The sequence below is a fragment of the Serratia sp. H402Y genome (assembly GCF_051172415.1).
GTDB lineage: Bacteria > Pseudomonadota > Gammaproteobacteria > Enterobacterales > Enterobacteriaceae > Serratia > Serratia ureilytica.
In genome coordinates, this window is record NZ_JBPIYZ010000001.1 from 1675636 (window position 1) to 1733306 (window position 57671).

General features: G+C 61.4%; 45 protein-coding genes (2 of these 45 only partly in view). 18 read left to right on the forward strand and 27 right to left on the reverse strand.

Annotated features, from left to right (window positions below; translation table 11 throughout):
* On the reverse strand, positions 1-333 hold the start of the coding sequence (fes, locus tag ACSBQS_RS08385) for an enterochelin esterase (protein WP_223524935.1). It extends 975 nt beyond the left edge of the window; the window shows 333 of its 1308 coding nt (coding positions 1-333); the start codon lies at positions 331-333; the stop codon falls past the left edge of the window.
* Between the two features lie 202 nt (positions 334-535).
* Between fes and ACSBQS_RS08390 the strand changes: the two genes are divergently transcribed.
* Positions 536-2725: a TonB-dependent siderophore receptor gene (locus ACSBQS_RS08390; protein WP_147837934.1), complete on the forward strand. Its 2190-nt coding sequence runs from the start codon at positions 536-538 to the stop codon at positions 2723-2725.
* 50 nt (positions 2726-2775) lie between these two features.
* On the opposite strand, the gene ACSBQS_RS08395 is transcribed toward ACSBQS_RS08390, so the two are convergent.
* On the reverse strand, positions 2776-3396 hold the full coding sequence (locus ACSBQS_RS08395) for a helix-turn-helix transcriptional regulator (RefSeq protein ID WP_042784528.1): 621 nt from the start codon (positions 3394-3396) through the stop codon (positions 2776-2778).
* A gap of 511 nt (positions 3397-3907) precedes the next feature.
* Between ACSBQS_RS08395 and ACSBQS_RS08400 the strand changes: the two genes are divergently transcribed.
* Positions 3908-4255 carry an antibiotic biosynthesis monooxygenase family protein gene (locus tag ACSBQS_RS08400; protein WP_033643118.1) on the forward strand — a complete coding sequence of 116 codons (348 nt, stop codon included), beginning with the start codon at positions 3908-3910 and terminating at the stop codon, positions 4253-4255.
* A 542-nt stretch (positions 4256-4797) separates the two neighbouring features.
* Positions 4798-6072, forward strand: a complete 1275-nt coding sequence (locus ACSBQS_RS08405; RefSeq protein WP_033643119.1) for a Glu/Leu/Phe/Val family dehydrogenase — start codon at positions 4798-4800, stop codon at positions 6070-6072.
* Positions 6073-6111: 39 nt separating this feature from the next.
* Here the strand turns inward: ACSBQS_RS08405 and ACSBQS_RS08410 are convergent, their stop codons facing one another.
* Positions 6112-7650, reverse strand: a complete 1539-nt coding sequence (locus ACSBQS_RS08410; RefSeq protein WP_197666479.1) for a long-chain-fatty-acid--CoA ligase — start codon at positions 7648-7650, stop codon at positions 6112-6114.
* Positions 7651-7783: 133 nt separating this feature from the next.
* Between ACSBQS_RS08410 and ACSBQS_RS08415 the strand changes: the two genes are divergently transcribed.
* Complete coding sequence (locus ACSBQS_RS08415; RefSeq protein WP_197749840.1) at positions 7784-8353, forward strand: DJ-1/PfpI family protein; 570 nt, start codon at positions 7784-7786, stop codon at positions 8351-8353.
* Positions 8354-8360: 7 nt separating this feature from the next.
* Here the strand turns inward: ACSBQS_RS08415 and ACSBQS_RS08420 are convergent, their stop codons facing one another.
* The 5 genes from ACSBQS_RS08420 to ACSBQS_RS08440 all read right to left on the reverse strand — a co-directional run bounded on the left by ACSBQS_RS08420 (position 8361) and on the right by ACSBQS_RS08440 (position 16015).
* Positions 8361-8714 (reverse strand): DUF1493 family protein, encoded by a 354-nt coding sequence (locus ACSBQS_RS08420; RefSeq protein WP_033643122.1) that lies wholly within the window; start codon positions 8712-8714, stop codon positions 8361-8363.
* Between the two features lie 157 nt (positions 8715-8871).
* On the reverse strand, positions 8872-10314 hold the full coding sequence (locus ACSBQS_RS08425) for an efflux transporter outer membrane subunit (protein ID WP_332107971.1): 1443 nt from the start codon (positions 10312-10314) through the stop codon (positions 8872-8874).
* A 1-nt stretch (position 10315) separates the two neighbouring features.
* Complete coding sequence (locus tag ACSBQS_RS08430) at positions 10316-13453, reverse strand: efflux RND transporter permease subunit (RefSeq protein WP_434990248.1); 3138 nt, start codon at positions 13451-13453, stop codon at positions 10316-10318.
* A gap of 1 nt (position 13454) precedes the next feature.
* On the reverse strand, positions 13455-14597 hold the full coding sequence (locus ACSBQS_RS08435) for an efflux RND transporter periplasmic adaptor subunit (RefSeq protein ID WP_197749842.1): 1143 nt from the start codon (positions 14595-14597) through the stop codon (positions 13455-13457).
* A 278-nt stretch (positions 14598-14875) separates the two neighbouring features.
* Positions 14876-16015 carry an agmatine deiminase family protein gene (locus ACSBQS_RS08440; protein ID WP_342164642.1) on the reverse strand — a complete coding sequence of 380 codons (1140 nt, stop codon included), beginning with the start codon at positions 16013-16015 and terminating at the stop codon, positions 14876-14878.
* 143 nt (positions 16016-16158) lie between these two features.
* Here ACSBQS_RS08440 and ACSBQS_RS08445 point away from each other — a divergent pair, with 143 nt between their 5' ends.
* The 3 genes from ACSBQS_RS08445 to ACSBQS_RS08455 all read left to right on the forward strand — a co-directional run bounded on the left by ACSBQS_RS08445 (position 16159) and on the right by ACSBQS_RS08455 (position 21359).
* A complete protein-coding gene (locus tag ACSBQS_RS08445; protein WP_033650363.1) occupies positions 16159-17022 on the forward strand; it encodes a LysR substrate-binding domain-containing protein in 864 nt (287 codons plus the stop codon).
* Positions 17023-17184: 162 nt separating this feature from the next.
* Positions 17185-18858 (forward strand): gamma-glutamyltransferase, encoded by a 1674-nt coding sequence (gene ggt, locus ACSBQS_RS08450; RefSeq protein ID WP_197749845.1) that lies wholly within the window; start codon positions 17185-17187, stop codon positions 18856-18858.
* Between the two features lie 203 nt (positions 18859-19061).
* A complete protein-coding gene (locus tag ACSBQS_RS08455) occupies positions 19062-21359 on the forward strand; it encodes an FdhF/YdeP family oxidoreductase (RefSeq protein WP_172698329.1) in 2298 nt (765 codons plus the stop codon).
* A gap of 48 nt (positions 21360-21407) precedes the next feature.
* On the opposite strand, the gene ACSBQS_RS08460 is transcribed toward ACSBQS_RS08455, so the two are convergent.
* From ACSBQS_RS08460 to ACSBQS_RS08470, 3 genes are all read right to left on the reverse strand, one after another.
* Positions 21408-22178 carry a DeoR/GlpR family DNA-binding transcription regulator gene (locus ACSBQS_RS08460; RefSeq protein ID WP_033643131.1) on the reverse strand — a complete coding sequence of 257 codons (771 nt, stop codon included), beginning with the start codon at positions 22176-22178 and terminating at the stop codon, positions 21408-21410.
* A 113-nt stretch (positions 22179-22291) separates the two neighbouring features.
* Complete coding sequence (locus tag ACSBQS_RS08465) at positions 22292-23515, reverse strand: FAD-dependent oxidoreductase (protein ID WP_033650360.1); 1224 nt, start codon at positions 23513-23515, stop codon at positions 22292-22294.
* Positions 23505-24908: an NAD(P)/FAD-dependent oxidoreductase gene (locus ACSBQS_RS08470; RefSeq protein WP_042784543.1), complete on the reverse strand. Its 1404-nt coding sequence runs from the start codon at positions 24906-24908 to the stop codon at positions 23505-23507. Before ACSBQS_RS08470 ends, ACSBQS_RS08465 begins: the two co-directional genes overlap by 11 nt.
* A gap of 257 nt (positions 24909-25165) precedes the next feature.
* Between ACSBQS_RS08470 and ACSBQS_RS08475 the strand changes: the two genes are divergently transcribed.
* The 3 genes from ACSBQS_RS08475 to ACSBQS_RS08485 all read left to right on the forward strand — a co-directional run bounded on the left by ACSBQS_RS08475 (position 25166) and on the right by ACSBQS_RS08485 (position 28307).
* Positions 25166-26626 (forward strand): FGGY-family carbohydrate kinase, encoded by a 1461-nt coding sequence (locus ACSBQS_RS08475; protein ID WP_042784544.1) that lies wholly within the window; start codon positions 25166-25168, stop codon positions 26624-26626.
* Positions 26619-27851 carry an ethanolamine utilization protein EutH gene (eutH, locus tag ACSBQS_RS08480; protein ID WP_342164636.1) on the forward strand — a complete coding sequence of 411 codons (1233 nt, stop codon included), beginning with the start codon at positions 26619-26621 and terminating at the stop codon, positions 27849-27851. The genes ACSBQS_RS08475 and eutH overlap by 8 nt, the downstream gene beginning before the upstream one ends.
* A 99-nt stretch (positions 27852-27950) precedes the next feature.
* Positions 27951-28307, forward strand: a complete 357-nt coding sequence (locus tag ACSBQS_RS08485) for a DUF1937 family protein (protein WP_342164634.1) — start codon at positions 27951-27953, stop codon at positions 28305-28307.
* A 38-nt stretch (positions 28308-28345) separates the two neighbouring features.
* On the opposite strand, the gene ACSBQS_RS08490 is transcribed toward ACSBQS_RS08485, so the two are convergent.
* Together ACSBQS_RS08490 and ACSBQS_RS08495 are read right to left on the reverse strand one after the other, a co-directional pair.
* Positions 28346-30271 (reverse strand): DUF3857 domain-containing protein, encoded by a 1926-nt coding sequence (locus ACSBQS_RS08490; protein ID WP_197666474.1) that lies wholly within the window; start codon positions 30269-30271, stop codon positions 28346-28348.
* 122 nt (positions 30272-30393) lie between these two features.
* Entirely contained in the window at positions 30394-30963 is a 570-nt protein-coding gene (locus ACSBQS_RS08495; protein WP_072627621.1) for a helix-turn-helix domain-containing protein, read from the reverse strand.
* A gap of 129 nt (positions 30964-31092) precedes the next feature.
* Between ACSBQS_RS08495 and ACSBQS_RS08500 the strand changes: the two genes are divergently transcribed.
* Entirely contained in the window at positions 31093-31989 is an 897-nt protein-coding gene (locus ACSBQS_RS08500) for a DMT family transporter (RefSeq protein ID WP_089191783.1), read from the forward strand.
* Between the two features lie 209 nt (positions 31990-32198).
* Here ACSBQS_RS08500 and ACSBQS_RS08505 read toward each other — a convergent pair whose 3' ends face one another.
* The 5 genes from ACSBQS_RS08505 to tetR all read right to left on the reverse strand — a co-directional run bounded on the left by ACSBQS_RS08505 (position 32199) and on the right by tetR (position 37746).
* Positions 32199-32804, reverse strand: a complete 606-nt coding sequence (locus ACSBQS_RS08505) for a nitroreductase family protein (protein WP_033643140.1) — start codon at positions 32802-32804, stop codon at positions 32199-32201.
* Positions 32805-32873: 69 nt separating this feature from the next.
* Positions 32874-34172 carry a c-type cytochrome gene (locus ACSBQS_RS08510; RefSeq protein ID WP_342164629.1) on the reverse strand — a complete coding sequence of 433 codons (1299 nt, stop codon included), beginning with the start codon at positions 34170-34172 and terminating at the stop codon, positions 32874-32876.
* Between the two features lie 28 nt (positions 34173-34200).
* Positions 34201-36459, reverse strand: coding sequence for a molybdopterin cofactor-binding domain-containing protein (locus ACSBQS_RS08515; RefSeq protein ID WP_434990255.1), 2259 nt, complete (start codon positions 36457-36459; stop codon positions 34201-34203).
* A complete protein-coding gene (locus tag ACSBQS_RS08520; protein WP_033643143.1) occupies positions 36456-36929 on the reverse strand; it encodes a (2Fe-2S)-binding protein in 474 nt (157 codons plus the stop codon). Before ACSBQS_RS08520 ends, ACSBQS_RS08515 begins: the two co-directional genes overlap by 4 nt.
* A 175-nt stretch (positions 36930-37104) precedes the next feature.
* Positions 37105-37746: a tetracycline resistance transcriptional repressor TetR gene (gene tetR, locus ACSBQS_RS08525; protein WP_434990257.1), complete on the reverse strand. Its 642-nt coding sequence runs from the start codon at positions 37744-37746 to the stop codon at positions 37105-37107.
* Between the two features lie 64 nt (positions 37747-37810).
* On the opposite strand from tetR, the gene tet(41) reads away from it, so the two are divergent.
* The 4 genes from tet(41) to ACSBQS_RS08545 all read left to right on the forward strand — a co-directional run bounded on the left by tet(41) (position 37811) and on the right by ACSBQS_RS08545 (position 42702).
* Positions 37811-38989 carry a tetracycline efflux MFS transporter Tet(41) gene (gene tet(41) / locus ACSBQS_RS08530; RefSeq protein ID WP_434990258.1) on the forward strand — a complete coding sequence of 393 codons (1179 nt, stop codon included), beginning with the start codon at positions 37811-37813 and terminating at the stop codon, positions 38987-38989.
* A gap of 198 nt (positions 38990-39187) precedes the next feature.
* A complete protein-coding gene (locus tag ACSBQS_RS08535; protein WP_176589186.1) occupies positions 39188-40144 on the forward strand; it encodes a sulfonate ABC transporter substrate-binding protein in 957 nt (318 codons plus the stop codon).
* Positions 40145-40402: 258 nt separating this feature from the next.
* The gene (locus ACSBQS_RS08540; protein ID WP_197666468.1) at positions 40403-41137 is read left to right on the forward strand and encodes a MurR/RpiR family transcriptional regulator; all 735 of its coding nucleotides are present in this window, start codon (positions 40403-40405) and stop codon (positions 41135-41137) included.
* 128 nt (positions 41138-41265) lie between these two features.
* On the forward strand, positions 41266-42702 hold the full coding sequence (locus ACSBQS_RS08545; protein ID WP_101453003.1) for a 6-phospho-beta-glucosidase: 1437 nt from the start codon (positions 41266-41268) through the stop codon (positions 42700-42702).
* A gap of 64 nt (positions 42703-42766) precedes the next feature.
* Here ACSBQS_RS08545 and ACSBQS_RS08550 read toward each other — a convergent pair whose 3' ends face one another.
* From ACSBQS_RS08550 to ACSBQS_RS08580, 7 genes are all read right to left on the reverse strand, one after another.
* On the reverse strand, positions 42767-43945 hold the full coding sequence (locus tag ACSBQS_RS08550; protein WP_197666467.1) for a 4-hydroxybenzoate 3-monooxygenase: 1179 nt from the start codon (positions 43943-43945) through the stop codon (positions 42767-42769).
* A 12-nt stretch (positions 43946-43957) separates the two neighbouring features.
* Positions 43958-45313, reverse strand: a complete 1356-nt coding sequence (locus ACSBQS_RS08555) for an aromatic acid/H+ symport family MFS transporter (protein ID WP_434990260.1) — start codon at positions 45311-45313, stop codon at positions 43958-43960.
* Between the two features lie 387 nt (positions 45314-45700).
* Positions 45701-47029, reverse strand: coding sequence for a D-serine ammonia-lyase (locus ACSBQS_RS08560; RefSeq protein WP_434990261.1), 1329 nt, complete (start codon positions 47027-47029; stop codon positions 45701-45703).
* 109 nt (positions 47030-47138) lie between these two features.
* The gene (locus ACSBQS_RS08565; RefSeq protein ID WP_434990263.1) at positions 47139-47828 is read right to left on the reverse strand and encodes a VIT1/CCC1 transporter family protein; all 690 of its coding nucleotides are present in this window, start codon (positions 47826-47828) and stop codon (positions 47139-47141) included.
* A 27-nt stretch (positions 47829-47855) separates the two neighbouring features.
* Positions 47856-48329, reverse strand: coding sequence for a VOC family protein (locus ACSBQS_RS08570; protein ID WP_042784572.1), 474 nt, complete (start codon positions 48327-48329; stop codon positions 47856-47858).
* An 11-nt stretch (positions 48330-48340) separates the two neighbouring features.
* Entirely contained in the window at positions 48341-48691 is a 351-nt protein-coding gene (locus ACSBQS_RS08575; protein WP_025302905.1) for a DUF1428 domain-containing protein, read from the reverse strand.
* Positions 48692-48795: 104 nt separating this feature from the next.
* Complete coding sequence (locus ACSBQS_RS08580) at positions 48796-50238, reverse strand: GGDEF domain-containing protein (protein ID WP_033650342.1); 1443 nt, start codon at positions 50236-50238, stop codon at positions 48796-48798.
* Between the two features lie 388 nt (positions 50239-50626).
* Between ACSBQS_RS08580 and ACSBQS_RS08585 the strand changes: the two genes are divergently transcribed.
* Complete coding sequence (locus ACSBQS_RS08585) at positions 50627-52765, forward strand: TonB-dependent siderophore receptor (protein WP_434990266.1); 2139 nt, start codon at positions 50627-50629, stop codon at positions 52763-52765.
* Between the two features lie 4 nt (positions 52766-52769).
* Here the strand turns inward: ACSBQS_RS08585 and ACSBQS_RS08590 are convergent, their stop codons facing one another.
* On the reverse strand, positions 52770-53618 hold the full coding sequence (locus ACSBQS_RS08590; protein WP_042785710.1) for an alpha/beta fold hydrolase: 849 nt from the start codon (positions 53616-53618) through the stop codon (positions 52770-52772).
* Positions 53619-53747: 129 nt separating this feature from the next.
* On the opposite strand from ACSBQS_RS08590, the gene ACSBQS_RS08595 reads away from it, so the two are divergent.
* A complete protein-coding gene (locus ACSBQS_RS08595) occupies positions 53748-53912 on the forward strand; it encodes a hypothetical protein (protein WP_176445936.1) in 165 nt (54 codons plus the stop codon).
* A gap of 48 nt (positions 53913-53960) precedes the next feature.
* Here the strand turns inward: ACSBQS_RS08595 and ACSBQS_RS08600 are convergent, their stop codons facing one another.
* A complete protein-coding gene (locus tag ACSBQS_RS08600; RefSeq protein WP_434990267.1) occupies positions 53961-56390 on the reverse strand; it encodes a DUF3772 domain-containing protein in 2430 nt (809 codons plus the stop codon).
* Positions 56391-56894: 504 nt separating this feature from the next.
* Between ACSBQS_RS08600 and ACSBQS_RS08605 the strand changes: the two genes are divergently transcribed.
* On the forward strand, positions 56895-57671 hold the start of the coding sequence (locus tag ACSBQS_RS08605) for an ABC-F family ATP-binding cassette domain-containing protein (protein ID WP_434990880.1). 900 nt of this gene lie beyond the right edge of the window; the window shows 777 of its 1677 coding nt (coding positions 1-777); its start codon is at positions 56895-56897; its stop codon lies off the right edge, out of view.

Below are 57671 nucleotides of genomic sequence, written 5' to 3' on the forward strand. Positions count from 1 at the left end.
GCCGCGCCAGCGGCGGTCGACAACGGCCGCGCCGTACCAAACGTCGGTGCCGGGGAGCCTTTTCAGGCTGCTGGGGGACGTGCTGTGATGGTCGGTAATGCCGTTGATATCGGCATAGACCCGGCATATCGGCGAGAGCCGCTCGTCGCCGGCAGGATCGCGCCATAGCCAGGTCATTCTGACGTGCTGTTCATCGTGCGCGTCGACGACAGGCGTGCCATGAGCGGCAACCTTCTGCCACCATGCGGGTTGCCCCGCCGCCGCCTCACGCAGCCAGTGCGCCGCCAATCCCTCATGGCCCTGTTCTGGCCTCTTTTCCGGCAAAAACTCCATAGCGCCCCTTACATAACGTGCGTGACTTTTACAAAACCTGACAATCGTATTGATACTCATTATCATTTTCAATACTATTTGTCGGATTTTTGCCGTCGTGCAAACGCGACGTCTCCGCGTCGACGAGGGAAAGCGTATTCATCGGCATTGCGGGGTTTATCAGGGTGGCATTACACACAAAAGTAGGCATGCAGGAGAGATAATGAATATTAGAAACAAAGGGATAGAAAACGATAGCACAGAGGCGATGTCCGCCAACCGGCTGTTGCTGGGGGCGACGCTGGCGCTACTGCCCTTCGCGCAAAACGCTTTTGCCGCGGCGGACGAGACGATGGTGGTGACCGCCGACGCGCAGAGCAGCGTGACCGCGCCCGTCAAAGGGATCGTCGCCAAAGAGAGCGCCGCCGGCACCAAAACCGCCGCCCCGCTGAGCAAAACCCCGCAGTCCATCTCGGTGGTGACGCGCGAGCAAATGAACGACCAGGAACCGGCGTCGGTCGCCGACGCCTTGAACTACACCAGCGGGGTGATCACCACCTATCGCGGCAATTCCAACCGCAATGACGAAGTGATCAGCCGCGGCTTCCGCTACGCGCCCAAGCTGCTCGACGGCCTGCACTTTGGCCTCTCGAGCCAAAACGGCGGCGCCGGGCAGATCGATCCCTGGTTGCTGGAGCGCGTGGAAATGGTGCACGGCCCGGCCGGCGTACTTTACGGCCAGGTCAGCCCCGGCGGCGTGGTGGTGATGACCAGCAAACGCCCTACCGCCCAGAGCATTCACGAAGTTAAATTCAGCACCGGTAACCGTCATCTGGCGGAAACGGCGTTCGACTTCGGCGGCAAACTCAACGACGACAACACCCTGTTCTATCGCCTGAACGGTATCGCCAGAACCGAACATGAGTTTGTCAAAGACAGCAAGCAGCAACGGGTGGCCATCGCCCCGGCCTTCACCTGGCTGCCGAACGAAGACACCAGTTTTACGCTGCTGACCAGCTACCAGAACGATCCGAAAGCCGGATCGCGCAACTTCCTGCCGCGCGCCGGCACGCTGTTCCCGACCAGCGCGGGCTATGTGCCCTATGACTTCAACATCAGCGAACCCAGCTTCAACAAGTCGCGGCGCGAGCAGGCGTCGATCGGCTACAGCCTCGAGCACAACTTCAGCGATGCGCTGTCGTTTACCCAGAACCTGCGTTTCACCCACCGTGATGAGGACTATAAATATCTGGTTTATAACGTAAACTCGAAGGTCAACGACCACACCGTCACCCGCATGGCGCAGCATGAAACGCAGATGACCAACGAGTTTGGCGTGGATAACCAACTGAAGGGCCTGTTCGACACCGGCGAGGTGAAGCACACGGTGCTGGGCGGATTGGATTACCGCTACAGCCATATCGATTCGAAGATGTATCGCGATCGCGGCAACGATTACCCGATCGACTGGGCCAACCCGGTTCGTCCCAGCATCGATGGCAGCACGCTGGCGCTGGCTTCCAGCGATTTGAAGACGCTGAATCAGGTCGGGGTGTATCTGCAGGACCAGCTGGCGTGGAATAACTGGAACCTGCTGCTGTCCGGCCGTCAGGACTGGTCGCAGGTCAACACCCGCGATCGCACCAGCGGCGGCAAAGAGCAGACCTACAATGATGCCCAGTTCACCGGCCGTGCGGGCCTGCTCTACGCCTTCGACAACGGCATTTCGCCGTACGTCAGCTACAGCACCTCGTTCGATCCTAACCTGTACCCGAGCGCGCCGGGCGCCGACCCGCTCAAGCCGACCACCGGCAAACAAACCGAGGTGGGCGTGAAGTACCAGATCCCGGGCGGCAACACCCTGCTGACCCTTTCCTGGTTCGACATCACCCAACGCAATGTGGCGTCTTACAACCGTCTCACCTCCGCCTACGAGCAGATCGGTGAGGTGAAATCCAAAGGGATTGAGGCGGAAGTGCACGCTCAGCCGACGCCGGAGATCAAGCTGATCGCCGCCTACACCTACACCGACGTGGTGACCAAAGACTCCAACTCGGCCGACGAAATCGGCCACAGCCCGGCGGGCATTCCGCGCCACGCGGCGTCCGCCTGGGGCAGCTACAGCTTCCTGAGCGGCGCGCTCAACGGCCTGACCGTCGGCAGCGGCGTGCGTTACATCGGCGATGCGCCGGCCGACGCCACCGGCCAGTACGATGTGCCGCACTACACGCTGTACGACGCCATGGTGAAATATGATCTCGGCCAGGCCTCGCCGGCGCTGCGCGGTGCGGCGCTGCAGCTCAACGTGCAGAACCTGACGGACAAGAAATACGTTTCATCCTGCAGCGGCGAGTACGCCTGCTTCTACGGCAGCGGCCGCAGCGTCATCGCTTCGGTGAACTACCGCTGGTAACGAAAAGGGGCGGCCAGCGCCGCCCCTTTCTTCCACCTTTCCCGCCGCGTTTACTCTTGCTTCAATTCCCGCAGATGCTTGTACACCGTGGCGCGCCCCATCGACAGCACGTTGGCGATATAGTCCGCCGCGCTTTTGGCCTTGAACGCCCCCTGATGATAGAGATCGCTGACCAGCCGACGTTTCTGTTCGCGGCTCAGCGCGCCGAGCGCAGCGTTCTCGCGCCGCAGCCAGTCATGCAGGAAGGTATTGATCTTCTCTTGCCAGTCGTCTTTGAACAGCTGTTGCGGCTGCGGCTGCAATCGCGTGACCGACAGGAACATATCCAGCGCGTTGCGGGCGTCCTCGAACATCGCGGTGCTCAGGTTGATGCACAGCAGATAGCTGGGGTTACCCTGCTCGTCGCGCGCGGCGATGCTCACCGAGCGCATCTTTTTGCCGTCCCAGTTCAGCTTCTCGTAGGGGCCGGTCACGTTGGCGCCGCCATCAAACGTGAAATCTTCCAGCCCCGCGTCGTCGCCCGGTTTGCGCTTCGACAGGTTGTTCGCCAGGTAAGCTATCTTGTTGGCGGCCAAATCGTGGATCACCACTTCCGCATTCGGGAAAAACAGGGCCGCGATGCCGTCGGCGACCGACCGCAACAGTTCAAGTTGAGAAGAAGAATTCGCCACGCTGGGGTGTCTCCGTATAGCCCGGTTTGGTTTGTTGTTCAGCCGCTTAGCATACCGCAGTTGCCGCCGCTTGCCGAGCGGATGGCGTTGGTTCCCCCCTCACCACCGGCTGCGCCGCAAGTGACCTTTTATCCCGACGGGGGGGCATGATTGGCCATTGCCGGTCGCCGGCGAAATAACGCACGCCCCTTCAAAGTGGAAAAGGAAATAGGTTAACCACGCCGTTCACCTACCGTTTTTTATTTAAAAACCGCCCCTTGCCAATGACATTAATAACCGCACCACCGTTATTGAATTATTGCCTCAGGCCGTTGGCGAGTTGATTAGCAAACTCCCTTATGCAAGAAAAATCTCATATAAATCATCATGTTTTGCATAAAACAAAGCGCCAATTCAGATTATTCCTAATTATTTATTTCAGACATCAGGAATAAATTTAACCTGCAGTACTGCAATAAGGATGCAGCTTAATTTGAGTTGTATAAGCAATTTAATTTAAAGGACTTTTATTATGAATTATGAATCCAAGGCGGACTGTTCCGCCAACAGCTACATTATTGAAATTTCAAGTTTTAAACTGCCGGCCTCACTCAGCCCTGAAGCGTTTGCCGTATTGGACAAGCGCGTAGAAGAGGAATTTATCTCGAACCAGAACGGGTTTATTTCGCGTGACTCGGGCATCAGCGTAGACAATGAGCCTCGCTGGGTGAACATTGTAAAATGGGAGACGCTGTTGGATGCGGATGAAAACATCTACCAATTTACGCAAGCTTCCGCGCCGGCGTCCGTCAAAGAATATCTGGCGAGTATCGGCGCTGAACCGGTGGAATTACAACGCTATCAGCATACCGGCGCCTAATGCGTATCGGACGACCACGCCACCGCGGCGCGGTCTTCTTTAAACGCTGATTCGCCAAACCAGAACGGGTGGCCGGCCGCTCGCGGTCACCCGTCCGTTTCAGGTGAACACGCTTTTCAGCCCACTCTTCTGCCGCAATACGGTAAAACAGCCCCGAATCATGCTTCTCGCTGCCCAGGCAAAACGCGGCGGCAGACGGCATTTTAACAGGATTTTAACGCTGCCGAGGGGAAACGCCATTGTCAACATAGCAGTTAAATAAAATGAAACTTTTTGATCACATTCAAGCTTCTGAAAAATAGATATAAAGGGTTTTTATGCGTTTTATATGCATAAAGTATGCATGCGACCGCTAACGGCCGGCGAAAAGTAATTAACTATTCATTTACCGCCCTGCAGGCGGCGAAAAACCGTCCGCTGGCCCGATGAGCGGGGGGCTAACAACCGGCATAATTAGTGGTAAATTTAGCGGCGCAAAGTGTTATGCGCTTGCTAATCCACGGTTAAACGAAATAAATACCTCTAAAATATAAAGGTTGGTTATGGAAAAGCTATCCTACGCTTCAGACAGCAGCACCACCGCTTGGGCTACATATCTGCAACAAATCGATCGCGTCGCTCCTTACCTCGGCGACCTCTCACGCTGGGTTGATACGCTGCGTCACCCTAAACGCGCTTTGATTGTCGATATCCCGCTGCAGATGGACGATGGCACCATCCGTCACTTCGAAGGCTTCCGCGTACAGCACAACCTGTCGCGCGGGCCGGGTAAAGGCGGTATCCGCTTCCACCCTGACGTCGATCTGAACGAAGTGATGGCCCTGTCCGCCTGGATGACCATCAAGTGCGCCGCGGTCAACCTGCCGTACGGCGGCGCCAAGGGCGGCATCCGCGTCGATCCGTTCAAACTGTCTGAAGGTGAACTGGAGCGACTGACCCGCCGCTACACCAGCGAAATCGGCTTCATCATCGGGCCACAGAAAGACATTCCTGCGCCGGACGTCGGCACCAACGCCAAAGTGATGGCCTGGATGATGGATACCTACTCCATGAACCACGGCACCACCATCACCGGCGTGGTAACCGGTAAGCCAATCCACCTCGGCGGCTCCCTGGGCCGTGAGAAAGCGACCGGCCGCGGCGTGTTCGTGACCGGCAGCGAAGTGGCCAAGCGTCTGGGCGTGCAGATCGAAGGCGCCAAAGTAGCGGTGCAAGGCTTCGGTAACGTGGGCAGCGAAGCGGCTCGCCTGTTCGTCGGCGTCGGCGCTCGCGTCGTCACCATCCAGGACCACTCCGCTACCCTGTTCAACGCCAACGGCATCGATCTGGCCGCGCTGACCGAATACCAGGCCAAGCACAAGCAGATCGCCGGTTTCCCAGGCGCCAGCGAGATCGAAAGCGAAGCGTTCTGGTCGGTTGACATGGACATCCTGATCCCTGCGGCGCTGGAAGGCCAGATCACCCGTCAGCGCGCCGAAATCCTCAGCGCCAAGCTGGTGCTGGAAGGGGCTAACGGCCCAACCTTCCCAGAAGCGGACGACATTCTGCGTTCCCGTAACATCACTGTGGTTCCGGACGTTATCTGTAACGCCGGCGGCGTAACGGTCAGTTACTTCGAGTGGGTGCAGGACATGGCGAGCTACTTCTGGAGCGAGTCCGAGATCAACGAGCGTATGGACAAGATCATGACCGACGCGATGGTCCACGTCTGGAACAAGGCCGCAGAGAAAGAGTGCAGCCTGCGCACCGCCGCTTATATCGTGGCTTGCGAGCGCATCCTGACCGCACGTAAAGAGCGTGGCATCTACCCAGGTTAATGCCCGTTTCCCGGCCTGCCCCGGCAGGCCGGATTTTCCTCAGCGCAAACAGCGTTTCAACACCTTACCGGTACTGGTCATCGGCAAGCGTTCGACAAACTCGACGATACGCGGATACTTGAACGCCGCCAGCCTCTCCCGGCTCCAGGCGATCAGCGCCTCTTCCTCGATCGGCTCCTCCGTCTCTTTCAACACCACCACCGCTTTGATCTCTTCACCCAGCGAAGGATGCTCGACACCGATCACCGCCACCAACGACACCGCCGGATGGCGAATCAGCGCCTCTTCAATCTCGCGCGGATAGACGTTGAACCCGCCGCGAATGATCATGTCCTTGGCCCGATCGACGATGAAATAGAAGCCGTCGGCATCGCGGCGCGCCAGATCGCCGGTGCGGAACCAGCCGTTTTCCAGCACTTCCGCCGTCGCCTCGGGACGGTTCAGATAGCCTTTCATGATGTTGTAGCCGCGCACCGCGATCTCTCCCACCTGATCGACACCGTCGATCGGTTGCCCGGTGACGTCGAGCAAGCGAACCTCCACGCCCCAGATCGGTTGGCCGATAGAGCCGGGTTTGGTCACGCGGTGCGGATGGTTAAAGGTGGCGACCGGGCTGGTTTCCGACAGCCCATACCCTTCGAGAATGTTGACGCCGAAGCGGCGCGAGAAATCCTCCAGGATCTGCACCGGCAGGCTGGCCCCGCCGGACACCGCCATACGCAGCGTGCTGCGCAGGCGCTCGATATCCGTATGCTCATCCAGTGCATTCAACAACGCCCAATACATGGTCGGCACGCCGGCAAAAAAGGTAATGCCGTGCCGCTGCATCAGCGCGATGGCCTGCGCGGCGTCGAAGCGTTCGACCAGCACCAGGGTGGCGGCGGCGGAAAATCCGGCATTCATCTGCACCGTCGAACCAAACGTGTGGAACAGCGGCAACGTCACCAGATGGCGATCGGGATCCGTTTCCGAGCCGTCGAACAGCCTCACCGATCCCAGCGCGTTAAGCACCAGGTTGGCGTGGGTCAACTCAGCCCCTTTGGCCCGGCCGGTGGTGCCGCTGGTATACAGCACCACCGCCGTGTCGCTTTCGAGCGTCGCGGCCGAAGCGAACTCGGTGGCCTGTTCGGCTATCGCCGTGCTGAAACGTTCGCCTTCGAGCGGCAGCCGATCGCCGATGATAAACACCTCACGGCATTGCTCCGCCTTCGCCGCCGCCCGCAGCGCCTCTTCCCCCAACGGCAGGCCGCTGCTGCCTTCGAAGCAAAACAACGCCACCGCCGCCGAGTCCGCCAGGTAATAGTCGAACTCTGCGCTCTTAAGCAGAATATTGAGCGGCACCACCACCGCGCCGCTTTTGAGAATGCCGTAATAGATAGCCGGAAACTCCGGCCGATTGGGGCAGGCCAGCGCCACCCGTTCACCGGGCTGCACGCCGCGCGCGACCAGTAAATTCGCTACCCGGTTAGCCATTTCATTCAGCGCCCGATAGCTGAGCGGTATATCGTCCTGTATCACCGCCGGCCGTTCCGGCCAGATGCGCGCACTTTCTTCAAGCAAGGTAGCCAGATTCAGCATCGGGGATCCTCCCTGGGTTGAGCGGCGAGAAAGCGCCGCAGTATCACGAGTATAGATAGGCGCTTTGCGGTTCGCATTCCCAGGGGCGCTGGGCTATACCTTAGGCATTCCCCCTCCTGCAGGAGTTGTGATCATGAGCAAGAAAAAAATCCTGATGCTGGTCGGCGACTACGCCGAAGATTACGAAACCATGGTGCCGTTTCAGGCATTGCAAATGCTTGGCCATTGGGTGGACGCCGTGTGCCCCGGCAAAGCCGTCGGCGACTACATCCAGACCGCGATCCACGACTTTGACGGCGCGCAGACCTACAGCGAGAAACCCGGTCATCGTTTCACCCTGAACGCCGACTTTGGCGCCGCCAAAGAAGAACACTATGACGCGCTGTTGATCCCCGGCGGTCGGGCGCCCGAATACCTGCGCCTGAATCCCGACGTGATCGCGCTGGTGCAGGCGTTCGACGCCGCCAAAAAACCGATCGCTGCCGTTTGCCACGGCCCGCAGCTGCTGGCGGCGGCCGGGGTGTTGAAGGGCCGCACCTGCAGCGCCTACCCGGCTTGCGCCCCGGAGGTGCGGCTCGGCGGCGGCCATTATGCGGAGATCGGCATCGATCAGGCGCACGTCGACGGCAATCTGGTCACCGCCCCGGCCTGGCCGGCGCATCCGCAGTGGCTGGCGAAATTCGCCGAGCTGCTGGAGCAGTAACCTGGCGCTAGCGCAATTGCTCGATAAGAAAATGGATGTCGTACAGCCAGCGTTTGGCGCGCGCCGAGCGCACCAGCATCGATACGCACAGCGGCCGGGTGTGTTCTTTACAGGCGGAGGGGGAAAACCAGCGCCCGGTATTGCTCGGCGGCTGGAAATACAGCTCGTGGTTGTAGTTGCTGCTGTCGACGCCGAAGGTATCGAAGTAGCGGCGCATCAGCGTGTTGGAGTCGCTGAACGACAGGTTGAGCGCGGTGTTAATCTCGGTTTCCGGGGTGATGACCGCCCCCTTCTTCTGCCGCCCTGGTGCGTTGAATGCGGCGATAAGCGCGATGACCTGTTGCTGAATGTCTTCTGCCATGACGACCTCGAGCCGATATGAAGAAAAGGTGAATGCAATTATCTGTCTGACTCTGCCCGCCGCGGCGAGTTCGGGCCGCCGCGCGGGTTTTCCGTTTCTTTACACTTTCCATAAGTAAACCGCGCGCCGCCCAACTCGCGGCGCGCGCGGTCGACGGTTAGCGGCTGAGCGCCGCCTTATCGGCGATGACGCCGTTCCCCTGCCGCTCGGCGGCAACCCCGCCGCCCAACACTTTATACAGGGTCGCCTGATTGTCGTACGCGGTCTGCTGTGCGGCGATCAGCGACTGCTGCGCCGTATACAGCGTGCGCTGCGCGTCCAGCAGCGTCAGGTAGCTGTCCACGCCCTGGCGGTAACGCAGTTCGGCCAGGCGATAATATTGCTGCGCCGCCGCCACATAGCCGGTTTGCGCCGCCAGCTGTTCCTGCAGCGTGGCTTTGCGCGCCAGCGCGTCGGCGGTTTCCTGAAATGCCGTCTGCACCGCTTTCTCATAGGTGGCGACATACAGGTCTTTCTGCGCCTGGGTGTAGTTGAGCTGAGCCGTGTTGTAGCCGCCGCTGAAGATCGGCAGGCTGATGCTCGGGGCGAATGACCAGACGCCGGCGCCGTGGCTGAACAGCGCCGAGAGTTCACCGCTGCCCACGCCGCCGCTGGCGGTCAGGCTGATCGACGGGAAGAACGCCGCCCGCGCCGAGCCGATGTTGGCGTTGGCGGATTTCAGTTTATGCTCGGCCTGCAGCACGTCCGGCCGCGTCAGCAGCACCTGCGAAGACACCCCGGCCGGCAGATTGCGCATGATTTCGCCGAGCGCATCGATACCGCCGGGCAGCAGGTTTTCCGGCACGCTTTGCCCCACCGCCAAATCCAGCGCGTTCTTCGCCTGCGCGGCGAGGGTGGCGTAGCTGGCGGCGTCCGAACGCGCCTGCTGATAAACGGTTTCCGCCGACGCCACGTCGACCAGCGACGAAATGCCGTGCTGTTGATTGTTGCGCGTCACGTCCAGCGAACGTTTGGCGCTTTCCATCGTCTGCTGCGCCACCGCCAGATTGCTGCGCTCGGCCGCCACCGCCACCCAGTCGGTGACGATATCGGCGATCAGCGTCAGACGGGTGCTTTTCGCCGCTTCCGAGTTGGCCAGATAGGTTTCGAACGCCGCCCGCGACAGGCTGGCGTTCTTGCCGAACAGATCCAGCTCGAACGCGCTGACGCCGCCCTGCGCTTCGTAGCTCTGGCTGATGGCGGTGGCATTGCCGTTGCCGGTCAGCGAACGCCCGCGGCTGCCGTCGGCGGTGGCGTTGATCGTCGGGAACAGCGTCGAGCGCTGCTCACCGTACAGGGCACGCGCCGAGGCGATATTGGCGATCGCCTCACGCAGATCGCGGCTGCTGTTCAGCCCCATCGCCACCACCTGCCGCAGCCTGGCGTCCTGCACATAGTCGCGCCAGGCGACGTCCGGGTAGCTCAACGCCTGCTTGCCGGCGGCCTCGCCCTGCGGCAGGTTGGCGGGCACCGGCGCCGCCGGGCGCTGGTAGTGCGGATCCAGCGACAGACATCCGCTCAGCAGCAGCGGTAAAGTTAACATCATGACTCGTTGCAACACGTTATTCTCCTGCCTGCGACGGCGAGTTGGTGGGCCGACGGGTAAACATGCGGCGCACCAACACATAAAACAGCGGTACGAAAAAGATCGCCAAGGCGGTGGCGGTGATCGTGCCGCCGATAATGCCGGTGCCGATGGCGATTCGGCTGTTGGCGCCGGCGCCGCTGGATACCGCCAGCGGCAGCACCCCGGCGGTGAACGCCAGCGAGGTCATCAGGATCGGCCGCAGGCGCATGCGCGCCGCGTGGACCGCCGCGCCAATCAGCGTTTCCCCCCGCTGGTGCATCTCCTCGGCGAACTCGACGATCAAAATGGCGTTCTTCGCCGACAGCCCGATGATGGTGAGCAGCGCCACCTGAAAGTAGATGTCGTTTTCCAGCCCGCGCAGCGTGATCGCCAGCAGTGAGCCCACCACGCCCATCGGCACCACCAACATGACCGCGAATGGAATCGACCAGCTCTCATACAGCGCCGCCAGGCACAGGAACACCACGATGAGCGAAATGGCGTACAGCGACGACGCCTGGCCGCTGGTCAGCCGTTCCTGATAGGACAGCCCGCTCCAGGAAAAGCTGCTGCCGGCGGAGTATTTCGCCGCCAGTTTCTCCATCTCGCTCATTGCCGTACCGGAACTGACACCGGCGGCGCCCTGCCCGGTGATCTCGAACGACGACAGCCCGTTATAGCGCGACAGGTTTTCCGGGCCGTAGATCCAGTGCGAAGACGCAAAGGCGGAGAACGGCGTCATGCTGCTGTCGCCCGCCGCGTTGGTGCCGCGCACAAACCATTTGTCGAGATCTTCCGGCTTGGCGCGGTACTCTACGTCGCCCTGCATATAGACTTTTTTCACCCGGTTGCGGTCGATAAAGTCGTTGATGTAGGTGCTGCCGAACGCGCTGCTGAGGGTGCTGTTGACGTCCGCGGCGCTCAGACCGAGCGCCTGCAGCTTGCCGTTGTCGATCTCCACCTGCAGCTGCGGGGTGTCCGGCAAGGTGTTGGCGCGCACTGCCAGCAATGCCGGATTGTTCCCGGCGGCGGCGACGATCTGGTCGCGCATCGCCTGCAGCTCGGCGCGGGTGGTCGCCCCTTTGGCCTGCAGCTCGAAGGTAAAGCCGTCGGACTGGCCAAAGCCGTCGATCGCCGGCGGGCTCATGGAGAAGACCTGGGCGTCGCGCAGCGAGGCGAAGTGCGCCATGGCGCGTTTGGCGATGGCGTCGGCGGTGTTTTCGCTGCCGCTGCGTTGGCTCCAGTCCTTGAGGCTGACGAACGCCATGCCGGCGTTTTGCCCGCTGCCGCTGAAGCCGAAACCGTTGATGGTGAAAATGGTGCTGACGTTGGCCTTTTCCTGGTCGAGGAAATAGGCGGTCACCGCCTCGCTCACCGCCGAGGTGCGCGCGTTGGTGGCACCGGCCGGTAAGGTGTACTGCACCATCACCGTGCCCTGATCCTCGTTGGGCAGAAAGCCGGTCGGCAAGCGTAGATACATCACGGCCGCGGCAATCAACAGCAGGCCGTACAGCAGCAGATAACGCGTCGGCCGGTGGATCACTGCGCCGACTTTGTCGGCGTACTTCTCCTGCAGCCGGTCATAGCCGCGGTTGAATTTGCCCAGCAAGCCTTTGTCGGTCTGCGCATCGTGCGCCGGTTTCAGCAACGTGGCGCACAAGGCCGGCGCCAGCGTCAACGCCAGCACCACCGACAACACCATCGAGGAGACGACGGTGATCGAAAACTGGCGGTAGATCACCCCGGTGGAGCCGCCGAAGAACGCCATCGGCAGAAACACCGCCGACAGCACCAGCGCGATGCCGACCAGCGCGCCGGTGATTTCGCGCATCGATTTCTCCGTCGCCTCGCGCGGCGGCAGCTTATCCTCCCGCATCACGCGTTCGACGTTTTCCACCACCACGATGGCATCGTCCACCAATAGCCCGATCGCCAACACCATGCCGAACAGCGTCAGGGTATTGATCGAATAGCCGAACGCCGCCAACACGCCGAAGGTGCCCAGCAACACCACCGGCACGGTGATGGTCGGGATCAGCGTGGTGCGCAGGTTTTGCAGAAACACGAACATCACTACCACCACTAACGCCACCGCTTCAAACAGCGTTTTCACCACCTCTTCGATCGAGATGTTGATGAAGTCGGGGCTGTCTTTCGGGTAGGCCACCTTGTAGCCCTGCGGCATGGCGCTTTGGTATTCCGCCACCTTGGCCTTTACCAGCTTGGCGGTGCTCAGGGCGTTGGCGCCCGCCGCCAGCTTGACCGCGATCCCCGCCGCCGGGTGGCCGTTGAGGTGCGCGCTGGCGGAGTAGTCTTCGTTGCCCAGCTCAACCCGCGCCACGTCGCCCAGCCGCACCAGCGCCCCGCTGCTGTCGCTTTTCAGGATGATATTGCGGAACTGTTCCGGCGTTTGCAGCCGCGACTGCGCCTTCACCGTGGCGGTCAGCTGCTGGTCGGCGGCGGCCGGCAGATCGCCTATCTTGCCGGCGGACACCTGGGTGTTTTGCGCCTCGATCGCCGTCTGCACGTCGGAAGGCATCAGCGAAAAGCTCGCCAGTTTGGTCGGATCCAGCCAGATGCGCATCGCGTATTCCGAGCCGAACACCTGCACGTCACCGACGCCCTCGATGCGTGACAGCGGATCCTGCAGGTTGCTGACCAGATAGTCGGAGATATCGGCCATCGTCGCCTTGTCGCTTTCGTCATACAGCCCGACGATCAGCAGAAAGCTGCTCTGGGATTTTTTGACCGTCACGCCCTGCGCGGTAACGGCGCTCGGCAGACGACTTTCCGCCTGCTGCACCTTGTTTTGCACCTGCACCTGAGCGATATCCGGATCGGTGCCCTGCTCAAAGGTGACGTTGATGCTGACCGAGCCGCTGGCGCTGCTGGTCGACGAGAAATACAGCAGGCCGTCCAGGCCGGTGAGCTGCTGCTCAATCACCTGGGTGACGCTGTTTTCCAGCGTTTCCGCGTCCGCGCCCGGGTAGGTGGCGGAGATGGCGATCTGCGGCGGTGAGACGTCCGGGTACTGCGAGACGGGCAATGAATTGATCGACATCAGACCGCACAGCATGATGATGATGGCGATCACCCAGGCGAATACCGGACGCCGGATAAAGAACTGCGCCATATCACTGCTCCCCGCGTTGGGTTTTGTCGACCGAGACGTCTACCGGCTTCACCGCGGCGCCGATCGTCACCTTGCTGGTGCCTTCGACGATCAGGCGATCGCCGTCGTTCAGCCCGCTGTCGATCAGCCAGTTGCTGCCCACCACCCGTTCGGCGCTGACGGTGCGTTGCGCCACTTTGTTTTGCGCGTTTACCACCAACGCGGTGGCTTCCCCTTTGGCGTTGCGGGTGATGCCCTGCTGCGGCGCCAGGATGGCTTTGGGATCGACGCCGTTATCCACCGTGGCATGGACGTACATGCCGGGCAACAGCTCATGTTCGGGGTTGGGGAACACCGCGCGCAGCGTGACCGAACCGGTGGCCTCATCCACCGCCACCTCGGTCAACTCCAGCTTGCCGGCGTGGGCATAAGACGTGCCGTCCTCCAGCTTGATGGCGACCGGCGTGACCGCACCGCGCTGCAAAGCGGCCTGCTGACGGCGCAGTTTAAGCAACTGGGCGCTGGACTGGGTCAGATCGACATAGATCGGATCCAACGCGCGGATGGTGGCCAACGCATCAGTCTGGCCGGCGGTGACCAGCGCGCCCGGCGTCACCGACGAAATGCCGATGCGGCCGGCGATCGGCGCCCGCACCTGGGTATAGGCGAGGTTGATGCGCGCCGTTTCCAGCGCCGCCTGATACTGCGCCACCGACGCCACGGCCTGCAGATACGCGGCTTTGGCGTCGTCTGCGTCCTGTTTGGAAACGCCGTTCTCTTTCACCAGCGCCGCATAGCGCTGCGATTTGAGCCGGGTGGATTGCACCGTGGCCTGAGCGTTTTTCAGCTGGGCGGCGGCCTGATCGTAGCTGGCCTGATAGCTGGCGGGGTCAATTTGATACAAGACCTGCCCGGCTTTCACCTCGGCCCCTTCGGTAAACAGCCGCTGCTTGATGATGCCGTCGACCTGCGGCCGCACGTCGGAGGTCATGGTGGCGTTAACCCGGCCGGTCAACTCGCTGCTCAGGGTTACAGACTGGCCGCGCAACGTGACGACGCCGACCTCCCGTTCACCGCCTGCGCCCGTCGGCGCGCCGGCGTTTTGCCCATCGCAGGCGGCCAGCGACAGCGAAAGCCCCAGCGCCAAAAGCGTTTTCCTCTGCATTGCAATACGATCCTGTTGAGAATGATTATTCTCAATATATCGAATGCCGGAATGCGCTTCTGAAAGGGTTGCGTAAGGATTGCGTAAAATCTTTTCGAAGCGGAAAACGGTGGCGCAATCTCGTTCAGCGTGGTTTCAGCACATTGCCGCAGCGGTTTTTAGCCCATGCAATAAAGCGTTCCACTTCAGCCGGGGGCGGCGCCGCGTGGGATTTTTAGGGTTTAACCAGCCTAAACACCCGATGATGACAAACAACCGCACGCGTATTTTTTGAACATTCACGGGTCTGGTTTGCCAGGCGCCGGCAGTTGGCTGGTCACGCAGTGAATGCCGCCGCCGCCGCCGGCGATCGCGTCGATCTCCAGCTGCACCACCTTGCGCTGCGGATAGAGCGCCGACAGCAGTTCAAACGCCGCCTTGTCCGCCTGCGGGTCGCCAAACTCCGGGGCGATCACCGCGCCGTTGATAACGAAATAGTTGATGTAGCCCGCCGCGAAATCAGGATTGCGGCGGCTGAAACGGCTGTCGCGCGGTGCCTGCGGCGGCGAGAGCGTATGCACCTGCAGCGTGCGGCCGTCGGCGTCGGTCGCTGTCTTGAGGATCGCCAGATGCGTCTGGGTGACCGCATGATCGTAAGAGGCCGGGTCGGTGTCCAGATTGGCCACCACCACGCCCGGCCGCACGAAACGGGCGTAAAAATCGACGTGGGCATCGGTGATGTCCCGGCCTTTAATGCCCGGCAGCCAGATAATTTTACGCAGGCCGAGCATCGCCTTCAGCTCCTGCTCAACCCGATCCCTGCTCCAGCCCGGGTTGCGGTTCGCATTCACCCAACTGCTCTCGGTCATGATGCCGGTGCCGCGCCCATCCACCTCAATGCCGCCGCCTTCGCCTACCAGTGCGCTGCGGCGCGGTTGAGCGACGCCGTATCGCCTGGCGGCAAACCCTGCCAGACGCGCATCCCTGGCATGCTGCTGCTTATCGCCCCAGCCGTTGAAGTTGAAATCCACTGCGCCCAGTTCGCCGGCATCATTGACGACGAAATTGGCGCCGATGTCGCGCATCCAGATATCATCCAGCTCGGTGACGACATAGCTAACGTTGTGACTGCCGCAGGTGGCCTCGGCCAATTGCCGTTCACGCTCGCGGCAAAAAACCGTCAACGGCTGAAATTCGGCGATGGCGTGGGCGATACGCCCCTGCGCCGCCCGCACGTCCGCCATGAGGTCGCCCCAAATCGCGCGCTGCGCGCCGAACGCGATAAACGCCCGCTGCTGCGGTTCCCCTTCATCCGGCAAGCGCCAGGCCGGATTAAGCGCAGCTTTTGCGTGACCGCGTAACGAAATACCCAATGATACCGTCAAGCCGACGCCGGCCACCGCCGAAAGCTGCTTGATAAAGGTGCGACGTGTTGACATAAACGCCCTCTTTTAATTAATTTAAATTCAATTGGTTAACCGGTTTTTTCGCTCTCCGGGAATTGAATCTCATGCTAGTCTTCCCCTGCCGCTGCGACAAACGATATATTTAGTGGATATCTGATTAGACAGGCTTATTGATAATGTTAAAACACTGGCCCCCGTTAAGCGCATTGCGCGGTTTTGAAGCGGCGGCGCGTCTGGGCAGTTTTCATCAGGCCGCCGAAGAGCTGCACCTTACCCAGTCGGCGATCAGCCAGCAGATCCGCAGCCTCGAGGCGTTTCTGGAACAGCCGCTGTTTTTCCGCACCGGCCGCAGCGTGACGCTGACCGATGCCGGCCACGATCTGTTCAGCACCGCGCAGGTGATGCTGCAACAATTGGCCGTCGGCATTCGTCGTCTGGACCAGTACCGCAAACCCAATCAGTTGATCGTCAACACGACGCCGGCCTTTGCCCGCCACTGGCTGACGCCACGGCTGGGCGAGTTCAACCAGCGGCATCCGCAGATAGATCTGTGGCTCTTCACCAGCTTCGAGCCACCGGATATGGCGACGGACAGCATCGACTTGGCGATCCGCGACGATCTCAGCGCGCAGGCGGACTGCACCTTTAAGGTTCTCTGCACCGACCGGCTTTATCCCGCCTGCCACCCCAGCCTATTGGCGCTGGCGGCGGAGCAGCGCGTCACGCTGCACGGCGAACGCGAAATGGACTGGAGCCACTGGACGGTGGCGGGCGGCGCGCACGTCGGCCAGCGCGACAGCGGGCTGAATTTCTCCGATCCCGGCCTGCTGCTGGACGCCGCCTGCCAGGGGCTGGGCATCGCGTTGGTCAGTCAGCTGCTGGCGCAGCAAGCGCGTGACGCCGGGTTGCTGCATCCGTTAACCGAGCAACGCGTGCGCGGCGCCAACTGGGCGTGGCTGCTGCATCGCGACAGCGAACACAATCCGCTCGCCCGGCACTTCTGCCAATGGCTGCAATCGACGCTGCCGGCCGACGCATAACGCGCCACATCACGATTTGCTACTCTGGTCAGGCGGCCCCGCCTGACCGCTGCTACTTTCAATAAAGCGCCGCAACAGCCCGAATAAAACGCGCTAACCTGCTGTTTCAAAAATAATTAGTTGAATTCACCTGATAACTGAACATCGCTAAAAGGATCTTCTATGTCTGCCGGTTTATTGAAAACGATAGCTCTGAGCGTGGCCCTGGCCTGCACCGTTCCCGCCGCCTTTGCCGCCGATCTGAGCGCCGGCGCGGTCGCCGCTCCGGATCAGTATGGCGCAAAAGTCGCCGCTCACATTCTGCAGGCCGGCGGCAACGCGGTTGATGCGGCGGTCGCCACCGCCTTTACCCTGGCGGTCACCTACCCTGAAGCCGGCAATATCGGCGGCGGCGGCTTTATGACGCTGTACGTCGACGGCAAACCCTATTTCCTCGACTACCGCGAAGTGGCGCCCAAGGCCGCCGGCAAAACTATGTATCTGAACGAGAAAGGCGAAGTGATCGAGAATCTCAGCCTGGTGGGCAGTCGCGCCGCCGGCGTGCCGGGCACCGTGCTGGGATTGTGGGAAGCCCATAAACGCTTCGGCAAGCTGCCGTGGGCCGAGCTGCTGACGCCGGCGATCGGCTACGCCCGGCAAGGTTTCACCGTGGCGGGTCAGCAGTATCAGTACCGCGAAGACGCCAACAAGCTGTTTGCCGGTAAAACCAACTTCGGCGACTATTTCGGCGCCATGAAGCCCGGCACGGTGTTCAAACAGCCGGAGCTGGCCGCCACCCTTGAGCGCATCGCCAAATCGGGCGCCGACGATTTTTATCACGGCGAAACCGCCCGCCTGCTGGTGGCGCAAATGCAGCGCGACAACGGGCTGATCGGCGCGGCGGATCTGGCCGACTACCGGGTGAAATGGCGTGAACCGATGCGCATCAGCTGGCGCGGCAACACCGTGTATACCGCCCCGCTGCCCAGCTCCGGCGGCATCGCGCTGGCGCAGCTGCTGGGGATAAAAGAAGATCGCGCCGCCGACTTCAAGGGCGTGCCGCTCAACTCGGCGCGCTATATCCACCTGCTGGCGGAAATCGAAAAACGCGTGTTCGCCGATCGCGCCGACTACCTCGGCGACCCGGATTTCACTAACGTGCCGGAAGCGCAGCTGATCGCCCCCGACTACCTGCAAAAACGCGCCGCCGAGATCAACCCGACGGCGATCTCGCCGACCGAGCAGGTGCGGCCGGGGCTGGAAAGCCACCAAACCACCCACTTCTCGATCGTCGATGCGGCCGGCAACGCGGTCAGCAACACCTATACGCTTAACTGGGACTTCGGCAGCGGCGTGGTGGTCAAAGGCGCCGGTTTCCTGCTCAACGACGAGATGGACGACTTCAGCGCCAAACCCGGCGTCGCCAACGCCTTCGGCGTGGTGGGCAGCGACGCCAACGCCATCGAGCCGGGCAAACGCATGCTCTCCTCGATGAGCCCGACCATCATCACCCGCGACGGCGACGTCACCCTGGTGATCGGCACGCCGGGCGGATCGCGCATCTTCACCTCGATCTTTCAGGTGATCAACAATCTCTACGATTACCATCTGCCGCTGGCGCAGGCGGTGGCCGCCCAGCGCGTGCATCACCAACTGTTGCCGAAGGACACCGTTTATTACGACAGCTTCGCGCCGCTGACCGGCAAACCGGCGGACGAGCTGAAAGCCATGGGCTACACCCTGGAAGATCAGGGCTGGAACATGGGGGATATTCAGGCTATCCGCATCGATGGCCGCACGCCGGAAACCGCGTCCGATCCGCGCGGCCGCGGCGTGGGGCTGGTGGTGAAAAAGTAACCCTCCGGCGGCCCGCTTCCGATTAGACGGGCCGCCGCTCTCCCCGCACAGATGGCCGCTGTCTCCTTTTTCACTCATCTATACTGAATCGACAGGCCTGCGTTCAACGACGGCGGCGCCTGCGGTCCGCCTTGGACGATAAGGATAATATTCATAGTAAATCAATCACCTGCATTTATCGTAAGCGGTGTCGGAGGCAATCAATAATGGCGAAAAGACGAGCAGTGCCCGGTGTTCATCCCTACGATGGGCCCGCCGGCGGTTGGGGCGCGCTGAAAGCGACGGCCATCGCCGTGCGCACTCAGATGGATACCCTGGAGGCGCCGGTAACGCTGATGCGCACCAATCAGCCCGACGGGTTTGATTGCCCGGGATGCGCATGGCCGGATAAAGAACATCGATCCACCTTCCAGTTTTGCGAAAACGGCGCCAAAGCCGTGACCTGGGAAGCGACCAGCAAACGCGTGACGGCCGAATTCCTGGCGCAAAATACCGTGACCTCACTGCTGCGGAAAACCGATTATGAACTGGAGGATTATGGTCGCCTGACCACGCCCCTGTTCTATGACGCCGGGACCGACACGCTGCGACCGCTGGCCTGGGATGAGGCGTTTCAACGCATTGCCGCCGTTTTGCAGACGCTGCCGCCGGAGCAGGTGGAGTTTTATACCTCCGGCCGGGCGTCCAATGAGGCGGCCTATCTGTTCCAGCTGTTTGCGCGGGAATTTGGCAGCAATAACTTCCCCGACTGTTCCAATATGTGCCATGAGCCGACCAGCGTTGGCCTGCCCCAGTCGATCGGCATCGGCAAAGGCACCGTGTCGCTGGACGACTTTGACAGCGCGGAGCTGATTATCTCCATCGGGCACAATCCGGGCACCAATCACCCGCGCATGATGGGCACGCTGCATGAGCTGGCGCGCAAAAAAGTGCCGATTATCGTGTTCAATCCGCTGCGCGAGCGGGCGCTCGAGCGTTTCACCGATCCGCAAAACGTCATCGAAATGGCGACCTACAGTTCGACCCCTATCGCCTCCACCTACTATCAGGTCAAAGCCGGCGGCGACGCCGCAGCGCTCAAAGGCATCGCCAAAGCGCTGCTGCAGTTGGATGACGAACATGGCAATGCGCTGGACCACGCCTTTATTGCCGAGCACACGGAAGGTTTTGCGGATTTTGCCGCCGATCTGAAGGCCACCGGTTGGGATGCGATTGAGGCGGAGAGCGGCCTGGCGCGCCAGGATCTGGAACAGGTCGCCGCCGCTTACGCGAAATCCAACGCCACCATAGTGACCTACGGCATGGGCATTACGCAGCACAATAAAGGCACCGCCAACGTACGCCTGATTGCCGATCTGCTGTTGCTGCGCGGCAACATCGGCAAACCGGGCGCCGGCATCTGCCCGCTGCGCGGCCACTCCAACGTGCAGGGCAACCGCACCGTCGGCATCACCGAAAAACCCTCGGCCGATTTTTTGGCGAAGCTGGAAACGGTGTTTGGCTTCACGCCGCCCAAAGCCCACGGTCACGATGCCGTGAAATGCATGCAGGCGATGATCGACGGCGCCTCGAAGGCGTTGATCTGCCTGGGCGGCAACTTCGCCGTGGCGCTGCCGGACCCCGAGCAGAGTTTCCCGGCGATGAAAGCGCTGGAATTAAGCGTGCATATCGGCACCAAACTCAACCGCAGCCATTTGTTGGTGGCGAAAGAAACCCTCATTCTGCCCTGCCTGGGACGTACCGAACTGGACATGCAGGCCGGCGGGCGACAATCGGTGACGGTGGAGGATTCGATGTCGATGGTTCACGCCTCGTCCGGCAAATTAAAACCGGCGTCGGAGCTGTTGCGTTCGGAACCCGCCATTGTGGCCGGCATGGCCAAAGCGGTGATGCCCGCCAGCAAGGTGCCCTGGGATGAACTGATCGAAGATTACGACGTGATCCGCGATTTGATCGAAAAAACCATCCCCGGCTTCGACGATTACAACGCGCGCATTCGTCAACCCGGCGGTTTCCGCATGCCGCTGCCGCCGACCGAGCGCCAGTGGCCTACGGCGACGGGCAAGGCGATGTTTTCCGTATTCAGCGGGCTGCATGAGGACGAGACAACGGCAGACAAAGACACGCTGCGGCTGATTACGCTGCGCAGCCACGATCAGTACAACACCACCATCTATGCTCTGGACGATCGCTACCGCGGGGTCTTCGGCCGGCGCGACGTGCTGTTCATGAATGACAGCGATCTGCAACGTTTGGGGCTGGAACATGGCGACGTGGTCGATCTGGAAACGGCGCTGCCCGGCAGCACCCAGCGCCTGGAAGGCATCACGGTGATCGCCTACAACATCTCAGCCGGTTCGGTCGGCGCCTACTACCCGGAGGCCAACGTGCTGGTGCCGCTGCATTACATCGATGAGGAGAGCGGCACGCCTTCGTATAAATCGGTGCCGATCCGCGTGAAGTTGAGATCCAAAGAGGTGCGCGCGGTCGATATCGCCTGACGGAAGCGGTTTAAGCCTTTCTCCGCATGGAGAAAGGCTTCTCCCCCTTTAGACCTGCGCCACCAACACATTGACGTTGGCGGGGAAAACCAAGCCTTCTAATGCGTTACCGCTGTCGGAGGTCACCAGATAATCGACCTCGGGCCATTTGGCCACCAGCGTCATCGCATGTCCGCGCAGCTTATTTTCGTCGGCCAGCACGATGCACTTGCGGCTCTGGGCAATCATTTTGCGCGCGATGGCCGCTTCATTGACGTTCTGATCCATCACGCCGGTCTGCAGATTGACCGCGCCGGCGCCGATGATGGCGTAGTCGGCGAAAAACGCCTCGATATTATTCAATGCGATCGCGCCCAGGCACGCCATTTTGGAGTCGATGAACTGCCCGCCGATCAGCACCACGTCAATGGAGTCATTTTCCAGACAGACGTTGGCGATAAGCGGCGAGTTGGTGATGACCGTCAGTTGATCGATCGTCGCCAACTGCCGGGCAAACTCCAGCGTGGTGGAGCCGAAATCCACGAACACCGTATCGCCCGGTTGGAGCAGCGTCGCCGCTTTCTCCGCGATGGCGCGCTTCTCGGCCTCGGCGATTTTGGCCCGCTCGTTGAATTCATGCTCGAATTTAAACTGGCTGCTCACTGCGCCGCCGTGGATCTTCTTGATCAGCCGATAGTCTTCCAGCTTGTTCAGGTCGCGCCGAATGGTTTCCTGCGAAACCTGGAATTTATCCGCCAGCTCATTCACGTAAACCCGGCCGTTGGCCTGGATCAGCGCCAGTATTTCATTGCGCCTTTCCACGGAATTAGAGATATCCATTCACATTACACTCGCTGCCTTTAGTAAGAGTGACTGCCTCCGCCGAGACTTGCGGCGTTAACTGACGGAATACTACGGGTTTCAGGGCGTTAGACGCAAGCCGTTGCCGTCGTTCATCCTGCGGATTCGATGCTGATGTGCAGCGCATCACGCTCAGCCTCGGCCGGCAAGACGATATTGCGCAGCAGGATCCGCCGTTCAGGCAGGCAACGATGCGTTTTACGGTACAGCACTTTCTCTCCCAGCCGTACCACCACCGAACCGGACACCGCCTGTTCCACGCGCATATTGATCGTGACCGTGGCGGGATTGCCGATCAGCGCCACACGGGCGGGCGCAGTCAGGCGTATCCGTTCGTCGTGCCGCACCGGCAGGATTTGCCGCGCCGGCGGCAGCGTGCGCTGCAGCGAATGGGCAACGGCCTCGCCGACGCGCAGCCCTTCCTGATAACACTGGTCGCCCATGTCCGCCGGGTGCAACATGTTGCCGACGGCGAAATAGGCGGCGTCGGAACAGCGGCCGAACTGATCGGTCAACGGACAGCCGCTGTCCGGCCGCTGCGCCAGGTGGCTCTGGCGGATCAGCGTATACTCCCCGGTGAAGCGGCCGGTGAAGATCAGGCTGTCGCAGGCGATGCGCCGTTTCTCCCCCTGGCGATTTTCCACTTCTATGGATTCAACCCGATCGCGGCCGGCAATATCGGTCACGCGCGAATAGTAGTGGATCGGCACTCCCATCAGACGCGCATAGAGCGCGCTCAGACGCCAGGCGACGGGTCTGCCGCCGCTTTCAATCATGGCGACGGCGCGCACGCCGGCGTTACGCAGCGTCCACAGCGCGGAGAAACTGACCAACTCGGTGCCGATCACCACCGGCGCCTTGCCCGGCTGCAGCCCGCGCAGATAGACGAACTGCTGCAGCGCACCGGCGGTGAGTACGCCCTGCGGCCGCAGCCCGCTCACCAGACGCGGATGGCGCGGCGTCTCGCGCACGCCGGTCGCCAGGATCACCCGCTGCGCTTTCAACGTGCTGACGCCGCGGCAGTCCGTGATGGTCAGCTCGCCGTCCGGCTTGATGGCGAGCACCGTCACGCCGGTACGGATCTCCACCTGCCCGGCGCGCGCCAGTATTTTATCGACATAGGTGGATCCCAGCATCGGCCTATAAAACGTTTGCAGCCCAAAGGTGGGGTGCCGACAGTGTCTCGGCACGCCGCCCGCCTGCCGTTCCCGTTCCAGGATCACCACATCCTCGATCCCCGCTTGCCGCAGCGCGGTCGCCGCCGCGATCCCCGCCGGCCCGGCGCCGACAATCGCCACCTGATACTCAGTTTTCATCAATGCTCCCTACGGCCAGCGTTTGGCCAAAACGATCGCCTACCATTTCCGCCACCCGGCTGCTGCAATAAAAGCCGTTGCAGCGCCCCATCATCACGCGCGTGCGGCGCCGCAGCCCGCCGATGCACTCCGGCGGCACGGCGGAATCGAACGCCGCCTCGATCTCCCGCTGGGTCACCAGCTCGCAGTGGCAAACGATGCCGCCGTTGTCCGGGCGCGCGTAATCGCGCAGCGCGTAGTCGGCAAGCATCGGCATTTGCGGCCAATACACGGTCTCCGGCGTTTTTGGCGTGAAGCACGGCGTAAAGTGGTCGCGATAGAGCTGTTCCACATATTGCGCGATGCCCAGCGCCGCCGTCAGGCCGGTGGAGCGAATGCCCGCCACGCAGATCCACTGCCGATCGGGATAGTGCTGAATGCGGTAGTGTTTCTGCTCGGTGGCCGGACGCAAGCCGGCATAGCTGGCGGTCACGCTGTAATTCGCCAGCGAGGGCAGCAGCCGGGTGCCCTGTTCGATCAGCTCGCGCATTTTGGTTTCGTCCACCGTCGCCGTCTCGCGATCCTGCTGTTCTTCGGCGGTCGGCCCGAGCAGCAAATTGCCGAAGATGGTTTTCGACAGCAGCACCCCTTTGGTGATCGCCGTCGGCACCGGCAGGATAATGGCGTTGACCTGCCCGGCGGCGGCCTTGTCGAACACCAGGAACTGCCCTTTGCGCGGGCGAATTTCAAACTCGGGCTGATGGCAGAAACTTTCTACCCGGTCGCCCTGATTGCCGGCGCAGTTGATGACGATTTTGCCGTGAAACTCGCCCCGGTTGCTGGTTAGCCGCCAGCCGGTCGGCAAGCGTTCGGCGCCGGTCACCTCGGTATTGAAGCGATAGTCGCCGCCGTGTTTAACGCCCTGCGTCAGATAAGCCAGCGGCGTGCTCCAGGGATCGATCACGCTCTCCCCCGGCACCTCTACCGCCGCCAACGCGCCGGGCGCCAGCTGCGGCTCACGGCGATACAGCTCGGCGGCGTCGATCTGCGCCACGTCCAGCACGCCGTTGTCGTGCGCCTGTTGCACAATCGCGGGCAGCGCCGCCAACTGCTGCTCGTCCCAAGCCACGACCAGCGCGCCGGTGGGCAACAGCGGCAGATTCATTCGTTCACGGATGGCGATAAATTCCCGGTACCCGGCCTGCATGCAATGCAGTTCCAGGCTGCCGCTGGGCGCATCGAAGCCGGTATGCAGCAGCGCGCTGTTGGCTTTGCTGGCGCCGGACAGGATATCGCCCCCTTTTTCCAACAGCAGCGTACGGGCGCCCATCAGGCAGAATTTGCGGAATACCGCACACCCGACCACACCGCCGCCAATCACGACAATGTCCCAACCCGTTTGTTCTTCCATCATGCTGATGTCCCGTTTTGATGTGATAACCACAATAAAACCACACAATAACCGCATTTGAAATGACAAAAACAACATAACTCCCAAAAAAAAGCCGCAAAAGGCGGTGATAAGCAAAAAGTATGAGGTCGATCACGCGGGGTTATTTTATCTTGTGATTTATGTTGCTTTTGTGTGTGAAATTGAAGATAGATTATTAAAACAGTCACACAACCAACACCAGGCACAAAAAAAAACAAAACCTATAAGAGAGCGAAGCAATGATGAATCAACGTTATGCCGCGATTGATCAGGGGACCACCGGCACCCGGGTCGTGGTGTTCGGCGAAGACGGCAGGCACCATTCACCGGCCAGCATGCCGCACAAGCAGATCACCCCCAATCCGGGCTGGGTGGAACACGACGCCCTGGAGATTTTGGCGAATATCCGCCGCTGTCTCAGCCAGTGCGACATGGTGGATGCCATCGGTTTAGGGCATCAGGGCGAAAGCCTGCTGGCCTGGGACGCCGACAGCGGCCTGCCGCTGTACAACGCCATCGTTTGGCAAGATCAGCGCACCGAGCCGGAGATCCAGCGGCTGAAACGCGAAGGCGTTGAGCCGCTGGTGACGGCGAAAACCGGTCTGCCGCTCGATACCTACTTCTCAGCCAGCAAGATGGGCTGGCTGATGAACAACGCCCCGGGCGCCAGGCAATTGGCGCAACGCGGCCGCCTGCGGCTCGGCACCATGGACGCCTTCTTCCTGTTCCACCTGTGCGGCCGGCATCTTACCGACTATAACTCGGCCTCGCGCACCTCGTTGTTCAACATTCATACCCTGCAGTGGGATGAGGAGCTGTGCCGTTTGTTCGGCGTGCCGATCGACAGCCTGCCCGAGGTCAGAGACAACATCGGCCACTTCGGCGACGTCGCGCTCAACGGCAAACCGGTGCCGCTGACGGCCTGCATCGTCGACCAGTTTGCCGGCACATACGGCCACGGCTGCCATCAACCGGGGCAGATGAAGATCACCTTCGGTACCGGCGCCTTTTTACAGGCGATCACCGGGCCGCGCCCGATCGATGCCGGCGAGTCCGGCCTGTTGCCCACGCTGTGCTGGAAGCTGCCCGACAGCGAGCCGGTGTATGGCCTGGACGGCGGCGTTTATAACGCCGCCTCCGCCATTAACTGGGCGAGAAAGATCGGCCTGTTCAACGATTTCGATGAATTCGGCGACTTCCCCTCTCAGCCGGCCATCGCGCGCGGCCTGGCCTTTGTGCCCGCGCTCTCCGGACTGGCTTGCCCGTACTGGGACCGCTCCGCCGCCGGGATGTGGGCCGGGCTGTCGCTGGAGACCGAGCGCAAGGATCTGCTGCAGTCGATCCTCGAAGGCATCGCCATGCGTTCCGCCGAGGTGATCAACGCCATGGATAAACTGAAACCGATCGGCGACAGCATTTCGGTGGACGGCGGCCTGTCCGCCAACCGCTATTTCACGCAGTTTCTCGCCAACCTGATCCAAAAGCGCATCGTCTCTCCCGCCAATAAGGAGATCACCGCCCAAGGCGTTGCGTTGTTGGCGCGTAAAGGACTGGGGGTGGAACATCCGCTCAAGGTGCTCAACCGCTATGAAGTGACGGAACCCGCCGAGGTCGATATGGCGGGCTGGTTTGCCCGCTATCAGGAAATCATCGCGCGCTCGCGCGGCTTACGTTCATCGCAGGAGGAACACCATGGCTGAGTTCGGTAATTTCATCATCTATATCATCATGGCCGGCACTCTGATCGGTGCGCTGGCGTCGATCGCCAAACCGGAAGGCGATCTGGGACGCGAATTCGTCAACGGCATTCACGCCATCGGCCCGGTGTTTCTCGCCCAGGCTGGCATCATGGCCGCAATCCCGATCATCTCTTACCTGATCATGTACAGCATCGGCCCCTTCTTCTCGGCGCTCGGCTCCGACGCCTCGATCGCGGCGCTGGCGGTGATCGCCGTGGACATGGGCGGCTATCAGCTGGCCGACGCCATTGCCGCCAACCGCGACATGTGGATCGTCGCCATGTTGGTGGGCTACACCTCGGGTGCCAGCATCGTGTACCTGATCCCGGTCGGGCTTATCATGCTGAACCGCGACGACCATAAATATCTGGCGCTGGGTGCCATGGCAGGCCTGATCAGCATTCCGTTCGCCGTGCTGATCGCCCTGGTGACCATCACCTTCAATAACCTGCCGGTCAGGGAGATTATCTCTACCACCTCACCTGCCGCGCACTATCTGCAGCTGGACTTGCTGCAGGCGCTGCGGCTGCTGTCGCCGCTGTTCGCCCTGTGCTTCCTGCTGGCGTTGGGGCTGAAGCTGCGGCCGGCGGCGATGGTGAAAGGATTCCTGATCTTCGGCAAGGCGGCGGATGCCTTTATCAAGCTGGTGTTGGCGCTGTGCATCATCGAGCATTTTACCGGTGTATTTAAAAAGGTGTTCGGCGGCTGGGTATTCGATCCGTTATTTGCCGACAAAGACGAATTATTCCGCGCTATCGAGATCGCCGGTTATATCGGCATTATGTTGGCGGGCACATTCCCCATTTGTTATTTATTCCAGCGCTATTGCCGCAAGCCGATGCATTTCATCGGTAAAAAGCTCGGTTTATCGGATACCGGCGCGCTGGGCTTTATTATGGTATTGGCCAATATCATCGCCGTTTATCACCTGTTCAAAGGCATGCGCGCCCGCGATAAGGTGCTGTGCGTGGCCTTCGGCATCTGCGCACAGGCCACGTTGGGCGATCACCTGGCGTTTACCGCCAACTTCCAACCTTCGCTGGTGTTGCCGATCATGATGGGCAAATTCCTCGGTGGCATGATCGCCGTGCTGATCGCCATAAAAATTTCGGTGCCGGAGGCTGAATTGCTGGAAAAAGAACAGACGCAAAGGCAATCGACGGCCATCGCCGCCGCCGCTCGCTAAATTTATCCCTAAGCCATAAAAATAAACGGGGCGCCGCCTCATGGGGAAGCTGCGCCCTTTTTTCGTCCCTGACAACAATTATTGAGAGAACAAACGCTAATGAGAAAAATATTTTTAGCCTGCCCCTACAGCCACACCGACGCCAACGTCGTGCAGCAACGCTTTATCGCCTGCAACGACATCGCCGCCGCTATCGTGCGCGCCGGCAACGCCGTTTTTAGCCAGGTCAGCATGTCGCATCCGATCAACCAGTGTTTGCAAGAGCTAGACAAAACCGCCATCGGCAAGCTGTGGGCGCCGATCGACGCCCTGTTCATGGCGGCGATGGATGAATTGATCGTGCTCGACTTGCCGGGTTGGCAAGAGAGCGGCGGCATCAAGCGCGAGATGGACGCTTTCGCGGCGCGCGGCTGCCGCGTCAGCCTGTGGTCCGAGGTCGCAGGCGAGTTCAACTGAGGCGTGCGCCCCGCCGCTTGGCGCGGCGGGGCAGCGGCCTATTTGCCGTTGGCCAATTCACCGTACACCACCTGGCCGCGGAAACCGCGCCGCACCTGCTGGAACAGCTCGCGGAACGCCGGGTAATCCTGCGCCTGGCACAGCGCTTCCTTGCCGCGAATGGCGTTCACCTGCAGGCGGTGATTGACGGTCACCTGCTGCCCGTCGCGCCGCCACTCGACGCGATAGTCGCCCGCCGCATTGCGGAATTGCCGATCTTTCGGAATAGCGATGATCGGCACGTTGGCCGGCAGCTGCAGACGGTAGGTTTCGTCGTAGCGCTGCGCGGTGCAGTAGAACGGCGTTTCGTTGCCCGGCGCCGCCGTGGTGGTATACAGCGTGCGGAACGATTTGCCGCCGGGCGGGTTGGGCAACGTCATGCCGCCCACCACGCCGAAATCGACGTAGTCGTCCGCCTTGAAGCGGAAGCGATAGCCGAACTGCTTTTTGAGATCCAGCGGATCGCTGTTCATCGCCACTTCGCCGTTGCCGTCGATGCCGGAAGCGGACATGATTGTCGCTTCGGCCTGCGCCCGATTCTGACGGTTGATCTGCGAGAAGTAGCCCCGCAGGTCAATTTCTTCCACTTCGCTCAGCCGGCGCTCGGTCTGTCCGCGCAGATTGCCCGCCTTGTCGAACACGAAATCGACGTTCAGCGCGCTCTTGACCGGCTGCTCATCGCTGCCCGGCGTGCGCGCCAGCCTGGCGTCGCGCGTCAGCAGCACCGGCGCGCCCAAATCGCCCTCCGGCAGTTGCCCGAAACGCGCCCAGGGATTGGTGGAATCGAGGTACAGTTTGAATTCCGGCACGTAGGTGATGGCGTGATTGAAGCGGCCAAGCAGCGGCACTTTAGGCAGTATCGGGCCTTCATCCATGCCGATCAGCACCGGCGAGCTTTCAATGCCTTTGGCGGCGAGCAGCGCCTCCAGGATCACCACGTGATCCTTACAGTCGCCGTAATGGTTATCGAGAATGCTCTGCGCCGAATTCGGCTCCAGCCCACCGTTGCCCAGGTACACCGCCACGTAACGAATGTTTTGCGCCACCCAGCGATAGAGGGCCTCCGCCTGCTCGCGCCGATCGCTGATACCGGCGGTGATATTGTCCGCCAGCGCCTGAATGCCCGGCGTCACCTTCGCCGCCGCGCCGGCCTTCAGCTGGTAGGCCTTGGCCAGCTGCGGCCAATCGCGGTAGGTGCTGGCCATGATGGTCGGGCTGAAGGTCCAGCTGTCCGCCGCCCAGTTTTGCGCCTTCATCGGCGCGCTGCGCGAATAATGCCAGCGCCAGTGCGCTTGGCCGCCGCGGATCAGTGGCTGGTCGCCGCCCGCCACGCCGCGGGTGAAAATATGCATCGGCAGCTTGGCCGGCGCCTGCAGGGTCACTTCGGCGTCGTCGAACTGATCGAAAACGCTGAACGTCTCCCACAGGCCGAAATAGTCGGGGAAATACGGGGTGTTTTGCGTGCGGCGCAGCTCATACACCACGCGCGATCCCGGCGCCAGGTTGGAGAACACGATGACGCGCACTTTGCGGTCGGCATACAGCGGCGCCGTGGCGCTGGAGTAGCTCTCCTGGGTGTAGATGCGGTCGGGCGCCACATCGTGGCGCTGGCCGTCGGCGGTCAGCGTATAGGCGGCGACCACCTCCAGCGTTTCCATTTTCTCGCTGTAGCTCAGGCGGATCTGGCTGAATTTTTCGACCGCCGCCTTGGTTTTCAGCAGCACTTCGTAGCTTTCCGTCTTCACGTTGGTGGCGTTGGCGTTAACGCGGTAATCCGCGCGATAGCGCACGAAGCTGAAATCGTTGTTGGCCGTGTCGTTCTGGCCCTGATCCGCCGCGGCGGGCGGTGCAGCGGCCAACACGGTGGCCGGGTGCGTCGCCGTCAAACCGGCGAGTAACAGTATGGAAGGAATAGCGATTTTCATCTTCGGTCCTTGAAGGGCGTTAAGCAGCGACACCGGGCCATACGTCCGTCCCGGCGTCAAAACAGGCGGGCACACTAATATAATTGAGAATCATTTTCAATAAACGAACCGTCAACGCCGTGCTAGCCCTGCTCGATCAGCATCACAGCGGTGGTCTCCGGCTCCAGGGCCTCGAAAACGTGCTCGCGATCGGCGGAGTAACTGATGTAATCCCCGGCGCTCAGCTCCAGCGGCTGATCCGCCGGCCCGAGGCGCGCCCGTCCACTGCTGATGATCACATGCTCGACGGTGCCCGGCGGATGCGGCCGGGAAAGTTTGACTTCGCCGGGCTGCACCCGCAGCCGGTAAATGTCGCGCTGCGCGCCCGGTGGACAAGTGGCCAGCAACGTGGCGGCGTAGTTGCCCTGCTCTGACACCGCCGCGGTCCCCTCATGAGCGCGGATCACTTGCACCTGCCTGCTGGGTTGCGAAATCAGTCGGCTGACCGGCACATCCAGCGCCATCGCCAACGCCCACAGCGTTTCCAGACTGGGATTACCGCTGCCGGCTTCGAGCTGCGACAACGTGGACTTGGCGATACCCGCGCGCTTCGCCAGTTCGGTGACGGACAGGTTCAATCGCTCCCGCTCACGGCGGATTGCCGCCGACAAGAGGCCGATCGGCGTGATGTTCTGCATTAGGCTCTCGCTCATTGTTCGTTATACCATTCATTTGTTCGACTTGACGAACGCTGTCAACCATGTTCATCATAATGTTCGATTGTTCATTTTAATGATTAAGCGACTTCACCACAAGTACGGTCAGGCCGCGAGGGAAACGACATGAAAACGAAAACGCGCGGCGCAGTGCAAATGATCCTCGCCATGACGATCTCCGGCACCGTCGGTTGGCCGGTGATCGTGTTAGGGCAGCCGCCCGCCACGGTGGTGTTTTGGCGCTGCGCGTTCGGCGCGCTGGCGATGCTGGCCACCTGCGCCGCGCTTGGGCAACTGAAATCAGGCGCCATCAACCGGCGGCAGCTGGCTTTCGCCGTCCTGGGGGGCCTTGCGCTGGTGCTCAACTGGACTCTATTGTTTGCCGCCTATGCGCATGCCTCGATCGCTGTCGCCACCGTGACCTACCATGTTCAACCATTTATGTTGGTGGCGCTGGGAGCGCTGCTGTTCGGCGAAAAACTGACGGCTAATCGGCTGGGCTGGCTTCTGCTGGCGTTCGCCGGGATGGTGTTGATCGTCACCGGCCGGCAGAGCGGTGGCGGCGATGGCGACTATCTGCTGGGCGTAGCGCTGGCGCTCGGTGCGGCCCTGATGTACGCCCTGGCGGCAGCGATTGTCAAACAGCTGGCCGCGTTGCCGCCGCAGCTCATCGTGTTGATTCAACTGACCGTCGGCGCGCTGGCGATGGCGCCGTTCGCCGGTCTGGCCCGCCTTCCCGCAGAACCGTTCGACTGGCTGCTGCTGGCGACCCTCGGCCTGGTGCATACCGGGGTGATGTCCACGTTGCTCTATGGCGCTATCCAGAAAATCCCCACCGCTCTGGTTGGCGCGCTGTCGTTTATCTACCCGGCAGTGGCGATCGTGGTGGACTGGGCGGCGTTCGGGCACCGTCTCAGCCTGTTGCAGCTGCTGGGCACGCTGGCCATTCTCGGCGCGGCCGCGGGCATGAACTTCGGCTGGCGATGGGCGCCCGCCGCGCACCGGGCCGGTAAAATCGGTTAATCCCGTCCGACGGGCAAGCTATGCACAATAAGGCATTCGCCTTGTGTTCGGCGCGGTGCTATTTATTTAAACCGTGTAGGGTAGAAGGAGTGTTCTATGTGGCATCACCGCCTGCAACGGCGCATCCGTTTCAGTTACTGGAACGAACTGTGCGTCATAAAAAAATAAGGGAAGGCGCAAGCCTTCCCTTTTGTCATTCACCGTTCAGCTCAGAAGCGATCGGTTTTCACCACCTCGTCGAACGGCAGCTTGCCGATGCGCGGGTAAGGTTGCCCCGCCGCCTTGCCGATAGCGACCATCAGCGCGATCTGATAATGCGCCGGCTTATTGATAATCTCGCCCACCGCGTCGAAATCAAAACCGTCCATCGGACAGGAGTCGTAGCCCTGCGCCTTGGCCGCCAGCATCAACGTCTGGGCGAAGATGCCGCTGCTGCGCATCACTTCGTCGCGCTGCACCTGCGGTTTACCGCGATAATACTGATCGACGGCCGGGATCATGAACTGCTGCACCGGCTCCGCCGCGTCGGCCCAAACGGTTTTTACCTTCGATTCCCAACTCGACAGATCGCCGCACAGCACGACCAGCATCGACGCGTCGGTCACCTGCGCCTGCCCCCACGCCGCCTCGCGAATTTTCTCGCGCTGCGCGCGATCTTCGATCAGCAGCGGGCGCCAGTGCTGCAGGTTAAACGCGCTGGGAGCGCCCTGCAGCGCAATGTTCAACAGCGCTTTTTTCTCTTCGAGCGTCATCACGTGCTGCGTATCGAACTGCTTGGTGGCGCGGCGTTGGCGGATCGCGTCTAACGTATTCATTTTACTGCCTCTGTCCATGTGAAAAGGTCTATTGTCGTCAACGCGGCGCGGCTGTCCAGCCCCAGGCGGCTATTTCTGCGCGGTTTCGGCGCGCAAACGGCTGACCTGCGCCGCCAAGTCCGGCCACGGCGCCTGACCGGCGTAATGCTGCCGCAGGTAGTTGAGCAGAATGGCGATCTGCGCGTCATTCAGGTTATGGCGAAAGCCCGGCATATAGCCCAGCTCGGCGTTCGCCGGCCGCTGTATGCCGTCCAGCACCACACGAATGGCGTTGTCCGGCGCGTCGGCGAACAGGTTGGTGTTCAGCGCCAGAGACGGCCGCACCCCCGCCATCTGCGCGCCTTTTTCCTGCGCATGGCAAGCCATGCAGGCGCCGGAAAACAGCCGCGCCCCTGCCGAACTCAGAGGCTCCACCTGCCGTTCCGCCTGAGCGTTTAACGTTGTGGCCGTAGCGCCCGCCGCCGCTTCAGGATGATAGCTGCGCAGATAGACGGCGATCGCCTGCAGATCGGCCTGCGGCAAGCGCGACAGCCCTTCTTCGATCACCGGCGCCATCGGGCCGGCGGCGACGCCGTGGTTGGCCGAGTAGCCGGTGCGCATGAAATCGACCAGATCATGCTGCGTCCACGCGAGCGGCGCGGGCGAGCGGCCGGTCAACGCCGGCGCCGTCCATCCCTCCGCCACGCCGCCGGCCAGGTGCTCGCCGCCGGTTTTCTCGCCGAACAGCACGTTGCGCGGCGAATGGCAGGCGCTGCAGTGCCCCAGTCCTTCGACCAGGTACGCGCCGCGGTTCCAGTCGGCGCTTTGGGTCGCCTGTTCCGGCATCGCGCCCGGCGTCAGGAACAGCAGGTTCCAGGCAAAGATGCCCTGGCGAATGTTGAACGGAAAGTGCAGATCGGTGGCTGGCGGCCGGTACTTGACCGGCGGCTGCGACATCAGATAGGCATACAGCGCCTGCAGATCGTCGTCGCGGGTGCGGGTAAAGGCGGTATAGGGAAACGCCGGATAGAGATAGCGGCCCTGGCGATCGACGCCGTGGCGCATGGCGCGTTCGAACGCCGCGTAGCTCCAGCTGCCGATGCCGGTTTCCACGTCCGGCGTGATGTTGGTGGTGTAAATGGTGCCGAAGGGGATCTCCATCGCCAACCCGCCGGTGTTGCGCTCGCCGCCCGCACGGGTGTGGCACACGGCGCAGTCGCCGAGATCGGCCAACGTTTTGCCACGCGCGATCTGCGCCTCACTGAAACTGTGGGTCGCATCGGCGGCGAGCGGCGCAATCTCCGGCTGCCAACTGGCGACCACGCCGGCGACCACAACGGCGATCACCGTGACGCCGCCCCACCCGACGATTTTTTTCATCTTACTCATCTTTGCTGTCCTTGTTCGTAACGGGGGGTTAATGGCCGGCCTGAGCGCGCAGCGCGGCGAGCACCCGCGCCGGTGTGAACGGCACCTCGCGCAGGCGCACGCCGAGGGCGTCAAACAGCGCGTTGCCGATCGCCGCCGCACTCGGCACCGAGGCGGACTCTCCTGCGCCCATCGGCGCTTCGTCCGGGCGGTCGATCAGTTGGATATCGATCTGCGGCAATTCGTCAAAGCGCAGGATCGGATAGCCGCCCCAGTCCAATGACGTCACACCCGACGCGTTGAAGGTCACAAACTCTTTCAGCACCCGGCTGGCGGATTGGATAATGTTGCCGTGCACCTGATGGCGCACCCCGGCCGGATTGATCATCCGGCCGCAATCATGCGCCACGAAGATTTTATTGAGCGTGATCTGCCCGGAAAGGCGATTGACGCTGAGATCGCACACCCAGGCCGCCCAGGCGGCGCCGAAGCCGGGGAATTTGCTGTGGAAATAGCGCGCATAGGCGAAACCGCGGCCGCTCACCACTTCGGCCCCGGCGGCGCGTGAGCGGTGCGCCGGGCCGTCTTGCCAGTTAGCCTGGCGCTTCAGGGCCTCAATCAAGGCCACCGCGCGCGGATCGTTCAGGTAACGCAGGCGAAACGCGATCGGGTCCTCGCCGGCGCGCCAGGCCAGCTCGTCGATCCAGGATTCATGGGCGAACACGTTGGGCAGCGCCGAAACGCCGCGCATCCACGACGCCCGCACGATCGGCGCGGCGTCCTGACAGATCACCCGCATATGCGGATACGCGTATTGCGGAATGGCGGTGCGATCGCCCATCTGTTGCACGTCGGCCCGGTTGGCCACCTTGCCGGTCAACACCAGCGGCAAGGTCACCGCATTGTTGGAGGGATAGCTGGTTTTCAACTCGTAAGCCGCCACCCGATTTTGCGCGTCGAGGCCGCCGCGCACCCGGATCAGTTGGCCGGTGCCCTTCGGCTCCCAGCCGGATTCCTGTTCACGCATCAGCTGCACTCGCACCGGGCGGCCGGTGGCCCGCGCCAACAGCGCCGCGTCCGCCGAGACGTCGTCGGCGCAGTTGCGGCCATAGCAGCCGGAGGCTTCCATGCGGGTGATGTGCACCTGCTCAGACGGCAACTCGAGCAGCCTGGCGATATCTTTGCGCAGATCGTGCGGGTTTTGCGTGCCGGACCACACCTGCGCCCGCCCGTCTTTGACCTCCGCTACCGCGCAGGAGGGGCCGATCGAGGCGTGCTGATGGTAAGGCCAGACATAGTCCGCCCGCACTTCGGTATGCAGCAATGCCAACGCCTCGTCCGTGCCCGCATCATCGCGCAGCACGCGGTCGGTTTTCGGGTTGGCTGCCAGCGCGGCGGGCAGCGCCTCCGGCGACAGGTCCGGCAGGCCGGCCCAGGGTTTCCATTCGGTTTTAAGCCGGCGCATGGCGGCGATCGCCTGCTCTTCGCGCTCGGCCACAATGCCGATTAAATCGTTGATCACCACCAGTTTCACGATGCCCGGCAGGTGCGCGATCGAACTTTCATCCACCGACAACAGGCCGCCGCCCAGCGGCGCGCTGCTGTCGGCGCCTGCGTAAGGCGGACGCACCACCCGGCCATGCAGCATGCCGGGCAAGCGCAGGTCGTGCACGTAGGTCAGCCCCCCGCTGACCTTGGCCGGAATATCGACCCGGGCGACGGCGCGGCCGACATAGCGGCCCTGCTGTTCACCGTTCAGCGGCACGTTTTTATCCAGCGTCACATGCAGATTTTGCCCGCTCGCCAGCTGCGCATAGCTCAAGGAACGCCCCGGGTGCTTGGTCACAAACACCTGTCCCGCCGCCGCCGTCAGCTGGTCGGCCGGCAGTTCGAAGGCTTTGGCCGCCAGCGCCGTCAGCATATGTCGCACCTGCGCCGCCGCCTGCCGCAGCGGCACCGACGTGACCTGTATGGTGGCGCTGGCGATGGTCGGCCCCTGATCCGGCGTGCGTTGCGTATCGCCGAGGAGCATCGTGACGTGCTCGAACGGCACGCAAATTTCGTCGGCGACGATCTGCGCCAGCGCGGTGCGAATGCCGGTGCCGAGATCGACATGGCCATTGAAGGCCGTCACCCGGCCGTCGGCGGTGAGGCTGATAAAGCTGTCCACCCGATCCAGCGGCAGAGCGGCAGGCGATGCAACCGTCTCGGCGGCGAAGGCGTTAAACGGCGCGGGCAGCAGACTGCTGACCATCACCACACCGCCGGCTTGCAACAACTGTCGGCGGGTCAGTTCGAGGCGGCTCATGCTTGCCTCCGCGCAGCCAGCAGATCGCGGGCGCGCTCGGCGGCGCGCAAGATCTCAAGGTGGGTGCCGCAGCGGCACAGGTTGTAGGCCAGCTCTTTCTTGATGGTTTGTTCATCTGCATCCGGCTCGCGTTCGAACAACGCGACCAGCGTCATGATCATGCCGTTGGCGCAGTAACCGCACTGCGCCGCCTGCTCATCGATAAACCCCTGCTGAACCGGATGCAGCGCCTCCGGCGTGCCCAGGCCTTCCAGCGTGGTGACGGACTTGCTTCCTACGGCGGCCAGCGGCATTGAGCAAGAACGCGCGGCGACGCCGTCGATCAGCACCGTGCAGGCGCCGCACTCCCCCAGGCCGCAGCCATATTTGGGGCCATTCAAGTGCAGATCGTTGCGTAAAACGTACAGCAGCGGCGTGTCGGGCGCGAGATTGCCGAGTGGAACCACCCGGCCATTAACGTTGATTTCCATGGTGAAACTATCCCTTAAACAAACGGATTTAATCCGTAACATCACTGCGGTGAATAATTGCGCAGCGTGCTAATAATTATCATCAAAAGACTTGACGATGTTAAGGGAATGTAGCCGCCATGGCTTTAACGAAAAGTGGGTATTTTCTATAAATTTCCGATAGATAAGCGCATTTTTATGATTGCCGCCCGTGATTATTGTCGATCGCCAGTCCGGCCTCGGCGCCGTCGACCAACAGCCGCACGCCGGCTTCGAACAGCGCATCCGCGCCCTTCTCCTGCAATGTTTCCCAGCCTTGGCACAGCAGCGGGTAACGCCGGCGATCGGCGTCATTCAGCGCATCGTCAGGCTGCATTTGCTGTTCCTCCAGCACCCAGCCCACCACGAAACGCCCGACGGCGAACAGCAGGTTTACCGCGCGCTCCGGCGTCAACCCCGCCCGGCACAGCAGCGCCACCTTGGCCTCAATGACGGCGAATTGCGGCTCCTGCGGCCGGGTTCCGGCATGCAGACGCGCGCCGTCGCGGTAAGCCAGCAACGCCCGACGAAAGTTGCCGGCATTGGTGACAACCCAATCCTGCCAGGGTATGTCGGCGGGCACCTCCTCACGGTGATCCAGCATGATGGTTTCCGCCATCGCCTTCAGCAGCTCGGCCTTGTTCTTGAAATGCCAATAGAGCGTGGGAGATTGCACGCCCAAATGTTGCGCCAGGCGGCGGGTGCTCAGGGCATCGATGCCGATGTCGTTCAGCAACGCCAGCGCCCCGCGCAGGACGGTTTCTCGCGTTAAACGTGTCGCAGTATTTTTTTCGCTCATCTCTCTATCACTGATAGGGTAACTGTGGAATACTCAATACTCTATCACTGTTAGAGTCACAATTTTGAAAAAACCCATGCTGGTTATTTTGTTGACGGTGTTGCTGGATGCGGTGGGCATCGGTCTGATCATGCCGATTCTGCCGGCGTTGTTGCGTTCGCTGGGCGGTCTTGACGCCGGCAGCCTGCACTACGGCGCCCTGCTGGCGGCCTATGCGTTAATGCAATTTCTGTTCTCGCCGATCCTCGGCGCGCTGAGCGATCGTTTCGGCCGGCGGCCGGTGCTGCTCATCTCGCTCGCCGGCGCGGCGGCCGACTATCTGCTGATGGCGTTCACGCCGACGCTGGCCTGGCTCTATCTGGGCCGGTTGCTGGCGGGCATCACCGGCGCCAACATGGCGGTCGCCACCGCTTACGTCACCGACATTACGCCGGCCGGTCAACGCGCGCGGCGTTTCGGCCTGGTGGGCGCGGTATTCGGCGTCGGTTTTATCGTCGGCCCGCTGCTCGGCGGTTCGCTGGGCGAGTGGCATCTGCATGCGCCCTTCCTGGCGGCGGCGGCGATGAACGCCGTCAACCTGGCGATGGCGTTTTTCCTGCTGCCGGAATCGCGTAAACCCCGCGCCCGCGCCGCCGAGAAAATCCGCCTCAATCCCTTTTCGTCATTGCGCCGGCTGCACGGCAAGCCTGGCCTGATGCCGCTGGCCGGCATTTACCTGATCATGGCGCTGGTTTCGCAGGCGCCGGCCACATTGTGGATTTTATACGGTCAGGATCGTTTCGGCTGGAGCATGATGGTGGCGGGCCTGTCGCTGGCCGGTTACGGCGCCTGCCACGCGCTGTCGCAGGCCTTCGCCATCGGCCCGCTGGTCGCGCGGCTCGGCGAACGCAAGGCGCTGCTGATCGGCCTAGCCGCCGACGCAATGGGCCTGGCGCTGCTGTCGATCGCCACGCGCGGCTGGGCACCTTTCGCCTTGCTGCCGTTCTTCGCGGCGGGCGGTATGGCGCTGCCCGCGCTGCAGGCGTTAATGGCGCAAAAGGTGGACGACGATCATCAGGGCGAGCTGCAAGGGACGCTGGCCAGCATGGGCAGCCTGATCGGCGTCGCGGGGCCACTGGTGGCGACGGCGCTGTACGCCGCCACGCGCGATGTCTGGCCGGGCCTGGTCTGGGCGTTGGCCGCCGCCCTCTATCTGTTGGTTCCACTGTTGCTGGCGCGTTCGCGCGAGCGTGACGCGGCATAACGTCGAGCTCACCCTCTCCCGCTTAAGCTGATTTCTGGCTAAGCAAGGCATTATTCAGCATAAGCGGGCGCTTTACACGCCACTGCGCCGCTCATTATCATCGCCCTTATCCCGCCGCAGGAAAATTTAAATGCCGTTTCATGGCGTTACGCCCAGCGCGTCATCGCTACCGTTCACTTCGCCTATCGGAAAATCAGGATGAGAAAACTCACAACGCCGCTGATCGCCGCCCTGCTGCTCGGCCTGTTTAGCCTGCCGGCCGACGCGCAGGAGAAACCGCAACAAATCACCATCGGTTACCAGAAAGCCAACATTTTTGCGCTGCTGAAATACCGCGGCACGCTGGAGAAAACCCTGGAGCCGCAGGGCGTCAAGGTTCGCTGGATAGAATTCCCCGCCGGCCCGCAGATGTTGGAAGGGTTGAACGTCGGCAGCATCGATCTGGCGGCGACCGGCGACGCCCCGCCGGCCTTCGCGCAAGCCGCCAAGGCCGATCTGGTTTATTTGGCGCATTCGCCGCCCAGCCCGAAAACCGAAGCCATCGTGGTGCCGCAGGATTCGGCGATCCGCTCCGTGGCCGATCTGAAAGGCAAACGCGTGGCGTTGAACAAAGGGTCGGACGTCAATTACCTGCTGGTGAGCGCGCTGGAACAGGCCGGCTTGAGCTACAAGGACATCACGCCGGTCTATCTGCCGCCGAGCGATGCCCGCGCCGCCTTCCAGCGCGGCAGCGTCGACGCCTGGGTGATTTGGGATCCCTACTACGCCGAGGTGGAAACCCATGCCAACGCCCGCCGGCTGAAAGACGCGGAAGGCCTGGTGCCGCACTACACCTTCTATCTCGCCAGCCGCCGCTTTGCCGAAACCTACCCGGACAGCGCCAAGCAGGTGATTCAACAGCTCGGCGCGCTGAGCGACTGGGCCAACGGCCATCCGCAGGAAGCGGCGGCGATCCTCGCTCAGAGCACCGGCCTGGATCAGGCGATTTGGGCCAGAGCCATCGCCCGCATGCCATTCGGCAGCCAGCGCATGTCGCCGAAGGTGTTCAGACAGCAGCAGCAGTTGGCGGATAAATTCACCGCCATCGGACTGCTGCCGGGTAAGGTGGACGTCAACGCCGCCCGCTGGTCCGAAGATAAGCCCGAGGCGCCGTAGCCTTTGCCGCGCTTTGGCTTTAGAAAGCAGAAACCGGCATTTTGCCGCCGGAGTAAGCTGACCTATGCTAACCCTGTGTGATGAAACGCGTTTTCATGGCATGTCTTCCGGAACGTTTTGCTTTATTTGTTCGTCGTGAACCCTGGGCCGCCCCTGACTGGTGCGGCTTTTCTTTTTTGTTCGGCAGTGCCAGCGGCGGGGAATTTTGCTATGTTAACCCGCAGATACGCTTCCCGTTTTCAGCCGCCGGATCGACTCATGTTTACCCACAAATCAATCGCCGCGCTCAACGCCCTGGAGCTGATGGTTTATAACTACGTCAGCAAACACAAGAATCAAGTGATGTACATGACCATCCGCGAACTGGCCGAGGCCGCCGGCGTGTCCACCACCACCGTGCTGCGATTTTGCAAAAAAATGGGGTGTGACGGCTATTCGGAATTTCGCATCCGTTTCAAACTGTACCTGGAGCAAACCGATGCGCCGCCGGTCGATTCCGGCATCGGCGAAATTCTCAGTTTTTTTAAAAGCGTCAGCAACGATGAATTTAATCAGCTGCTCGATGAAGCGGTGCGGCATATCGCCGCCGCCGAGCGAATTATTTTCGTCGGCATCAGCACCTCCGGCGCCCTGGGGAAATATGGCGCGCGTTTCTTTTCCAACGTCGGAAAATTCAGCACTCATATCGACGATCCTTATTATCCCGTCAACAGCGATATGTATAAAAGCGCGGTGGCGATCATGTTGTCGGTTTCCGGCGAAACCGAAGAAATCCTGCGGCTGGCCAGCCAGTTCAGCCTGCACCACTGTAAAATCATCAGCATCACCAACAACGAAACCTCTTCGCTGGCGCGGCTGGCGGACTTCAATCTGTCTTATCACGTCCCGCAACACTTGATCGGCGATCATCATAATATTACTACGCAAATCCCCGTGCTTTATATTATTGAAACCATCGGCAAGCGCCTGGGAAGAATGAACGCGATAAAATAAAACAGGCTGTTTTTTTATTGTGACAAATCACGTTTTACGGTGATTTGTTATATCGTGACATTTCTTTCGGTCTTGTTACTCTATTGGCAACGCGAGCGTTATTACCCTTCATTAAATAAGATGAGACATTGACGATGAAACAGTTGCCGAAAGATTTTCTGTGGGGAGGCGCGGTCGCCGCGCACCAGGTTGAAGGCGGTTGGGATCAGGGCGGCAAAGGGCCAAGCATCGCCGACGTGCTGTCCGGCGGCTCGCACGGCGTGGATCGCGTGATGACCGACGGCGTGCTCGACGGCTATCGCTATCCCAACCACGAAGCGGTGGACTTCTACGGCCGCTACAAGCAGGACGTGGCGCTGTTCGCCGAGATGGGCTTCAAGTGTTTTCGTACCTCGATCGCCTGGACGCGCATTTTCCCGAACGGCGACGAAGCAACGCCGAACGAAGCCGGCCTGCAGTTTTACGACGACCTGTTCGATGAACTGCTGAAATACGGCATCCAGCCGGTGATCACCCTGTCCCACTTCGAAATGCCTTACCATTTGGTGAAAGCCTACGGCGGCTGGAAAAATCGCCGGGTGGTGGAGTTCTTCGTGCGCTTTAGCGAGGTGGTGATGCGCCGCTATCGCGAAAAAGTGAAGTACTGGATGACCTTCAACGAAATCAACAACCAGAGCAACTACCGCTACCCGCTGTTCGGCTACTGCTGTTCCGGCGTGGACTACACCCAGGAAGACAACCCCGAGCAGACGCTGTACCAGGTGTTGCACCACCAGTTCGTCGCCAGCGCGCAGGTGGTCAAACTCGGCCATCAGATCAACCCGGAATTCAAGATCGGCTGCATGCTGGCCTGCGTGCCGTTCTATCCTTATTCCTGCAAGCCGGACGACGTGATGTACGCCGTGGAAGCGATGCACCAGCGCTATCTGTATACCGACGTGCAAATGCGCGGCTACTACCCCAGCTACCTGCTGCGTGACTGGGAACGCAAAGGGCTGAAGATCGAGATGCAGCCGCAGGACGCGCAGATCCTGCGTGAGGGCTGCACCGATTACATCGGCTTCAGCTATTACATGAGCAATGCGCTGCAGGCCAACGCGGTGGACGGCAGCGACGGCATGTTCGGCTTCCCGGGCAACGTGCCGAACCCGCACGTCAAAGCCTCCGACTGGGGCTGGCAGATCGATCCGGTCGGGCTGCGCTATTCGCTGAACGTGCTGTATGAACGTTACCAGAAGCCGCTGTTTATCGTGGAAAACGGCTTCGGCGCCTTCGACAAGGTGGAAGCGGATGGCCAGATCAACGATGACTATCGCATCGACTATCTGCGCGCCCATATCGAAGAGATGAAAAAAGCGGTGATTGAAGACGGCGTAGACCTGATCGGCTATACGCCGTGGGGCTGCATCGACTGCGTGTCGTTCACTACCGGCGAGTACAGCAAGCGTTACGGCTTCATCTACGTCGATAAACACGACGACGGCACCGGCACGCTGGAACGGTCGCGCAAGAAAAGCTTCGACTGGTATCGTCGGGTGATCGCCAGCAACGGCGAACAGCTGTAACCGCCGCAGTTCAGGGGCGGTGACGCCCCTTCTCGCCCATGCCGCCCGGCATGGGCGTTTTCGCTTATATCGCCGGGAATGGCGCACCGACATAATTTTCCGCCAGCATCGTCATGGCGCTGCGCGATTTCACCGTGTACTGCAACTCTGAGAGTTGCAGCCGGTGTTCGAAAGGCGTGTCTTCCCGCCGGGTATGCAGCATGTGGGTCATCCACCAGGAAAAATGCTCGGCGCGCCAGACCCGCTGCAAGGCGGTGTCGCTGTAATCGTCCAGCCGTTGCCAGTCGCATCGCCGGTAAAACGTCTCCAGCGCCTGGGACAACAGGCAAACATCGGCCATGGCCAGATTCAACCCTTTGGCGCCGGTCGGCGGCACGATATGCGCCGCGTCGCCCGCCAACAGCAGGCGCCGGTAGCGCATCGGTTCGGTAACGAAGCTGCGCATGCCCACCACGTTTTTCTGAAATATGCGGCCCTTTTTCAGCGTCCAGCCTTCATGGTTTTCCAGCCGCTGCTCCAACTCGCGCCAGATACGATCGTCCGACCATTGATCGACCTGTTCCGCAGGATCGCACTGAAAATACATGCGCTGCACGCCGGGCGAACGGGTGCTGATCAACGCAAAACCGCGCGGATGGCAGGCGTAGATCAGCTCTTCGCTGGACGGCGGCGCTTCGACCAGAATGCCGAACCAGCCGAACGGATAGGTGCGGGTGTAATCCTGCCGCAGCCCGCCGGGCATCGCCGCGCGGCTGATGCCGTGGAATCCGTCGCATCCGATGACAAAGTCGCAGCGCAGCCGGCGCGGCTGGTCGCCATGACGGTAGTGAACCTCGGGCTGCGCGCTGTCCAGCGCCTTCAATTCAACCTGTTCCACCTCGAAAAACAGATGGCCCTGCGCCGCCAGACGCGCAGCGATCAGGTCTTTCAAGACTTCATGCTGGGCATAGACGGTGACGGCGCGCTCGGTCAATCCGGCCAGATCGATGCGGTGCTGCCGGCCGCCGAACGCCAAGCGGATCCCCTGATGCCGCGCCCCTTCCCGCCGCATCCGCTCCCCCAATCCGGTCTGCTCGAGCAGATCGACGGTCCCCTGTTCGAGCACCCCGGCGCGAATGGTCGATTCCACCGCCTCCCGGCTGCGCGTTTCCAACACCACCGATTCCACACCTTGCAGGTGCAGCAGATGGGACAACATCAAACCGGCCGGACCGGCGCCGATGATCACAACCTGTGTGCGCATAGCATGACTCCCTCATAGCATTTTGTTGAGCGGCGCCGGCAGCGCCGGGTAGCCGCCGGAAAGGTGTTTGGCGAGCAGCGCCAGCGCCGCGATCAGCGCCGGGATGGCCAACAGCGTGAAAATGGTGCTGAACGACAGCTGCATCTGCATCAGCACGCCACCGCTCATCGCCCCCAGAATGCCGCCAAAACGCCCGAGACCGAGCATCCAGGCTACGCCGGTCGCCCGGCTCTGGGTGGGATAGAACCCGGCCGCCAGGGCCGGCATGGATGACTGGGCGCCGTTCATGCAGGTGCCGGCGATGAACACCGTGAGCGCCATCAGCAGCGGAGAGGTATAGACATAGCCGATGATGCCGACGAACAAACCGGTCAGCAAATAGCCGACGGCCACCACCTTGTGCGGGTTCATGCGATCCATCAACCAACCGATAATCAATACGCCGAGCCCCCCGCCGAGCGGAAACAGCGCGGTGATCAGCGACGCCTGCGTAACGGAGGCGCCGGTTTCACGGATCAGCAGCGGCAGCCAACTGGTCAGCAGATAGAAGATCATCAATCCCATGAAGTAAGTCAGACACAGCATCAACGTGCCCAGCAGATAGCGACGCGAAAAGATCATGCCCAGCGGCGACGCTGCCTTTACCAGCCCCTCTTCCTGCAACATGAAGCGCGGCGGCGGCGTCATTCGGATCGGCGCAATGCGTTTCAGCACCTTGGCGATGCGCTCTGCGGCATAGCCACGCGCGACCATGAAGCGCACGGATTCAGGCAAGGCGGCGATCAGGACCAGCGCCAGCAGCAACGGCATGACGCCGCCCAGCACCAGCACGCTCTGCCAGCCGAAATGCGGGATCAGCCAGGCGGAAGAAAAACCGCCCAGCGACGAACCGAGAGGGAAACCGCAAAACATCAGATTCACCATCAGGGCTCGGCAGCGCTGAGGGGCATATTCCGACATCAGCGTGGCGGCGTTCGGCATGGCCGCCCCCAGTCCCAGCCCGGTCAAAAAACGCAGCAGCGTCAGCGTCGAAAGCGAGCCGGCGAAGGCGGTCAGCAGGCTGAAGCCGCCGAACAGCAGCAGCGAAATCACCAGCACTTTCTTGCGGCCGATGCGATCCGCCAACGGGCCGGCGGCCAACGCGCCTACCGCCAGACCGACCAGCGCGGCGCTCATTACCGGCCCCAGCGCGGTTTTGTCTATTCCCCACTCCTGCACCAGCGACGTGGCGATGAAGCCGATAATGGCGGTATCGAAACCGTCCAGCGCGACCGCCCAAAAACACAAAGCCAGTATCAACCACTGGTAGCGAGAAAATGGCTGGTTATCGATAAACCCTCGAATTTCTACGTTGTTATCATGCGGCATGGCTTGCTCCTCAGAGAGTGCGGCAAACCTCGCCGCACGGAACAGCCGGCTGCGAGCCGGCGAGAGGGTTAATTTGTGCGATTATCGGAATATAGTTCGTTAATCGACAATCAAATCAAACCACCCCACGGCGAATGCTTCAATATTGTTAAAAAAATAAGCGTGCGATAAACGAACATCAGAAAACGGTAAATAAAATAATTTCATTTACTATTAGTTGGATATGGAGATTTAAGCCGTGACTACGGCGTGGGGAGTTGTGATTTTGTTAACATTTTACAAACATCATGAGCGCCCGGTCTGACGTTGCCCCTGGGCCGGAGGGAACCGGCGCTTGTCAAACCGCGCTCGCCGCCTAAAAACAGGAAGCGAGCGCAAGCCTCGGCGCTATTGACTCACGGCGCCGTTTGCGCGGCGGCGAGGTATTTCGCCATTTCCGCCGCCGGTCGCCCATACCAGATGCGTCGCCTGGGCCAGGCTCTCCGCGCTCACGCCCTGCTCGCTGAGCTGCCGCGCATGAGCGGTAACGCGCCACGGCCCGGCCATGCCGGCCAGGGCGGAGGGTTCCAGCTGGATATGCTCGTGCCTGTCCAACAACCCGAGCAGCGCGAACATCTCTTCGTCGCTCAGGGTGTAAAACGCGCTCAGCAGGCGCTCCATCGCCCGGCCGACAAAGCCGGAGGCGCGCCCCACCGCCAGTCCGTCCGCCGCCGTGCGGTTGTCGATGCCGAGATCTTGCACCGCAATGCCGTCATGCAACCCGCTGTAGACGCCGAGCAGCATGCAAGGGGAATGGGTCGGTTCGGCGAAAATGCAGTGAACGTGATCGCCGAACGCCAGCTTGAGGCCAAAGGCGACTCCGCCCGGCCCGCCGCCGACGCCGCACGGCAGATAAACGAACAGCGGATGCTGCGCGTCCACCACGATGCCCTGTTCGGCAAACTGCCGCTTCAGGCGGCCGCCGGCCACCGCGTAGCCGAGGAATAGGGTTTGCGAGTTTTCATCATCGATAAAGAAGCAACTCGGATCGTCCGCCGCCTGTTTGCGCCCTTGTTCGACCGCCACGCCGTAATCGTCGGCGTATTCCACCACCGTCACGCCATTGTCGCGCAGCTTCTGTTTTTTCCACGCCCGCGCGTCCGCCGACATGTGCACGCTGACGTCAAACCCCAACCGGGCGCTGATGATGCCGATGGATAATCCCAGATTGCCGGTCGATCCGACGGCGATGCGGTACTGGCTGAAGAATTGACGGAACTCGTCGGAAAACAGCCGGGCGTAGTCGTCGCCGATCTGCAGCAGCCCCGCCTCCAGCGCCAGCTTTTCCGCGTGCGTCAGCACCTCATAGATGCCGCCGCGCGCCTTGATTGAGCCGGAAATCGGCAGATGGCTGTCCTTTTTCAACAGCAGGCACCCGCCCAACGTCTGCCCATAGCGCCGATCCAACGCGAGCTGCATGGCCGGGATCGCCACCAGCTCGGATTCGATGATCCCTTTTGTCGGTTGGGTTTCCGGGAAGGCCGCGGCAAGATAAGGCGCGAAACGCGCCAGGCGCTGCTCCGCGTCGGCGACGTCGGCGGCGGTCAACCCGACGTGGGGCAACCCTGCGGCCAGCGTTGTCGCGCGCGGATTGAACCAGGTGATCGGCTCTAGCGCGACCATGCGTTGCAACAGCGGATGCTGGGCGACCCACGATAGGATCTGTGATTTCTGCATAAGTGTCCCTGACTGATGTTGGCGTTGCCGTCACCTTGCCGCGAACGCCGGCGGCTGACAAATGATAAATTCTGAGCTTGAGGTGCAATAGATTGATGCAAGCGCGACGTTAGCCGGCCGTCACGCCAAACAGCAGGCCGACGCCGGAAGAAACCACCATCGCCAGTGCGCTCCAGATGAGGATGCGCGCCACGCCCGGCAAGATCGGCGCCCCGCCGGTTTTCGCGGCGATGCCGCCGAGAACGCCGAGGGAAATCAGCGCCGACGCCACCAGCGCCGGCCGCGTCCAGGCGACCGGCACCCACATCGCCACCAGCAGCGGCAACAGCGCGCCGAGGGAGAAACTCAGGGCCGACGCCAACGCAGCCTGCAGCGGCCGGGCGCGGGTGGTGGCGGAAATGCCCAGTTCGTCGCGCGCGTGCGCCTCCAGCGCATCATGCGCCATCAGCTTTTCCGCCACCTGCCGGGCCAGCGCCGGATCCAGACCGCGATGCACGTAGATTGACGTCAGTTCGCGAAACTCCCCCGGGTAGTCTTCAAGCAGCTCCGCCTGCTCTTCCGCCAGCGCGGCCTTTTCGGTATCCGCCTGCGACGAGACCGACACATACTCGCCGGTGGCCATCGACATCGCGCCGGCCACCCACCCGGCGACGCCGGCGATCATCAGCGCGGAATGCGAGGCGTTGGCCGCCGCGACGCCCAGCAGCAGGCTGGCCGTTGAAACGATGCCGTCGTTGGCGCCGAGCACCGCCGCCCGCAGCCAGCCGATGCGTTCAATACTGTGCCGTTCCCGGTGCATCCGTTCTCTCCCTCTGTGAGCGTTGCGCTACTCGCGCGCCGCCGCTTCCAGCCCGGCGATGTCGATTTTGCCCATCAGCAGCATCGCTTCCGTTACCCGCCGCACGCGGGCGGCGTCGGGATCGTTCATCAACTCCGTCAGGCGCCGCGGCACAATTTGCCAGCACAGCCCCCAGCGATCGCGCAGCCAGCCGCACTGCTCCGCCTCGCCGCCCTCGCTCAGCGCATCCCACAGCCTGTCGACTTCCGCCTGATCGTCACATTCCACCATCACGGAGAAACTGTGATTGAACGGATCCAGCGGCCCGGCTTCGATCGCCGCGTAGCGCTGGTCCCCCAGCGTGAAGGCGGCCAGCTTCACGCTGCCGGCCGGGCCGCTCGGCGTATCCGCCGGCAGGTCGGAAAACCAGTTCACGGATGATCCGGGGATCAGCGCGACATAGCAATTCAGCGCCGCTTCCATGTCTTTTTCAAACCACAGATGTTGCGTAATTCTGGCCATCTGCGCCTCCTTTACGCATCGAGGATCGGCGCGAAACCGCCGAAGATCATGCGTTTGCCGTCGAACGGCATCTCGCCCAGCGCTTTCATGCGCGGATCGTTCATCATTTTCTCATTGGCGGCGTCGCGCACCGCTTTGGAGGGGTACTCTATCCAGCTGAACACCACCACTTCGTCTTCCTGGGCTTTCACCGCGCCGCGAAAGTCGGTGAGCTTGCCATCGGGCACGTCATCGCCCCAGCACTCCACGATGCGCGTGGCGCCAAACTCTTTGAACAGCGGCGCTGCCGCCGCCGCCAACCGGTGATAAGCCTCCTTATTGGCGGCCGGCACCGCCACCACAAACCCGTCTACGTATTTCATTCTGGCATCCTCTTGTCTGATTAAGGACAGTCGGTTCGGCGCAGGCGGAAATGCCCGCGTCCCTTACCAGTTTAGACCGCAGGCACGCAGCGCGGATCGGAAGTTCAGCGGCCGTGACAGGCCGGCGGAGACGATTCCGGTGTGGCGACCCGGTTGCGGCCGGCGTTTTTCGCTTTGTACACCGCCAGATCCGCCAGCTTAAGCAGATCCGCCAGGCTTTGGCCGGAACCGCCCGGGCAGGTCACCATGCCGATGCTGACGGTGATCTGCAGCGGATGCCCGGCCGGCATGAGGATAGACTCCGTTTCGATGCGTTGCCGCAGGCGTTCGGCCAATTGCCATCCCTGCTGCGGCTGGCCGAGCGTCGAAACGATGGCGAACTCTTCGCCCCCCATGCGGCCGAACAGGTCACCGACGCTCAGATCGGCGGCGATCGCGCGGGTAAAGGCCATCAGCGCCTGATCGCCGCCGGCATGGCCGAAACGGTCATTAATCGATTTGAAATAGTCGATATCGAGCATCATGACGCACACCAGCTCGCCCTTTTGGTCTATCAACCGTTCGCCGCGTTGCATAAACGCATTGCGCGTCAGCACGTGCGTCAACGCATCGTGATTCGCCACGTGCTCCAGCGTGCGCAGCAGCGCATTGCGCGCATAGTTCATGCTGGCCACGGCGATGGGCCCCAGCGCCAGCAGCGCGATGCCCAAACGCATCGATACCGCGTTTTGCAACACCTTCATGTCGAGCGTCGAACTCAACAGCCCGAAATCGATAGCCAGATGGCACCACAGCACATAGATCAGCACCGCAATCATGGTGCAGAACAGTGAGAAGGACATCGCCAGCCACAACAGCACCGGCATGGGAAAGATCACCGCCCCGGGGCCGCCGATCAGCACGCTGCACACCGCCGCCAGCAACAGCAGCGCCAACACCGTGAGTTTTCGCCCCGCCCGCGGCCATTGGCTGCGCTGGGTGAACATGGCGCCGGCCGCCGCAAGGCGACGTCGCCAATCGCCGGGAAACGCCAGAATAAACGGCATCAGCGTGACGTAATTGGTGAACTCGGACGAGAACCACAGCGCCAGCGAGGTCAGATAGGGTCTGCCGAACAGCCACTGCGAAGTTACGGCGCCCACCGCGCCGGTCGCGGCGGCGGCGGCCAGGCAGATGCCGAACAGGTACATGCTGGACGTGCCGCGTTGCAACATGCGCGCCGGCGGCGACAGCCGCATGAACAACAGATACCCCACCACGACGCCGGTCAGATTGGCGACGTTCAGCAGCAGCGTCTTTTGCAGCGAACTGCCGGTCAACAGATCCGCCGCCAGATAGCCCAGCACCGCCATGCCCCAGCCGGCCCGCGTAGCCCACTGTGGCCGACGCACCAAAACGGCCAGCAGTACGGCGTTCACCGGCCAGAATATCGCCAGAAAGCTGCCGGGACGACTCACGATGCCCAGCAGACACAGGGTGAACACCAACAAAAAAATGATGAGCGCGGGCCAGATTTTCCGGGTATCGGACAACGAGGTGGTTTGCATCTTGGATCCAGAGACTTCCGCTAGCATAAAGTGACAGTCTGTTCGCGTCACAACCGTCGGCGGTGAGGCGAAGATAAACGGCCGACCCGCCTATTATTGCCAGTTTTGCCTGCCCGGACACCTGTTTATTCATCAAGGGAAAATATATTTGTGTATCAATATATTGACAGAAGTCACCCTTCCGACGAACAAACTGCCGCGTCCCTCCCGTCACTGCGATCGTTATTGCCATCCATCCGACTTTTTACCGGCAAAATCGCCGTCTTTTTCCCTAATGACAAAATTAAATCGTGCAATGAAGGGATAGCGGCATTCCCCTCTATTCAAAATCTATAAATGATAATTATAATGATAATCGTTACTATTTATTATTTTTTCATGGAATTATATGCACCAGTCAGTTCTTCGCCACCCCACTACAAGAAATAAAAATCACGTTCTTCGCACGCTGCCCCTGATTGCCGGTTTGTTCCCCGCGCTGGCGATCGCCGCCGCGCCCGGCGCAAAAACGGAGGAATCCATTACGGTGACCGCCGCAGCCCAACCTTCCGGCAGCTATAGCGCTGACACTGCCTCGACCGCCGGCAAGACCGCCGCGCCGATCACCGAGGTGCCGCAATCGGTCAGCGTCGTCACCTCTCAGGTCATTGACGACTTCCAGGTCAAAAGCGTCAATGAGGCGATGAAGTTCGTCAGCGGCGTCACCCAGGGCAACACGCTCGGCGGCACGGAGGATGGCTTCGTCAAACGCGGGTTCGGGGTTAACTCCGACGGCTCGGTCTTCATCGACGGCGTGCGCAGCAACCAAGGGCTGAGCATGGACGCCACCACCGATCGCGTCGAGGTCCTGAAAGGTTCCGCGTCGCTGCTGTATGGCATCCTCAGCCCCGGCGGCGTCATCAATCTGATCAGCAAAAAACCGCAGTATGACTGGAACACCCGCATCAGCGGCGCCACCAACAGTTTTGGCGGCGGCAGCGGCAGCGTCGATGTGACCGGCCCGCTGGGCGGCGGCTTCGCCTTTCGCCTGATCGCCGAACGCCAGCACGCAGATTACTGGCGCAATTTCGGCAGCGACGAACATACGCTGATCGCCCCCTCGCTCAGTTGGTTCGGCGACCAGGCTTCCTTTAATATCGCCTACAGCGAATACAAGTACGACATTCCTTACGATCGCGGCACCGCATTTATCGACGGCAAACCGGTCGATGTGCCCTATAACCGCCGCCTGGATGACTACGCGAACCATGCCTGGGGCAAGAACAAACGTCTGAACGCCCATTATGAGTACGCGCTCGATCCGATCTGGACGACCCGATTCAACTACGCCTGGCTGCAACGCCGTTACGACAGCAACGAAGTGCGCGCCACCGCGGTCGACACCACGACCGGCATCGTCTCGCGCCGCGCCGACGCCAACCGCGGTTTCAATCATCAAACCCACTATTACTCCTGGGATCTGACCGGTTCGCCGCAGCTGTTCGGCATGCAGCACGATCTGCTGCTGGGCGTGGACTACGAGAAAAATCAGACCTACAAGGCCTATTCCTACCGCGGCAAGGTCTCGAAGACCTTCAACATGTACGATCCGGTGTATGGCGAAACGCCGGTCACCGACAGCACCACCTACAGCGACGCGTCAAGCAACCTGCGCGCCACGCTGTTCAGCCGTTCCCTGTACGCCAAGGACAGCATTCATCTTACCGATCAATGGATCGCGGTGCTGGGCGCGCGCTATCAGTCGTATTACCAGAACAACAGCAACGGTTTCCAGAAACCGAAAAATACGCTCAATGACAAAGACGACCAGTTTTTGCCGCAGGCGGGGTTGGTGTATAAGCTGACGCCGAGCCTGTCGCTGTACGGCAATTACAGCCGTTCGTTCACGCCGTCCACCGCCATCGACGACAATGGCGACGTCGCCACGCCGGAAACCGGCACCACCTATGAGGTGGGCGGAAAATGGCAGATCACCCCGGCGTTTGACGCCACGCTGGCGCTCTATCGCATTGATGAAAGCAACATGTCGATCTTTATCAACGGCGTGACCCGCAGCATCCCCAAAGCGCGCTCCACCGGCGTCGAACTGGAGTTGAACGGGGAAGTGGCGCGCAACTGGAATCTCACCGCCAACTACAGCTACGACAAGACCGAAATTGTCGAAGACAACCTCAACCCGGACAACGTCGGCAATCGGCTGGTCAACGCCCCAACCAACATGGGCGGCCTGTACCTCAGCCGCCGCATGACATTGCCGGTGGTGCCCGGCGAGATGCGCATTGGCGGCGGCGCGCGCTACGTCGGTCGCCGCGCCGGCGATCCGGAGAACAGTTTCACCATGCCGGCCTATACCGTGGCGGATGCCTTTGTCGCCTGGGACAGCAAGCTGCTTGGGAAACATACCCAGCTGAAACTGAATGTGAAAAACCTGTTCAACCGCGAGTACTATGCCTCCAGCGCCGGTAATTTACGCGTGATTGAGGGTGAACCGCGCAGCCTGAGCCTGCAGGCGACGGTCGATTTCTAACCTGTCATGCCTTGGGCGCCGTTTGGCGCCCATTTTCTTTGCGCCGGCCGCGGCACATCACATCGGCGAGAAAATCCAGCAACGCGCGGTTGAACAGCGCGGGCCGCTGCAGCGGCGCGAAATGGCTGACGCCCGGCAGCGTCGTCAAACGGGCGCCGGGAATGCTGCGGCTCAGGTAGGCGGCATGTTCGGCGCGGATAAATTCATCGTATTCGCTGTGAACGATCGTCACCGGCACGCGAATGGCCGCCAAATCCTGTGCGCGGTAGTCCGGCTGGCTGCTCATCATCAGGCTCACGGCGGCGACGAACGCCTCGAAATCGTCCGGCGTCGGCGACAAGGCGGCATAGTCCTGCGCATGGCGCGCAAAACAGCGCTCGACGATCGGGCTGGGCGCCAACGGTTTAACGCCGCTGGCGTCCATATTGCAGCCGAAGAAAAAAACGCCGTCCACCTGCCCGGGCGCCTGATGGGCGGCGATGAGCGCGACGCAAGCGCCGTCGCTCCAGCCCGCCAGCGCGGCGTGGGGTATTTGCAGCGCCGCCATCACCGCCAACAGATCATCGGCCATCCGATCGTAACGATACGGCCGGGCGTCGCGCGTGCTGCGCCCGTGCCCGCGGCTATCGATGAGCAACACCCCGTACCCGGCGGCCCGCAATGCCGGCAGCTGATACCCCCAGTTGCCGCTGTGGCCCAGGCCGCCGTGCAACAGGATCACCGCCGGTCCGTCGCCATAGGCGGCATACCAAATACGCGCGCCGTCGTGGTCAATATAACCCTGCCGGGCTCCCGGCGGTAAGGGCGGCGCCCCTAACGCGGCAAAGCGCGTCAAATCGTCGTCGATGTGCATCTTTCCCCCCTCGTTCGCCGGCGCGGTGCGGCGAAACGGCATCCAAGGAGTATAGATCGCACTGGCGGGCGGTAGCGTTCGCTTTCCCGACATATACTTAAAGGAGGAATCGCAATGGAGGACGGAGAGATGAAAAAGATAACGCTGGTGCTTTTGACGTTGTTGCTGAGCGGCTGTATCGGCGGCGGCGGTCCGTCGAATGCGCCGCCGGCGTCGCCGAATGAGCCCTACACCTGCAGCAACTCCGGCGCCAACAGCGACTGTTCGCAGTCCGTGGAGCCGTCGATGTACTAGCCGCGTTCGGCGGGCCGTTGATAAACGACCCGCCGCCTCATGGCAGAACTAGGAAGAGTGTTCCTCTTCGTTAGCCTGATATCGCGTCGCCTGCTGCTTCATGAACACCACCTCCTGCGGGCTGGACAGGCTCACTTCCTGAGCGCGCAACAGCTTGAGGATGTTAAACAGCAGTTCACTCTTGGTGGCGCCGACCATGCGCGGGCTCGGCACATAGCCAGTCACACTCAGGATAATGCCGTCCGGCCCCAACTGGCTGAAGCGCACGTAAGGTGCCGGCGTCTCCAGAATGGTTTCGTACTCGTTGTAAGCGCTCAGCAGGATATTGCGCACCTGCTCCGGATCGATCGAGGTCGGGAACGTCAGCGCAATGGTCACCACGCCTTGCGCGTTGCCCATGGTGGCGTTACGTACGTTCTGTGAGATCAGCTGCGAGTTCGGTACGATCATGGTGGAGCGGTCGCTGAGCTGAATTTCGGTGGCGCGTACGTTGATGCGTCGCACGTCGCCTTCCACGCCGCCGATGCCGATCATATCCCCGACCTTCACCGGGCGTTCGGTCAGCAGGATCAGGCCGGAAATAAAGTTCTTCACGATCTCCTGCAAACCGAAACCGATACCGACCGACAGGGCGCTGACGATCCACGCCAGGTTGCTCCACTGGATGCCCAGCGCCGCCAGGGTGATCAGAATGACCAGCACATAGCCGATATTGCTGAACAGCGTCACCAGCGAGGCGCGAATGCCGACGTCCGAAATGGTCTTCGGCAGCAGCTCAGAGCCCAGCCAGCGCCGCACCGCGCGCAGGATGTAGATGCCGATCGCCAGGCAGATCACGGCGTTGAGCAGGTTGCCGGGCACGATGTTGAAACGCTGCAACCCTTCGCCGGTCAGGATCGAGACGATTTTCTCCATCAGCGAGCCCGGCGTGGTGCTGCCGAACGAGCCGTTGAACAACGCGACGATCATCAACAGCAACAGTGAACATTTGGCCAGCGCGGTGGTGATGATCGCCACCTGCTCCAGATGGCGATCCTTGAAGCTGAGCGTTTTCTTCAGCATCTTGCCGCTGACGGTCTGCGGCGAAAACAGCGCGGCGCACAGGTCAGTGGCGAACAGCACCATGAAGTAGAACGCCATCAGCACCAGCACCACCCAGATGAGCTGGTAGGTCAGGAAGCGGGCAAAAGCGATATAGCCCACGAGCAGTGAAAGCAGGATCACCACCGAACACACCAAGGTGACGATATGCACCAGCCCGCCGACCAGCGTGCGTTTTTCCAGGTGCGCGCCCTGCTGCTCCAGACGGCGACGAATGCGCTGGCCACGCAGCGGCGCCGCCAGCAGCACCATGCCGATCAGCCCCGCCACCAGGCCGTTGCCGAAGATGGTGGTGGCCAATGAGGCGCTGACGACGTTGTTGATCAGCTCCACGGTGCCGAACGCCAGCGCCAGACCGGCCAGCAGCGGCGAGAAGTAACGCAGCCCGGCGGCCACTTCATTGTCCAGCGAAGCCAAACGCCAGGACGGGCGATTCAGCGACAGCGCCGCACGCCCCAGCCCGGCGATCAGCGCGCAGAAAATCCCCAGACGGTTAAAGCCTTCGGCGAAGTCTTCCAACATGACCGGCAGCGGCTGCACGCGGATAAAGACGTAATACAGCAGGTTCAGCGCAATCGAGGTGGTGATCACCGTCACCGCCACGGTGATGATGGCCATAAAGCTGCGGCGCAGGCGCCCGTCCGGCAGGAAGCGAATGCTGACCCAGGCGAGGAAACGCTCGGACAAATAGCGCCCCCAGGACCAGACGATCACCGCCAGCGCCAGCAACGCCAGCGTGCCGTACCGCCATTCGTCCTGCCAACTGGCGTCCCAGGCCGCTTTCATCTCGGCGTTGAACTGGTCCAGCCGCTGCACGTCATCCGCTGACGGCTGCACGACCGGCGTCCAGAATTTGACGCCCAAAATGCTGCCGGTGTTCAGCGCCAGTTGGGTTTTGAACGCCACCCGACGCAGATCGCTGATCTGCTGGCCCAGGTCGAAGGCGCTGGTCTTGATGGCCTGCGCGCGTTTTACCGCATCGTCCAACTGCTTCTTGCTGCTATTCAGCGCATTGCGCTGCTGGGCGACGGCCGGGGTTTCCGGCAGCGCGCCGGCCGCCGGGGCCGGCCCCAGCACGTCCAGCTGCGCCTGCAGTTTTTCCTGCACCGGCTGCAGATCGGCGGACAATTTATCCATGCTGGCGACCAGATCGTCCGTCGCCAACCGCAGCTTGCTGAGCTGGGTGTCGGTCGTCGCTTTGGAAACCAGCTGCTTCATGCTGTCCAACTGCTTTTGCGCGGCTTTCAACTGCGTAGCGGGATCGGGCGCGCTTTCGGCGACGGGATCATCCTGGGTAGCGGCGACGGCGGCGAACGGCGTCAATTGCATACCCAACAGCAATAATAACAACAGCAGGAACGGGCGAGGCTTTAACATAAATTCAGTGCTCAGCATCATTATCTGATAGACAGACGAACAGGCGGCGGATGAACCGTCGCTTAACCATAAACGCTAATTATAATAGCTGCTTAATGTCGGCCGAAATACAGTAATTATTCCCATTGTGTGCCACGCGCCCGCGCTCGCCTTAGCTTGCTGATTATTCAGGCGCTTTTACACTGGCGATACGGCATGAAGCGCTCTATAATCCAGCCACCGATTAACCTGCAACCAATAAAAGGAGACTTACTATGCTGACGTGTGAATTGGTTTTTCACTCACACTTCTTTGGTAATCGTCGCCGCTCAAGCATTACCGGTATCGCGCTGCGATAACCCAGCTTGAGCGAAGCTTACTAAAATCCAGGATCTTCCCTCCGGCTTACCGGGTTATCGTCGGCAATGTTTGACGATAGGCATTGTCATGCCTGTAACTCTTGAGTAAGCAATGAGCACATTACTGTCTGCATAATCTGTCGGTTACGACAACGCGTTCGGCGTCCTGCTGAGCGAGATTTCCTTCAGCCTGAAAAAAGGCGACCGCATCGGTTTGATCGGCGATAACGGCTGCGGCAAAAGCACCCTGCTGCAAATTCTCAGCGGCGACCTGCCTGCGCACACCGGATCGGTGACATTGTCACATCAATGTCTGATGGCGCGCATCGAGCAGCACCTGCCGCCGGAACTGCACGCCAGCACCCTGCTGGATGCGGTTCTGGCGCGGCTGCCTGCGGGCCAACACCTCAGCGAACGCTGGCGCTGCGAAGCGCTACTGGCCGAGCTGGGGTTTGAACCGGCGAGCTGGATGCTGACCGCCGGCACCCTCAGCGGCGGCCAGCATACGCGGCTGCTGTTGGCGCGCGCGCTGATCCGCCAGCCCGATCTGCTGCTGCTCGACGAACCCAGCAACCACCTGGACCTGCCCACGCTGCTGTGGCTGGAACAGTTCTTGCGTAACTGGACCGGCAGCTTCGTGCTGGTGTCGCACGATCGCTATCTGCTCGACCAGGTAACCAACTGCACCTGGATCCTGCGCGACAAAACGCTGCAGTTCTTCCGTTTGCCCTGCTCTGCGGCGCGCACCGCGCTGGCGGAACAGGACGCCGCGGACGAACAGCGGCGCCACGCCGAGCAAAAGGAAATCGACCGGGTGGAAAAAAGCGCCAAGCGCCTGGCGACCTGGGGCAAGGTCTACGACAACGAAGATCTGGCGCGCAAGGCCAAGCAAATGGAGAAGCGCGTCGATCGGTTGAAGGAAGAACAGACCACCCTGACCGCC

Excerpts from the sequence above, each read along its gene's own strand:
- ACSBQS_RS08500 (WP_089191783.1), top strand. The coding sequence starts at position 31,093 with ATGAAAACGAAAACGCGCGGCGCAGTGCAAATGATCCTCGCCATGACG.
- ACSBQS_RS08505 (WP_033643140.1), bottom strand. The coding sequence starts at position 32,804 with ATGAATACGTTAGACGCGATCCGCCAACGCCGCGCCACCAAGCAGTTC.
- ACSBQS_RS08445 (WP_033650363.1), top strand. The coding sequence starts at position 16,159 with ATGTTAAAACACTGGCCCCCGTTAAGCGCATTGCGCGGTTTTGAAGCG.
- ACSBQS_RS08520 (WP_033643143.1), bottom strand. The coding sequence starts at position 36,929 with ATGGAAATCAACGTTAATGGCCGGGTGGTTCCACTCGGCAATCTCGCG.
- ACSBQS_RS08440 (WP_342164642.1), bottom strand. The coding sequence starts at position 16,015 with ATGTCAACACGTCGCACCTTTATCAAGCAGCTTTCGGCGGTGGCCGGC.
- ACSBQS_RS08410 (WP_197666479.1), bottom strand. The coding sequence starts at position 7,650 with ATGCTGAATCTGGCTACCTTGCTTGAAGAAAGTGCGCGCATCTGGCCG.
- ACSBQS_RS08420 (WP_033643122.1), bottom strand. The coding sequence starts at position 8,714 with ATGGCAGAAGACATTCAGCAACAGGTCATCGCGCTTATCGCCGCATTC.
- ACSBQS_RS08570 (WP_042784572.1), bottom strand. The coding sequence starts at position 48,329 with ATGGCCAGAATTACGCAACATCTGTGGTTTGAAAAAGACATGGAAGCG.
- ACSBQS_RS08585 (WP_434990266.1), top strand. The coding sequence starts at position 50,627 with ATGCACCAGTCAGTTCTTCGCCACCCCACTACAAGAAATAAAAATCAC.
- ACSBQS_RS08515 (WP_434990255.1), bottom strand. The coding sequence starts at position 36,459 with ATGAGCCGCCTCGAACTGACCCGCCGACAGTTGTTGCAAGCCGGCGGT.
- ACSBQS_RS08495 (WP_072627621.1), bottom strand. The coding sequence starts at position 30,963 with ATGAGCGAGAGCCTAATGCAGAACATCACGCCGATCGGCCTCTTGTCG.
- eutH (WP_342164636.1), top strand. The coding sequence starts at position 26,619 with ATGGCTGAGTTCGGTAATTTCATCATCTATATCATCATGGCCGGCACT.
- ACSBQS_RS08595 (WP_176445936.1), top strand. The coding sequence starts at position 53,748 with ATGAAAAAGATAACGCTGGTGCTTTTGACGTTGTTGCTGAGCGGCTGT.
- ACSBQS_RS08485 (WP_342164634.1), top strand. The coding sequence starts at position 27,951 with ATGAGAAAAATATTTTTAGCCTGCCCCTACAGCCACACCGACGCCAAC.
- tetR (WP_434990257.1), bottom strand. The coding sequence starts at position 37,746 with ATGAGCGAAAAAAATACTGCGACACGTTTAACGCGAGAAACCGTCCTG.
- ACSBQS_RS08550 (WP_197666467.1), bottom strand. The coding sequence starts at position 43,945 with ATGCGCACACAGGTTGTGATCATCGGCGCCGGTCCGGCCGGTTTGATG.
- ACSBQS_RS08390 (WP_147837934.1), top strand. The coding sequence starts at position 536 with ATGAATATTAGAAACAAAGGGATAGAAAACGATAGCACAGAGGCGATG.
- ACSBQS_RS08600 (WP_434990267.1), bottom strand. The coding sequence starts at position 56,390 with ATGTTAAAGCCTCGCCCGTTCCTGCTGTTGTTATTATTGCTGTTGGGT.
- ACSBQS_RS08435 (WP_197749842.1), bottom strand. The coding sequence starts at position 14,597 with ATGCAGAGGAAAACGCTTTTGGCGCTGGGGCTTTCGCTGTCGCTGGCC.
- ggt (WP_197749845.1), top strand. The coding sequence starts at position 17,185 with ATGTCTGCCGGTTTATTGAAAACGATAGCTCTGAGCGTGGCCCTGGCC.
- ACSBQS_RS08590 (WP_042785710.1), bottom strand. The coding sequence starts at position 53,618 with ATGCACATCGACGACGATTTGACGCGCTTTGCCGCGTTAGGGGCGCCG.
- ACSBQS_RS08580 (WP_033650342.1), bottom strand. The coding sequence starts at position 50,238 with ATGCAAACCACCTCGTTGTCCGATACCCGGAAAATCTGGCCCGCGCTC.
- ACSBQS_RS08540 (WP_197666468.1), top strand. The coding sequence starts at position 40,403 with ATGTTTACCCACAAATCAATCGCCGCGCTCAACGCCCTGGAGCTGATG.
- ACSBQS_RS08400 (WP_033643118.1), top strand. The coding sequence starts at position 3,908 with ATGAATTATGAATCCAAGGCGGACTGTTCCGCCAACAGCTACATTATT.
- ACSBQS_RS08535 (WP_176589186.1), top strand. The coding sequence starts at position 39,188 with ATGAGAAAACTCACAACGCCGCTGATCGCCGCCCTGCTGCTCGGCCTG.
- ACSBQS_RS08460 (WP_033643131.1), bottom strand. The coding sequence starts at position 22,178 with ATGGATATCTCTAATTCCGTGGAAAGGCGCAATGAAATACTGGCGCTG.
- ACSBQS_RS08490 (WP_197666474.1), bottom strand. The coding sequence starts at position 30,271 with ATGAAAATCGCTATTCCTTCCATACTGTTACTCGCCGGTTTGACGGCG.
- ACSBQS_RS08555 (WP_434990260.1), bottom strand. The coding sequence starts at position 45,313 with ATGCCGCATGATAACAACGTAGAAATTCGAGGGTTTATCGATAACCAG.
- ACSBQS_RS08510 (WP_342164629.1), bottom strand. The coding sequence starts at position 34,172 with ATGAGTAAGATGAAAAAAATCGTCGGGTGGGGCGGCGTCACGGTGATC.
- ACSBQS_RS08575 (WP_025302905.1), bottom strand. The coding sequence starts at position 48,691 with ATGAAATACGTAGACGGGTTTGTGGTGGCGGTGCCGGCCGCCAATAAG.
- ACSBQS_RS08475 (WP_042784544.1), top strand. The coding sequence starts at position 25,166 with ATGATGAATCAACGTTATGCCGCGATTGATCAGGGGACCACCGGCACC.
- ACSBQS_RS08470 (WP_042784543.1), bottom strand. The coding sequence starts at position 24,908 with ATGATGGAAGAACAAACGGGTTGGGACATTGTCGTGATTGGCGGCGGT.
- ACSBQS_RS08405 (WP_033643119.1), top strand. The coding sequence starts at position 4,798 with ATGGAAAAGCTATCCTACGCTTCAGACAGCAGCACCACCGCTTGGGCT.
- ACSBQS_RS08430 (WP_434990248.1), bottom strand. The coding sequence starts at position 13,453 with ATGGCGCAGTTCTTTATCCGGCGTCCGGTATTCGCCTGGGTGATCGCC.
- ACSBQS_RS08560 (WP_434990261.1), bottom strand. The coding sequence starts at position 47,029 with ATGCAGAAATCACAGATCCTATCGTGGGTCGCCCAGCATCCGCTGTTG.
- ACSBQS_RS08415 (WP_197749840.1), top strand. The coding sequence starts at position 7,784 with ATGAGCAAGAAAAAAATCCTGATGCTGGTCGGCGACTACGCCGAAGAT.
- ACSBQS_RS08565 (WP_434990263.1), bottom strand. The coding sequence starts at position 47,828 with ATGCACCGGGAACGGCACAGTATTGAACGCATCGGCTGGCTGCGGGCG.
- ACSBQS_RS08465 (WP_033650360.1), bottom strand. The coding sequence starts at position 23,515 with ATGAAAACTGAGTATCAGGTGGCGATTGTCGGCGCCGGGCCGGCGGGG.